The 57,671-nt window shown below is 61.0% G+C and carries 35 protein-coding genes (2 of these 35 cut by a window edge); 13 read left to right on the top strand and 22 right to left on the bottom strand.

Annotated features, from left to right (window positions below; translation table 11 throughout):
• The 5 genes in view from CSQ93_RS19195 to CSQ93_RS19175 are tightly spaced (at most 28 nt apart) and all read right to left on the bottom strand, a layout consistent with a single transcriptional unit that may run on beyond the window.
• Positions 1-199: the 5' end (the start) of a VTT domain-containing protein gene (locus CSQ93_RS19195; protein WP_035825185.1), read on the bottom strand. The gene continues 764 nt to the left of window position 1, outside the view; 199 of the gene's 963 nt are visible here — the first part of the coding sequence; the start codon lies at positions 197-199; the stop codon falls past the left edge of the window.
• Positions 200-226: 27 nt separating this feature from the next.
• Complete coding sequence (locus CSQ93_RS19190; RefSeq protein WP_099379400.1) at positions 227-1,918, bottom strand: ABC transporter ATP-binding protein; 1,692 nt, start codon at positions 1,916-1,918, stop codon at positions 227-229.
• 9 nt (positions 1,919-1,927) lie between these two features.
• Positions 1,928-3,037 carry an ABC transporter permease gene (locus CSQ93_RS19185; protein WP_035825181.1) on the bottom strand — a complete coding sequence of 370 codons (1,110 nt, stop codon included), beginning with the start codon at positions 3,035-3,037 and terminating at the stop codon, positions 1,928-1,930.
• A gap of 9 nt (positions 3,038-3,046) precedes the next feature.
• Positions 3,047-3,985, bottom strand: coding sequence for an ABC transporter permease (locus CSQ93_RS19180; RefSeq protein WP_034782513.1), 939 nt, complete (start codon positions 3,983-3,985; stop codon positions 3,047-3,049).
• A 28-nt stretch (positions 3,986-4,013) separates the two neighbouring features.
• The gene (locus tag CSQ93_RS19175; protein ID WP_233516258.1) at positions 4,014-5,852 is read right to left on the bottom strand and encodes an ABC transporter substrate-binding protein; all 1,839 of its coding nucleotides are present in this window, start codon (positions 5,850-5,852) and stop codon (positions 4,014-4,016) included.
• A gap of 620 nt (positions 5,853-6,472) precedes the next feature.
• On the opposite strand from CSQ93_RS19175, the gene CSQ93_RS19170 reads away from it, so the two are divergent.
• The 3 genes from CSQ93_RS19170 to CSQ93_RS19160 all read left to right on the top strand — a co-directional run bounded on the left by CSQ93_RS19170 (position 6,473) and on the right by CSQ93_RS19160 (position 15,312).
• A complete protein-coding gene (locus tag CSQ93_RS19170) occupies positions 6,473-9,253 on the top strand; it encodes a TonB-dependent receptor (RefSeq protein WP_099379398.1) in 2,781 nt (926 codons plus the stop codon).
• Between the two features lie 179 nt (positions 9,254-9,432).
• Positions 9,433-12,108, top strand: coding sequence for a TonB-dependent receptor (locus CSQ93_RS19165; RefSeq protein WP_233516257.1), 2,676 nt, complete (start codon positions 9,433-9,435; stop codon positions 12,106-12,108).
• A gap of 357 nt (positions 12,109-12,465) precedes the next feature.
• Positions 12,466-15,312, top strand: a complete 2,847-nt coding sequence (locus CSQ93_RS19160) for a TonB-dependent receptor (RefSeq protein WP_099379397.1) — start codon at positions 12,466-12,468, stop codon at positions 15,310-15,312.
• 74 nt (positions 15,313-15,386) lie between these two features.
• Here the strand turns inward: CSQ93_RS19160 and aroG are convergent, their stop codons facing one another.
• Complete coding sequence (gene aroG / locus CSQ93_RS19155) at positions 15,387-16,451, bottom strand: 3-deoxy-7-phosphoheptulonate synthase AroG (protein WP_086146852.1); 1,065 nt, start codon at positions 16,449-16,451, stop codon at positions 15,387-15,389.
• Between the two features lie 506 nt (positions 16,452-16,957).
• On the opposite strand from aroG, the gene CSQ93_RS19150 reads away from it, so the two are divergent.
• On the top strand, positions 16,958-19,804 hold the full coding sequence (locus CSQ93_RS19150) for a TonB-dependent receptor (protein ID WP_099379396.1): 2,847 nt from the start codon (positions 16,958-16,960) through the stop codon (positions 19,802-19,804).
• 70 nt (positions 19,805-19,874) lie between these two features.
• On the opposite strand, the gene tldD is transcribed toward CSQ93_RS19150, so the two are convergent.
• Genes tldD through CSQ93_RS19135 form a run of 3 tightly spaced genes read right to left on the bottom strand, consistent with a single transcriptional unit; the run spans position 19,875 to position 26,348 of the window.
• Entirely contained in the window at positions 19,875-21,335 is a 1,461-nt protein-coding gene (gene tldD, locus CSQ93_RS19145) for a metalloprotease TldD (protein ID WP_099379395.1), read from the bottom strand.
• A 21-nt stretch (positions 21,336-21,356) separates the two neighbouring features.
• Entirely contained in the window at positions 21,357-22,157 is an 801-nt protein-coding gene (locus CSQ93_RS19140; protein WP_099379394.1) for a carbon-nitrogen hydrolase family protein, read from the bottom strand.
• 30 nt (positions 22,158-22,187) lie between these two features.
• Positions 22,188-26,348 (bottom strand): YhdP family protein, encoded by a 4,161-nt coding sequence (locus tag CSQ93_RS19135; protein ID WP_324847130.1) that lies wholly within the window; start codon positions 26,346-26,348, stop codon positions 22,188-22,190.
• 259 nt (positions 26,349-26,607) lie between these two features.
• Here CSQ93_RS19135 and glnE point away from each other — a divergent pair, with 259 nt between their 5' ends.
• The 3 genes from glnE (at position 26,608) to CSQ93_RS19120 (ending at position 30,483) form a co-directional block, all read left to right on the top strand.
• Entirely contained in the window at positions 26,608-29,361 is a 2,754-nt protein-coding gene (gene glnE, locus CSQ93_RS19130; RefSeq protein WP_233516255.1) for a bifunctional [glutamate--ammonia ligase]-adenylyl-L-tyrosine phosphorylase/[glutamate--ammonia-ligase] adenylyltransferase, read from the top strand.
• A 13-nt stretch (positions 29,362-29,374) separates the two neighbouring features.
• On the top strand, positions 29,375-30,151 hold the full coding sequence (locus CSQ93_RS19125) for a YoaK family protein (RefSeq protein WP_099379392.1): 777 nt from the start codon (positions 29,375-29,377) through the stop codon (positions 30,149-30,151).
• Between the two features lie 137 nt (positions 30,152-30,288).
• Positions 30,289-30,483, top strand: coding sequence for a hypothetical protein (locus CSQ93_RS19120; RefSeq protein ID WP_099379391.1), 195 nt, complete (start codon positions 30,289-30,291; stop codon positions 30,481-30,483).
• Between the two features lie 66 nt (positions 30,484-30,549).
• Here the strand turns inward: CSQ93_RS19120 and gap are convergent, their stop codons facing one another.
• Together gap and tkt are read right to left on the bottom strand one after the other, a co-directional pair.
• The gene (gene gap, locus CSQ93_RS19115) at positions 30,550-31,560 is read right to left on the bottom strand and encodes a type I glyceraldehyde-3-phosphate dehydrogenase (protein ID WP_010395244.1); all 1,011 of its coding nucleotides are present in this window, start codon (positions 31,558-31,560) and stop codon (positions 30,550-30,552) included.
• Between the two features lie 78 nt (positions 31,561-31,638).
• A complete protein-coding gene (gene tkt / locus CSQ93_RS19110) occupies positions 31,639-33,636 on the bottom strand; it encodes a transketolase (RefSeq protein WP_099379390.1) in 1,998 nt (665 codons plus the stop codon).
• 196 nt (positions 33,637-33,832) lie between these two features.
• Between tkt and CSQ93_RS19105 the strand changes: the two genes are divergently transcribed.
• Positions 33,833-34,558, top strand: coding sequence for a 16S rRNA (uracil(1498)-N(3))-methyltransferase (locus CSQ93_RS19105; RefSeq protein WP_099379389.1), 726 nt, complete (start codon positions 33,833-33,835; stop codon positions 34,556-34,558).
• A 157-nt stretch (positions 34,559-34,715) separates the two neighbouring features.
• Here the strand turns inward: CSQ93_RS19105 and CSQ93_RS19100 are convergent, their stop codons facing one another.
• Positions 34,716-37,778: a TonB-dependent receptor gene (locus CSQ93_RS19100; RefSeq protein ID WP_099379388.1), complete on the bottom strand. Its 3,063-nt coding sequence runs from the start codon at positions 37,776-37,778 to the stop codon at positions 34,716-34,718.
• A gap of 1,485 nt (positions 37,779-39,263) precedes the next feature.
• On the opposite strand from CSQ93_RS19100, the gene CSQ93_RS19095 reads away from it, so the two are divergent.
• Positions 39,264-40,895, top strand: a complete 1,632-nt coding sequence (locus tag CSQ93_RS19095) for an NAD(P)/FAD-dependent oxidoreductase (protein ID WP_099379387.1) — start codon at positions 39,264-39,266, stop codon at positions 40,893-40,895.
• 114 nt (positions 40,896-41,009) lie between these two features.
• On the opposite strand, the gene CSQ93_RS19090 is transcribed toward CSQ93_RS19095, so the two are convergent.
• From CSQ93_RS19090 to glnA, 7 genes are all read right to left on the bottom strand, one after another.
• Positions 41,010-43,862 (bottom strand): TonB-dependent receptor, encoded by a 2,853-nt coding sequence (locus CSQ93_RS19090; RefSeq protein ID WP_099379386.1) that lies wholly within the window; start codon positions 43,860-43,862, stop codon positions 41,010-41,012.
• 375 nt (positions 43,863-44,237) lie between these two features.
• The gene (locus CSQ93_RS19085; protein ID WP_099379385.1) at positions 44,238-45,611 is read right to left on the bottom strand and encodes a GAF domain-containing sensor histidine kinase; all 1,374 of its coding nucleotides are present in this window, start codon (positions 45,609-45,611) and stop codon (positions 44,238-44,240) included.
• Between the two features lie 134 nt (positions 45,612-45,745).
• Positions 45,746-46,711 (bottom strand): magnesium/cobalt transporter CorA, encoded by a 966-nt coding sequence (corA, locus tag CSQ93_RS19080; protein WP_034760218.1) that lies wholly within the window; start codon positions 46,709-46,711, stop codon positions 45,746-45,748.
• 142 nt (positions 46,712-46,853) lie between these two features.
• On the bottom strand, positions 46,854-48,344 hold the full coding sequence (ntrC, locus tag CSQ93_RS19075) for a nitrogen regulation protein NR(I) (RefSeq protein WP_099379384.1): 1,491 nt from the start codon (positions 48,342-48,344) through the stop codon (positions 46,854-46,856).
• 48 nt (positions 48,345-48,392) lie between these two features.
• Entirely contained in the window at positions 48,393-49,481 is a 1,089-nt protein-coding gene (gene glnL, locus CSQ93_RS19070; protein ID WP_035825143.1) for a nitrogen regulation protein NR(II), read from the bottom strand.
• Positions 49,482-49,486: 5 nt separating this feature from the next.
• Entirely contained in the window at positions 49,487-49,969 is a 483-nt protein-coding gene (locus tag CSQ93_RS19065) for a DUF4124 domain-containing protein (RefSeq protein ID WP_099379421.1), read from the bottom strand.
• Between the two features lie 183 nt (positions 49,970-50,152).
• Entirely contained in the window at positions 50,153-51,568 is a 1,416-nt protein-coding gene (gene glnA / locus CSQ93_RS19060; protein WP_099379383.1) for a type I glutamate--ammonia ligase, read from the bottom strand.
• A 385-nt stretch (positions 51,569-51,953) separates the two neighbouring features.
• Here glnA and CSQ93_RS19055 point away from each other — a divergent pair, with 385 nt between their 5' ends.
• From CSQ93_RS19055 to CSQ93_RS19045, 3 genes are all read left to right on the top strand, one after another.
• On the top strand, positions 51,954-52,415 hold the full coding sequence (locus CSQ93_RS19055) for a rhodanese-like domain-containing protein (protein ID WP_099379382.1): 462 nt from the start codon (positions 51,954-51,956) through the stop codon (positions 52,413-52,415).
• Between the two features lie 157 nt (positions 52,416-52,572).
• Positions 52,573-52,923, top strand: coding sequence for a type II toxin-antitoxin system RelE/ParE family toxin (locus tag CSQ93_RS19050; protein ID WP_099379381.1), 351 nt, complete (start codon positions 52,573-52,575; stop codon positions 52,921-52,923).
• A complete protein-coding gene (locus CSQ93_RS19045; protein WP_099379380.1) occupies positions 52,920-53,204 on the top strand; it encodes an XRE family transcriptional regulator in 285 nt (94 codons plus the stop codon). The genes CSQ93_RS19050 and CSQ93_RS19045 overlap by 4 nt, the downstream gene beginning before the upstream one ends.
• Positions 53,205-53,208: 4 nt before the next feature.
• On the opposite strand, the gene CSQ93_RS19040 is transcribed toward CSQ93_RS19045, so the two are convergent.
• Positions 53,209-54,561: a TAXI family TRAP transporter solute-binding subunit gene (locus CSQ93_RS19040; protein ID WP_099379420.1), complete on the bottom strand. Its 1,353-nt coding sequence runs from the start codon at positions 54,559-54,561 to the stop codon at positions 53,209-53,211.
• A 131-nt stretch (positions 54,562-54,692) separates the two neighbouring features.
• On the opposite strand from CSQ93_RS19040, the gene CSQ93_RS19035 reads away from it, so the two are divergent.
• Entirely contained in the window at positions 54,693-55,298 is a 606-nt protein-coding gene (locus tag CSQ93_RS19035) for a glutathione S-transferase family protein (protein WP_099379379.1), read from the top strand.
• Here the strand turns inward: CSQ93_RS19035 and CSQ93_RS19030 are convergent.
• Both CSQ93_RS19030 and CSQ93_RS19025 read right to left on the bottom strand, forming a co-directional pair.
• The gene (locus CSQ93_RS19030; RefSeq protein ID WP_099379378.1) at positions 55,295-55,675 is read right to left on the bottom strand and encodes a hypothetical protein; all 381 of its coding nucleotides are present in this window, start codon (positions 55,673-55,675) and stop codon (positions 55,295-55,297) included. The two genes, CSQ93_RS19035 and CSQ93_RS19030, sit on opposite strands and share 4 nt — an antisense overlap.
• A 65-nt stretch (positions 55,676-55,740) precedes the next feature.
• On the bottom strand, positions 55,741-57,671 hold the 3' portion of the coding sequence (locus CSQ93_RS19025; RefSeq protein ID WP_099379377.1) for a transglycosylase domain-containing protein. Its footprint extends 1,186 nt past the window's final position; only the last 1,931 of its 3,117 coding nucleotides appear in the window; its start codon lies beyond the right edge, outside the window; it ends in the stop codon at positions 55,741-55,743.

Genomic DNA, 57,671 nt, shown 5'->3' with positions numbered 1-57,671 from the left:
ACGTGAAGTCGCTGATCAGGCAGGCGCTTAGCGCGGCAGCCAGCACCAGTCCCCCATTCATGTCGCCATCGACGGCCAGCGCCCCCGCCACCACGAGGATGGGAAAGGCGGGAATCGGCAGGCCAAGCTGCTCCACCAGCACGATGCCAAAGACAATCAGGACACCGTAATGTTCGAGCAGATAAATGAGGTTGGGCATGGCCGCTATCTTACCGTAAAAGCGTATTTATATTTGCACGCCCTTGGGTATGGCGCTTAACAGCGTGCGCGTGTACGGATGCACGGGATTGCGGTACAGCTCGTCCGAATCGGCCAGCTCCACCACTTGCCCCTTGTGCATCACCATCACCTGGTCGGCGATGTATTTGACGACGGACAAATCGTGCGAGATGAAGATGTACGACAATCCAAATTCATCCTGCAAATCCTGCAACAGGTTAAGCACCTGCGCCTGCACCGACACGTCGAGCGCCGACACGGATTCGTCGCAGACTAAAATTTCCGGCTGCATGGTCAGGCAGCGGGCAATCGCGATGCGCTGGCGTTGTCCACCGGAAAACTCGTGCGGATAGCGGTGGAAAGCCTGTTCCGGCAAGCCGACTTTGTCGAGCAGCCAGTAGGCCTTGGCGATGCGTTCCTGGTCGGTCGCGCCGATCTTGTGGATGCGCATCGGTTCCAGCAAAATCTGCCCCACCGTGAAGCGGGGGTTCAGCGATGCGTATGGATTCTGGAAGATGATCTGGATGCGGCGTTTATACGGCAAATACTCCCTGTTCGGCATGGCAATCAAATCCTTGCCGTGGAACATGGCCGTGCCACTAGTTGCCTGGTGCAGGCGCAGCAAGGTCAAGCCCACCGTCGTCTTGCCGGAACCGGACTCGCCCACCACGCCCAGCGTTTTTCCGCGTGGCAAGGTGAACGACACATCCTTGACGGCCTGGAATTCGCGCTTGCCGAACAAGCCTACACGCGTATAAAAACTTTTGCTCAAGTTATTCACCACCAGCACCGGCTCGTCGCCCGGCGTATAGCCGCGCGTGCGCTGTTTGACTTCCACGCCGGGGCCGGCCTTGCCCTCCATATAGTCGGCAATCACTGGCAGGCGCCACGGGCGCTCGTCCAGCGAAGGGCGGCAATGCAGCAGGGCCTTGGTATAACTGTCTTGCGGCGCTTCAAATACCTGGCGCACCTCGCCCGTCTCGCGCACTTCGCCGTGGCGCATGACGATCACCTGGTCGGCGATTTCCCCCACCAGACCCAGGTCGTGGGTAATGAAGAGCACGGACATCTGGTGCTTCTTTTGCAGCGCCGCGATCAAGTCCATGATCTGCTTCTGGATCGTCACGTCCAGCGCCGTCGTCGGCTCGTCCGCGATCAGCAGTTTCGGTTCGCAGGCGATCGCCATGGCGATCATCACGCGCTGCTGCTGGCCGCCCGACATCTGGCTCGGGTAGGCGTCAATCTTGGTGGCCGGATCGGGGATGCCCACTTCCTCCAGCAACTCCAAGGTGCGCACCCGCGCCTGCTTGCGGTTCATGCCCATGTGCTGGCGCAACACTTCGGCGATCTGGAATCCGACTGTAAACACGGGGTTCAGCGACGACATCGGCTCCTGGAAGATCATCGAAATATCCTTGCCGCACATGGTGCGCCGCTCGGCGATCGACAATTTGAGCAGGTCGCGCCCGCCAAAGTGGATGCTCGACGCGGGAGCTATGATGGTGTTATCTGGCGGCAACAAGCCCATCACGGCCAGCGAACTGACGGACTTGCCGCTGCCCGATTCGCCCACCAGCGCGACGGTGCTGTTGCGCGGCACGTTGAACGAGATGCCCTTGACGGCTTCGAACGTGGTCTTCTTGTCCAGGCGGAAGGTGACGCGCAGGTCGCGCACTTCCAACAGGTTATTCTGGTCCATGAGCAACTCCTATTTCACTTTGGGGTCGAGCGCATCGCGCAAGGCATCGGTAAACAGCGAGAACGCCGTCACCAGCACGGCCATCGCCGTGGCGGCGGCGGTCAGCTGCCACCATTTGCCCAGGATCAGTTCATTTTGTGCCTCGTTGAGCATGCTGCCCCACGAGACGGTACCCACCGGCACTCCAAAGCCTAGGAAGCTCAGGATCACTTCCGCCTTGATGAAGCCCACCACCAGAATCGACATTTGCACCAAGGCAACGTGACTGACGTTCGGGAAGATGTGGGAAAACATCTTGCGCCAGTGCGAGGCGCCGATGGCGTCGGCCGCCATCACGTATTCGCGCGCCTTGTGCTTGATGTATTCGGCGCGGATCAAACGGTACGGCCCTGTCCAGCCCGTCAAGCCCAGAATCAGCACGATGGTCAGCACGCCCTTTTGCTGCAGCACCGCCGCCACCGTCAAGATCATCAGGATCGACGGGATCGAGGTAAAAATGCTGTAGAACCAATTGAAAAAGTCATCGACGACGCCGCCGAAGTAGCCGGACACGGCGCCAAAAATCGTGCCCAGCACCACGGCCAGCAAGGCTGCCACCAGGCCCACGACGATCGACGTTTCGCCGCCCTTGATGGTTTTCTGCAGGATGTCGTGGCCCCACTTGTCGGCGCCGAACGGCAGGGTTGCCGCCTTGTGCGTGACGAGTTTCTTGGCCTTGCCCATGCCGGCGCGCAGGGCCGTCAAGTCGTCGGCCAGCGGGTCGGTGACGCCGTACATTTCCACGCCAGCCGATGGATTGCTGCCCATCTGGGCGCGCAGTTCGGCGATGTCGTCGGCGAGCGGATCGAGCACGTTGACGGGTGTCGGCGCGCTGCGCTCATCCGTCACGGGCATCGCGCCATCGGCGGCGACGTCCTTGTCGGCGCCAACGAAGGTCGGCGGCGCGTAGCTGACGGCCACTTCGTCTTCCCAGTTCGAGGCCACCAGGCCGCTGGCGGACGCCAGCACCAGCAGGAAAAAGGCGCCGACCACGGCCAGCGATACCATTGCAATCTTGTCGCCGCGCAAACGGCGCCACGCCAGGGCCCACAGGCCGGGCGATGTATGAGGTTTCGACATCGTCTCTTTCTACTTCAGTTGTACGCGAGGATCGACCGCCTGGTACAGCAGGTCGGTGAGCAGGTTGAAGAGCATGGTGGCGGCGGCAACGTACACGGTGATCGCCTTGATCACCGGAAAGTCGCTGCGCTCGACAGCCAGAATCACTTCACGCCCGATGCCGGGGATGCCGAAAAAGCGCTCGAGCAGGAATGCGCCGATCAGCAGGGCCGGCAAGTTCGACATCACATAGGTAATGATGGGAATGCCGGCATTGCGCAGCACATGCACCCACATGATGCGGCCTTCCTTGAGGCCCTTGGCGCGCGCCGTGCGCACGTAATCCTGGTTCGCCTCGTCCAGCACGAAGGTGCGGAACAGGCGCAGGGTCGGTGCGATGGAGACGGCCAGGCCGATCAGGATCGGCAAGGTGGAATAGCGCAGCAGGTTTTCCCAGAAGCTGTCGCCCCAGCCCTGCACGGGGAACAGGCCCAGTTTATAGGCGAAGCCGTACTGGAAGACGATGATGTAGACGAGGATGGAAATCGACATGCCCACCGTACAGGCGATCATGACGGCGCGGTCCGTCAGCGAGCCGCGCACGAAGGCGATGGCCAGCGCCAGCGCCACGCCAAAAAACGTTTCCAGCACGGTCAGCGGGATCAAGACCATCATCGACGGCCCCAGGCGCGACGTGATGATGTGCGACACGGATTCCCCCGTGGCCCAGCTCTGGCCGAAGTCGAACGTGACGATCTGCTTGATGAAGATCCACAGCTGCACATAATACGGCTGGTCGACACCAAGCTGGCGGCGGATGTTGGCGATGCTTTCCGCACTAGACATCTTGCCGGCCAGGATGTAAGCAGGGTCGCCGCCCACCCAGTTAAACAGGATAAACACCAGCAGGACCACGCCCAGCATGGTGGGCAGCATCTGCCACAGGCGGCGCAGGATATAAGCAAACATAATGATTCCTTGTCGTTATAAGCTGCGCTTATTTAGCAGCAGGGGCCGGAGTAGCTACCGGCGCACCCGTGCTGTCGATATCCATGTACGCCCATTCCTGGAACAGGATCGGGTGCTTCTTGTAGCCCTGCACCGACTTTTGCGCCAGCATGTTGCGGTAGCGTGCATAGCCGATCAGGGCGCCCGCATTGACTTCCAGGCGGCGCGCCATCTTGTGGAACAGCTCGTCGCGCTCGGGGCTGGCCGGCATGGCCTGGCTGGCCGCGTACCATTTATCGTACTCGGGATCCTGGTAGCAGCCATTGTTGTTCTGGTGCGTGTTCGGGCCGTAGAACAGCTGCATGAAGTTGTCGCCGTCCGGATAGTCGGCCAGCCAGGGCGCCGTGCGCGTCTGCATCTTGCACTGCTTTTCCGTTTTTAAGATGTCGGAAAAGATCATGCGGTCGTTTTCCATGCGGATGCCCAGCGAGTTATACGTCTTGCGCCACATTTCCGCCTGCAGCACGCCATTGGCTTCGTTGCGCGAAGCGTAGCGGATCAGCAGCGGCTTGCCGTCCGGCAAGGTACGCCAGCCATCGGCACCCTTCTTGTAGCCGAATTTATCCAGCAATTTGTTCGCCAGCACGGGATCGTATTGCAGCAGGGATTTGTAGTGGGGATCGTAGCCGACGACGCCGGGCGGTATCGGATAGTCGAGGCGCTTGGCCTGGCCATTCCAGATGATGCGGATTTCCTCGTCGATATTGTGCGCCATCGCGATGGCGCGGCGCAGGGCAATCTTTTCCTTGCTGAAGCCACCGAGGGTCGGGTCTTCCATATTCCAGTAGTAATAACTAATCTCGGGATCAAGCAGGCGCGACAGTTGCACGCCCTTCTCCGCCAGCTCGGGACGCAGCTTGCCGTTCAGCAATGCTTTCGGCGCCAGCGGGCCATCGAGCCAGAACACGTCCGTGCCGCCGCTCTGGAAGGACAGCCAGCGCGACTGGTCTTCGATCATCACGGAAATTTCGATGCGGTCGATGGCAGGAATGCGTTTACCCTGCATCTGGCGCACGATGCGCTGGTCGTCCGGGTCGTCGCCGGCCATGAAATTCCACGTTTCCGGCAAGTGTTGCGGATTGCGGTTCAGGACGATGCGGTTGCCGCGCGTCCACTCACCGAGGGTGTAGTAGCCTGTGCCGACGGGATTCGAGCCTACCTCGCCCTTCACGTCGCCGTACTTGTCCACCACTTCGCGCGCCACGGCGGCCGTCGGCACATAGGCGAGGATCATAGGAAAATTGAAATCGGTCTTGGTCAGCGTGATGCGCAAGGTGTACGGGTCGAGGATTTCCAGGCCGGCCACCTTCTTGTTGAAATCGAGCTTGTTCGACTTGGCCGCTTCCTTGGCCAGATCATCGAGCCCCACTACCTTGCCTTCGAACAGCCAGCTGTGCGGCGAAGCCAGGCGCGGGTCGAACAGCCGCTTCCACGAATACACGTAATCGGCCATCGTCAGTTCGCGGCGCTTGCCGCCAAACGCGGCGTCGGGCGTGAACAGGATGCCTTTTTTCAGGCGGATGGTGTAGGTCTTGCCGTCGGCGGACACTTCCGGCATGGCGGCGGCCGCGCCGGGCACCACCTTCACGGGGCGCGCCAGGTAATCATAGGTGTACAGGGTGTCGAAGACGGCCTGCGTGATGTGGTTCGAATACAGGTCGCGCGCGGTGGCCGGATCGAAGCCCGTCTCGGCGGCCGGCAGGATATAGCGCAAGGTTTTGACCGGCGCGGCCGCGGCAGCAGGGGCGGCATCGGCGGCAACGGCCGCCAGCGGCAGGGTGGCCAGGCAGGCGAGCAGCGCCACGCGCCGCATCCATGGTGACTTCATGTAATACCCTTCATCTCGATTATCTGTCGCACCGCATTGGTGCGCTTGTACTGGCTTCCCCCTGGGATACAGGATTCCACCGCCAAAACCAGTCCATCCACGCAAGATCTATGCCTTGTTCGCAGCCAGCCGCGTCGGTGGGTTGACGAGCTGGAAAACGCGTAACGATAACGCATATTTTGCATGCCAGGCAAAAAGCTGCGGTACTTCTGGCGTGCATGGCAACAACCACCCGCGCCACCGGGGAAATCTTCCGCACCGCAACATTCCCTGGATGATGCCGCGCAAAAGCGCATTGGTAGAAACCCTTACGTCCGTGAATGAGCGCACTTTCTATCGGGGGGCGGAATACGCATAGCGCAGCGCAACATTAAGATAATTGCCAATACTGAAACATTCAAACATTATAAAAAACACTGTTGTTTCCATCCCGAAATGTCACATTTGCGCGTTGACAAGGATTCTCGGCAAGTGGTCTTATCAAGCACGGCAACGCACAGTATGCCGTTCATCCCACAGCGATTGCCGACGCAGCAATCTTTTTTAGACTAGCGACGTTGTGCCTAAAAACAGCCAACCTAGCTTTTTTCGGAGTTTCGAGAATGATGATGGAAACAGTTATGTCCCGCTCCGTACGCCTGATTTTTTCGGGTAGCGTAGCAGCGATCAGCCTTGGCATGATGGCTGCGCCGGCAATGGCGCAAGACGCCAATGTCCAACGTGTGGAAATTACCGGCTCGAGCATCAAACGAGCCACAGCCGAGACCGCGTCACCGGTACAGGTCATCACCCGCGACGACTTGATGAAATCGGGCAAGGCCACCGTCGCCGAATACCTGCAAACCCTGACCGCCGATGGCGCCGGCTCCCTGCCGACGGGCTTCGGCAACGGCTTTGCCGCCGGTTCCACGGCCATCTCGCTGCGCGGCCTGGGCGCCACCTCGACCCTGGTCTTGCTCAATGGCCGCCGCATGGCGCCATTCGCGCGGGCCGATGACGGCCAGAAAAGCTTCACCGACCTGTCCACCGTGCCGATGCAGATCGTCGAGCGCATCGAAATCCTCAAGGATGGCGCCTCTTCCACGTATGGCGCGGACGCCATCGCCGGCGTCGTCAACATCATCCTGCGCAAGGACTTCGAAGGCCTGACCCTGAAGGGCGACACGGGCATCTCCGGCGACAGCGACGCCAAACAGCACCGCGCCTCGCTGACCTTCGGCAAGGGCAACCTCGACACGGATAAATTCAACTTCGTCGTCAACGCCGAATACACCAAATCGGACATGCTGATGAACAACGAGCGGGCCGGGCGAAAATGGATAGGCAAAGCCGACCTGCGTCCGTATGGCTATGCGATCAACACCCAGTTCGCCGGCGGTTACATTAATGGCAACAACGATGCGAATGCCTCGCCAGCGGGCCTGATCCGCGACCCCGTCACCAACAACTATGTTTCGCTGCCCGGTTGCTCCACCTTGTCCGTATCTTCGCCGCAAGATCCGAAGGGTGGCTGCCTGTGGCATCACGACCAGTTCCGTTCGATGCAGCCGAAGATCGAATCGATCAACCTGTACACGCGCGGTACATGGCAGGTCAATGCCGACACCCAGGTGTATGCGGAAGCGGGCTATTCGAAGCGCGACACGGCCTTTACCCTGATACCACCGTCGATCACGCCCACCATCGCCTTCCCGCCGAACGCCGGCAGCCCGACTGGCGTCATCAACTACGGCTCCGGCGCCGGCACCACCATCGTGCTGGCCGCGAATCACCCGCAAAATCCGTACGGCGTGCCGGTGCGCGTGCGCTACCAGGCTTTCGACGTGGGCGCCAGCACGCGCCAGGCCAACAATGAGTTCAACCGCATCGTGCTCGGCGTCAAGGGCAATGCCATGGGCTGGGACTACGATGCCGGCTATACACATTCGGAATCGAAGCTGCACCTCGATTACAGCAACATGCTGAACATGGCCGTCGTCAAGGACGCCCTGGGCAACCCGAACAGCAAATATTTCCCGTACTATATCGGCGCGCAGGCAAGCAAGAATCCCGCCTCGCTGTACGCGGCCATGGTGACCAACGCTACCTCCGACTCCACGACCAAGCTCGACATCATCGACTTCAAGGCATCGCGCGAGCTGATGCAGCTGCCCGGTGGCGCCATGGGCCTGGCCGTCGGTGCGGAACACCGCCGCGACAAGCTCGACAATCCATCGTTGTCGGGCACGGAAAACGGCTCCATCAACTCCAGCTATGTTGCCGCCAAGGGCGACAGCAAGGTCTCGGCCGTATTCCTGGAAGTGCTGGCACCCGTCTTCAAGACGGTGGAACTGTCGGGCGCCTTGCGCTACGACAAATACGACCGTTTCTCGTCGACCACGCCGAAACTGGGCGCCAAGTGGACGCCGCTGAAAACCTTCGCCGTGCGCGGCACGTATTCGGAAGGCTTCCGCGCTCCGGGCCCGGCCGAAAGCAATGCCGATTCGCAATCGACCGGCACTTCGACCGTGAGCGATCCCGTGCGCTGCCCGGGCGGCACCCGCTTGCCGGGCGCCAATGCCAGCGATTGTGAACTGCAAGTGGCGGCCGTCAAGATTGGCGACCCTAGCCTGAAGCCGGAAAAATCCAAGGGCTACACCCTGGGCTTGGTATGGGATCCGTTCAACGATACCAGCCTGTCGCTGGACGGCTGGAAGATCAAGCGTGAAAACGAGATCAATCCGCTGCCGTACAACGAAGCGGCCGCCCTGCCGACCGCCATCCGCGCCGACAACAACCTGACCATCAACGGCGTTGTCACGCCGAATACGGGCACCTTGCTGATCACCAAGGCACCGTACCGCAACTCCAGCTTTACGGAGATCAAGGGTATCGACCTGGACATCAAGCAGCGCGTGCGTCTGGGCGACTATGGCCGCGCCACGTTTGGCCTGACCTGGACCCACATCGCCTCGTGGGTACGCGCCGAGTCATCCACCGTGCGCTACCAGTTCGCTGGCACGCATGGCAATTGCGATACCTCCAACTGCGCTGGCACGCCGAAGGACAAGATCAATCTCACCGGCTCGTGGGACCTGGGCAACTGGAACGTCAGCGGCGTGCTGAACTACCGTTCGGACATGAAGAACATCCTGTTTGAAGGCAAGCCTTGCGCCTCCAAACTGGCCGATGGCACGTCCGCGCCAAACGGTTGCAAGATCGCCTCGTTCACCACGCTCGACCTGTCAAGCCGTTGGAATGTCAACAAACAGCTGCAACTGTTTGCCTCGATCAACAACGTGACCGACAAGATCGCGCCGCTCGACCCGCTGACCTACGGCGGCATGAGCTACAACCCGATGGATGCCAGCGGCGCCATCGGCCGCTACTTCAAACTGGGTGCCAGCTACAAGTTTTTCTAAGCTGACACACGTATCCTGACGCAAGGCGGTGAGTAATCACCGCCTTTTTTTTCGTCTGCGACTGTGGCGCCAGTTCCCTCATCCACATGCCTATTGCGCCAGCGCAAACCTTACCTCCTGCGCGCCTGTAAAACTCCCTTGCAGGCCACTTGGCCAAACCCACGCCACAGGAGTGTCAGATGATGCCAACCCGCAGTCCCTCCCCTACCTTGCGCCTGCTGTGCGCAGCCTTGCTCGGCGCGTATGGCCATGCGGCCATGGCGCAGGACACCGACACAGCCGGCACGCCCGCCATGCAGCGCGTCGAAGTCACCGGCTCCTCCATCAAGCGCCTCGTCGCGGAAACGGCGACGCCCTTGTCCATCTTCAAGGCCGAGGATTTCGCCAGACAGGGCTTGACGACAGCCCAGGAAGTGCTCAGTAAAATTCCCTCGAACGCGTCGAGCATGGGCAGCGGCAATGCCGTCGGCGGCAATACCAGCGGCTTGCCCACGGGCGGCCAGGCCAGCGCCGACCTGCGCGGTCTGGGCGGCGACAAGACATTGGTGCTGCTCAATGGCCGGCGCATCGCCAACCATCCGTATGACGGCGCCAGCGTCGACCTGAACATCATACCCATCGCCGCCCTGGAAAGAGTCGAAGTGCTGCGCGACGGCGCCTCGGCCATCTACGGCACGGACGCCATCGGCGGCGTCATCAACTTCATCACGAAGCGCTCCGTCAACGTCACGAACATCACCGCCGAAATCATCGCCCCACAGCACAAGGGCGGCGACGAGCGCCGCCTCAACCTGTCGACGGGCTTTGGCGAGCTCGACACGGATGGCTACAATATTTTTGGCGTGCTCGACTATCACAGGCAAAAAGTGCTGACCTCGCAAGACCGCGCCTTCTCGGCCACCGGCATCGTCCCCTCGCGCGGCCTGTCCATTACCAGCGGCACGACCTTTCCCGGCAATTACTTTGATGCGGCAGCCAATGGCGGCGACGGGCTGGCCGGCAATCCCTACGCGGCCAGCGGCTGCTTGCCGCCGCTGTCGGTGCCGGCCGTGCCGGCGAACGGCACTTGCCGCCAGGATTACACGCGCCAGATCGACGATCTGCCCGCGCAGGAGCAAGTGGCCTTCTTCGGCAAGGGCGCCTTCAAGCTCGGTGGCGGCCACCTGGCCACGGTGGAATACCTGCATTCGCAAAACAAGGTGAAGGCGCGCACGGCGCCGCCGCCGCAAATAGGCCTGATCTTGCCCATTAGCAGCAAATATTATCCGGGCAATGCGGGTGGCGTGCCGGCCCAGCCCGGCTTGTCGGGCCAGCCGCTGAGCGTCAACTGGCGGCCCGTCGAGGCAGGCCAGCGGCAGATCGATTCCACCGGCAAGGCCGACCGCCTGGTGCTGGCGCTGGAAGGGGAACTGGCGGGCTGGGATTACAAGACGGGGCTGAGCCATGCGATCAGCAAGTCGTCGGAGAAATTCACGAACGGCTATGTGCAGGACGCGAGCTTTGCTGCCGGCGTGCTGAATGGCATCCTGAACCCGTTTGGCGTGCAGGATGCGGCCGGCAAGGCTTACCTCGACAGCACGGCCCTGCGCGGCGAAGTGCAGAATGCCAGGGTCACCACCACGGGCTTCGACCTCAAGGGCAGCCGCGACCTGATGCAGCTGGCCGGCGGCCCATTGGCCATCGCTTTGGGCGGCGAAGTGCGGCGCGAAAAGGCCAACTTCAACGTCAACCGCGACATCGCCGGCCAGGCCGCCAGCTCCGGCTTGTCGGGCTCGCTGTCCAAACGGGGCGCGCGCACCATCCAGGCCGTCTTCGGCGAAATCAACTTGCCGCTGATCAAGGACCTGGAAGTGCAGCTGGCTGCCCGTTTCGACCATTACAGCGACGTGGGCAGCACCACCAATCCCAAGCTGGCCCTGCGCTACCAGGCCAGCAGCGCGCTGGTGCTGCGCGGCTCGGCCAGCACGGGTTTCCGCGCCCCCACCCTGTTTGAAAAGAATGCGCCGCCGTCGAAGAACGATACCAACGATAGCTATGACGACCCGATTCTGTGCCCCGGCGGCGTGCCGCAACCGGGCGCCAACCCCTTGCGCGATTGCGACTTGCAGCAGTTCAAGCTGCAAGGCGGCAATGCAAACCTGAAACCGGAAAAATCCACCACCTTCGCCTTCGGCCTGGTGCTCGAACCGGTGAAGGAAGTGACCGTCGCCATCGATTACTGGAACATCCATTTGAAAGACAAGATTGCCTCCTTGCCCGAGCAATCGATCTTCGGCAACTACGAGAAATACAAGGCCTTGTTCCTGCGCAATCCCGACGGTTCACCGTACGCCATCCTCGACCTGAACGACAACCTTGGTGAAGTGAAGACTGACGGCGTCGACGTCAGCCTGAATGCGCGCCTGGGACGCGGCGCGTATGGCGATGTCAGCGTCTCGGTCGATGGCACGTGGATCCGCAAGTACGACTACCAGAACGAACGCAACGGCGCCTTCATCGCCAACGTGGGCCGCTATGCGGACAACAATCCCGTATTTCGCTGGAAGCATACGGCCGCGCTGAACTGGCGCAAGGGCAACTGGGGCGCCACCCTGTCGCAATCGTTCAAGTCCCGCTACACGGACCAGAACAATGTTGCCGACCAATACAAACACGATGTGCCGTCGTACAGCCTGCTGGGACTGTCGGGCAGTTATGCGTGGAAGGGCTTGCTCCTGACGGCCGGCGTGAAGAACCTGCTGGACAGGGAGCCACCGTTCTCGAACCAGGGCACCCTGTTCCAGAAAGGCTATGACCCGCGCTACACGGATCCGATCGGGCGCGCGTATTACCTGCGCGGCAGCTATACGTTTTAAGGGGAAAAGTTCAGGTCGACAGATAAAACAGGCAGCGCTGGCAACAGCGTGCCAGCGACAGAAAAGCGGCGCCATCAGCGATGATGTGCGCCGTTTTATTTTACGCATCTGAGCAAGTCTGACAAGGGTTCACGATACTTTATTGCTGAAGGATTATAAAAAAAACAGGAAAATGTTGCATTTCATCCAAAAAGTCCGCGCGAAATTGACAATCTGAATGGTGAATGTTTTGATGAGGGCCTTGAAAATTTACAGAATTTTCATTGGTGGATTTGTAAAAAGGCAAATAAATTGTTGGTGAGCAACAAGTTATTTCAAAATAATTGCCGCCTTTATCACAATAACAAGGAATTTCAGATGATGATAGAAAATGTAATATCGCGGTCGCTGCGCCTGATGTTTGCAGGCGGCATGGCCCTGAGCATGCACACCGCGTATGCGCAAGAAACAACAGATGGCACCATGCAACGCGTGGAAGTCACGGGTTCGAGCATCAAGCGCATCGCTTCCGAAGCGTCGCTGCCGGTGCAGTCGTTCAACCAGAAAGACATCAAGAAAACCGGCGTCACCACGGTGACCGATTTCATTCAGCAAATTCCTGCGATGCAGGGCTTCTCCGTGGCCGCCGATTCGGTGGGCGGCGGCGGCGGCGGCGTCACCACGGCCTCGATCCACGATATCGGCGCAGCCTACACGCTGGTGCTGCTGAACGGCCGCCGCTTGGCGCCATCCAATTCCGGCACCACCATCGACCTGAACTCGATCCCCCTGTCGGCCATCGAGCGCGTGGAAGTGCTGACGGACGGCGCCTCGGCCCTGTATGGCGCCGACGCCATCGCCGGCGTGGTCAACTTCATCCTGAAAAAAGGCGCTTCGCCGCTGGAAATCAATGCCAAGTACTCGCGCCCTGAAGAAAAAGGCGGCGCCAGTAATTCGATTTCGATCAGCAAGGGCTTCGGCGATATCGACGACGACGGCTACAGCATCTTCGTGTCGGCCAGCCATGACGAACAAAAATCGCTGAAAGCATCGCAGCGCAGCTTCGCAAAAAGCGGCATCATCAATTTCAACGATCCGAAGACCGGCAAGGCGCTGCAATTCATCAACGGTTCCTCGCGTTCGGCCCCTGGCAACGCTACTGTCGATTACAACCGCACCGATCCGCTGACTGGCGCCGTGGTCATCAATCCGAAGACCGGCACGCCCTTCGTCGATAGCGTCAACCTGAACCCGTACGCATTGGCCCATGGCGGCAAATGCGCCGCCAGCAACATGGATTTCTATGGCGACGGCAACTGCTATTTCGATTCGCCATCGACCATCGAAATCAATCCTGAATCGAAGCGCGACGCCATCTTCAGCTCGGGTACCGTCAAACTGGGCAAAACCGGCTTCCAGGGTTTCTATGACCTCGCTTACACCGAAGCGCGCGTCATCGCCAGCATTGCGCCGTACCCGGCCGATTTCTCCGTCGACGTCGGCTCGCCGCTGTTCAACAAATACCTGGCACCAAACCTGACGCCAGCGCAATTGGCCAACGCCACGGGCGCCGTCGCCAAATATCGCCTGTCGGAAATGGGCAACCGCGTCTACAACTACGGCACCAAAGCCACCCATATCGTTGCCGGCGTCGATGGCAATGCATTCGGCTGGGACATCAATTCCGCCGTGACCTACTCGAAAAACAAGCAGACGCAACAATACGTCAGCGGTTTCCCCCTGTCGGACAAATTCGATGCGCAATTGGCTGATGGCAACATCGACCCGTTCGCCTATCCTGTAGGCTCCATGCCGGACGCCATGCGCCAGGCACTGATGGGCACGGGCTTCAGCGGTACCTACAACACGCAAACCGTGGAAATGAAGGGCATCGATGGCCGCGCTTCGCGTCCTGTGTTCTCACTGCCAGGCGGCACGGCCATGCTGGGCGTGGGCGCCGACTACCGCAACACCTCGTACAAGGTGCAACAGGCGGACGTGGCCAAGCAGGCGCAGATCCTGTTTGACAATGCGCAAGTCGACAGCGAATACGCTCGCGACAATGCGGGCGCCTATGCTGAACTGATGCTGCCGATTTCGAAGAAACTGGAAATGACCGGCTCGCTGCGTTATGACCAGATCGGCGCCATCGACAACAAACTGACGGGCAAGACGGTAGGCAAGAAGGAAAACGCCACCACCTGGAAAATCAGCGGCAAGTATTCCGCGACCAAGAGCCTGATGTTCCGCGCCGCTGCCGGTACCGGCTTCCGCGCCGCCAGCATGCAGGAAATCGCCGGTCCGCTGGAAGACTGGGGTGTAACCGGTGGTAACTATCAATGCCCGCTGACCGCAGCGAACGGCATGGGCGGTCACCCGCTGGCCAACTATTGCGAAGGCGTGGTACGCCAACAGTTCGAAGCCTTCCAGGGCGGCAATCCGGAATTGAAACCGGAAACGTCGAAGCAGTGGAGCATCGGTACCGTGTTCGAGCCGATCGACAGCCTGTCGATGTCGTTCGACCTGTGGAACGTGCAGATCAACGATCAGGTGACCTCGGTCTCCGAAGGCTTGATCTTCAACAATCCAGCCAAGTACGCCGACCTGTTCACCGTCAAGCACATCACCTCGACGGGCAAGGACGTGCTGGCCGTCAAGCTGCTGCCAATCAACATTGGTAAAGTAGAAAACCGCGGTATCGACTACGACTTCACCCACAAGATGAAGCTGCTGGACGGCCGCCTGACGAGCCGCCTGATGGGTACCTACCTGCTGCGCTCGCGCTACACGACGCCAGGCACGAATGATCAATGGGAAACCAGCCTGAATCGTTACGGTTCGAACGACAAGGTCAGCTTCCGCAACATCATCCGCGCCACCACCACGTTTGAGACGGCCAAGTTCACGCATACGCTGAGCGCCAGCTATCGCAATGGCTACACCGACAAGGAACAGACTGAAAAAGGCTGCGCCGTGATCGTCGCCGGCAGCCCAGGCGAATGCTATGGCATCCAGCTGGAAGTGCCGAGCTACACCACCTTCGACTTCCAGACGGCTTACCGTCCGCTGAAGAACGTGGAAGTCACGGCTGGCATCCTGAACCTGTTCGACCGCGATCCGCCGTTCACCCTGCGTAACACGGGTTCGCATCAAGTGGGCTACAACCCATCGTACTCGAGCGCCCTGGGCCGCCAGTTCTACCTGAGCGGTTCCTACAAGTTCTAAGCTCACCTTGAGCTGAAAACTGAAAAGCCCGGAAAGCTAAGCTTTCCGGGCTTTTTTTCATGCTGCGCGGCACTTTATTCCGCGTCGCCCTGCAAGCGGCGCTGCTTGACGGCCGCCGCCAGGTTTTCCAGCACGGCCACGCTGGCGCTCCAGTCGATGCAGCCGTCCGTGACGGACTGGCCATAGATCAATTCCTTGCCTGGAATTAAATCCTGGCGGCCTGCCACCAGGTGCGATTCCACCATCACGCCGACGATGCGGCCATCGCCGCCGGCCACCTGGCTGGCGATGTCGGCGCACACGGGAATCTGGTTTTCCGGTTTTTTCGAGCTGTTCGCATGCGAGGCGTCGATCATCAGGCGCGCCGCCAGGCCTTGCGCGGCGATAGCCTTGCACGCCTCGTCCACGCTGGCCGCGTCATAGTTCGGGGTTTTTCCGCCGCGCAAGATGATGTGGCAATCCTCGTTGCCATTGGTCGAGACGATGGCCGAGTGGCCGCCCTTCGTGACGGAGAGAAAATGGTGCGGCTGCGAGGCGGCCTTGATGGCTTCCACGGCGATTTTCACATTGCCGTCCGTGCCATTCTTGAAGCCGACGGGACAGGACAATCCCGACGCCAGCTCGCGGTGCACCTGCGACTCCGTCGTGCGCGCGCCGATGGCGCCCCAGCTGATCAGGTCGGCGATGTATTGCGGGCTGATGACGTCGAGGAACTCGGTGCCGGCCGGCAAGCCCAGCTCATTGATATCGCGCAATAGTTCGCGCGCCATGCGCAAGCCGTCGTTGATGCGGAAGCTGTTGTCCATGTACGGGTCGTTGATCAGGCCCTTCCAGCCCACCGTGGTGCGCGGCTTCTCGAAGTAGACGCGCATGACGATTTCCAGTTCACCCGCGAAACGCGCGCGCTCCTTGACCAGCAGGCGCGCATATTCCATCGCCGCCTTGGTGTCGTGGATGGAGCAAGGGCCGATCACCACCATCAGGCGGTCGTCCTGGCCATGCAGGATACGGTGCAGGGCAATGCGGGCGCTGGCGGCGGTCTGTTCGGCTTGCTCCGAGCAGGCGAATTCGCGGATCAGGTGGGACGGCGGGGTCAGTTCCTTCATTTCGCGAATACGCAAATCATCGGTGCGGGGCATCATTTTCTCCAAAATTTAAGGAAGGGTAAAACATCTGGGTAAAAAAAAACCGCCATCAGTGGCGGTTTTTTAGAATTTGCTGGGATCTCGTTTTGCTGCTACGTGAACCGACCGCTACTCCACCGCCTTTGGGTTGGAATTGCTAAAGTAAAAATAAGCGGTAAAAAAGTGGCGAGCGAACATGCGAGTCATCCGTAAGTGATGAACGACTATAAACCTAAATTGCAAGGGTTGGCAAGCATATTTGTCGGCAAAGCCGCATACCGCCGCCGTTTTACACTGCATAAGCCGCAAAAAAGCATAAAAAGTTGCGCGCCGTGAATCTCGCTGTGACGCTGTACCGGGCGCCACCGCAGTGCTCGTCGTGGCAACCACGCCACGCCAGCCATTCTATCGACGACAAGCAGGACACTCCTTGATCTAGATCTACTCCCGGCATCGCCGCACGGACAAAACTCAAGGACGTATCGACGACCTTTGACTGCCTGACCTTTCCGGAGAACCGCATGATCCCTACACCATCCTTGCAATCCGCCGCCTTTTCACCACCCGGACTGGGCCTGGCGCTGGCCAGTGCACTGCTGAGCTTACCCGTCCTGGCGCAGGATGCCGCGCCCATTGCCCGCGTGGAAATCACCGGCTCGAACATCCGCCGCGCTCAGGCGGAAACGGCGTCGGCCGTGCAAACCCTGAGCGCGGCCGACATTGAAAAATCGGGCAAGTCCAGCGTGGCCGAACTGCTGCAGACCCTGGCTGTCGACAACCAGGGCTCCGTGCCCACCACCTTCGGCAACGGCTTTGCCGCCGGCGCCTCCGGCGTGTCGCTGCGGGGCCTAGGCACGGCCTCGACCCTGGTGCTGCTGAATGGCCGCCGCGTCGCGCCGTATGGCCTGGCCGATGATGGCCAGAAAGTGTTTGCCGACCTGAACATCATTCCACTGGAAGCGGTGGAACGGGTGGAAATCCTCAAGGACGGCGCCTCGGCCATCTACGGTTCGGACGCCATCGCCGGCGTCGTCAACGTGATCCTGCGGCGCGACTACCAGGGCACGGCCATCAAGGGCAATTACGGCAAGACGAAGGAGTGGGACGGGCGCGATGCGCGCGCCGCCATCACGCACGGCTTCGGCGACATCGACAGCGACCGCTACAACGTGCTGCTGAACCTCGAATACAGCGAAAAGGCCGCCATCTGGAACCGCGACCGGGCCGGCCGGGGCGCCGTCGGCCGCAGCGACTTGCGCGACCTGGGCTTCAGCGCGCAGGAGTCGCTCAGCGGCGCGGGCGCCATCACCACCAACAATGCGGCCGGCAGCGCCGTCAACGGCAATGTGCGCAATCCCGACACGCTCGACTACTACAACCGCGGCAACCTCGCCGGCGCGGGCTTTACGCGCACCTTCCCCGGCGCCGCCTGCGGCAACTTCACCACGCATCCGCAGGGCGATCCGGGCGGCGGCTGCCTCACCGATGCTGCCCAGCAATACGGCCAGATCCAGCCAAAGCAGAAGAACATCAATTTCTTCGGCCGCGCCGCCTGGCAACTGACGCCGGCCCTGCAAACGTATGCCGAACTGAACGTGTATCACAGCGAGTCACACTCGGCCACCACGCCCTCGACGGTCAGCGGCTCGGTCGGCTACCCGGGCGGCCCCGTCAGCAATGCAGGCGTATCGCTGGGCGCCGCCCACCCCGACAATCCGTATTTCGGCACGGCGGCACGGCTGCGCTACCTGGCGGCCGATGTGGGGCCGCGCCTGTCGGAAGTGACCTCCACCTTCACGCGCTTTGTCGCCGGCATCAAGGGCACGCTGGCGGGCTGGGATATCGACAGCGCCTTGCTGTACTCGCAAAACAAGGTGTCGAACGACCTGGACGGCTACCTGCAGCGCGACGTCGCCTTCGCCTTGCTCAATCCCACTGCCGGCAATGTGGCGGCGGCCAGCCTGAACCCCGCGTATGCGGCCCTGCCGGCCGGCAGCCTGTGGCGCATCGCCGAAAACGCGGGTCTCAATTCCGCCGAACTGTACGCGGCCCTGTCGCCGCGCATCTCGAACGATGCCAAGACGCATATCGCGCAAATCGACTTCAAGGCCAGCCGCGAAGTGGCCAAGCTCGACGGCGGCGGCCTGGGCGTGGCCGTGGGCGCGGAATTCCGCCACGAATCGACGGAACTCAAGCCCACCACGGGCACGGAACGGGGCAATATCATTGGCCTCGGCTATTCCGCCTACAAGGGCAGCCGCAATGCCTCGGCCATCTATGCCGAGGTGCTGGCGCCCGTGCTGAAGACCGTGGAACTGTCGGGCGCCCTGCGCGCCGACCATTTCACCGACGTGGGCAATTCCTATACGCCGAAAGTGGGCGTGAAATGGACGCCCGTGCGCGAACTGGCCCTGCGCGGCACCTTCGCCAAGGGTTTCCGCGCACCCAGCGCGGCAGAAAACGGCGTCGGCGGCCTGGCCGCGTTCTCCACCGCCAGCGACCCGCTGCGCTGCGCGCTGGGCGTGGAAGCCGCTTGCGATCCGGCCTCCATCGCCGTCATCACCTCGCCCAATCCGAATCTGTCGCCCGAGCGTTCGCGCAGCTATTCCGTGGGCGCCGTGTGGGATCCACTACCGCGCACCAGCATCTCAGTCGACCTGTGGCAAATCCGCCGCAAGAATGAAATCAACCAGGAGCAAACGGACACGGCCATCGCCGAAGGCCATGTGGCGCGCGACCCGTCGACGGCTACCGGCATCGCCGGCGATCCGGGCGCCATCACGGCCGTGCTGGCCAATTATGTGAATTCGGCGCAAACAACGGTGCGCGGCATCGATATCGACGCGCGCCAGCGCTTCAGCCTGGGCAGCGACTATGGCAGCCTGGTGTTCGACCTGAAATGGACGCACTTGTACAAATGGCTGCGCACGGAACAGGATGGCACGCAGCGCGATTTTGCGGGCACGCACGGCAATTGCGACGTGTCCAACTGCATGGGCACGCCGGACGACCGCATCAACCTGGGCGCCACCTGGGAACGCCAGAACTGGCGCGTCACGGCCAACGTCAACTACCGCGCGCCGCTCGATAACGTGCTGTTCAAGAATGACCCGGACGGCTGCGCCACACATTTCGCCGATGGCACGGACGCGCCGCGCGGTTGCCGCATCGCCTCGTTCACCACGGTGGACCTGACGGCCCGCTGGCTGGCCACGCCCAAGCTGGAAGTGTTTGCGACGGTGCAAAACCTGTTCGACAAGATCGCCCCGCTCGACCCGCTGACCTATGGCGCCACGGGCTACAACCCGCTCGACTACGCGGGCGCGGCCGGACGGTATATCAGTGCGGGGGTGAAATACAAGTTCTGATATGCGTCAAACTACCGGACGTGCCGGGCATTTCAGGAACTGCAGGCTCCTGAAATGCCTGCTTCAGCACTTACGCCGTACCGCCGACGGTAATACCGTCCAGGCGCAGGGTCGGCTGCCCCACGCCCACGGGCACGCTTTGCCCTTCCTTGCCGCACACGCCGACGCCCGAGTCCAGGCGCATGTCGTTGCCGATCATGGAAACGCGGTTGAGCACGTCAGGGCCGTTGCCGATCAGGGTGGCGCCCTTCACAGGGTAGCTGAGCTTGCCGTTTTCAATCATGTACGCTTCGCTGGCCGAAAAGACGAACTTGCCATTCGTGATGTCGACCTGGCCGCCGCCGAAGTTGACGGCATACAAGCCGTTCTTGACGGATGCGAGGATCTCGCCCGGATCCTTGTCGCCGCCCAGCATGTACGTGTTCGTCATGCGCGGCATGGGCAGGTGGGCGAACGATTCGCGGCGCGCATTGCCCGTCACGGGCATCTTCATCAGGCGCGCATTCATGGTGTCCTGGATGTACCCCTTCAGGATGCCATCCTCGATCAGGGTCGTGCACTGCGTGGGGTTGCCCTCATCATCGATATTCAGGGAACCGCGCCGGCCAGCCAGCGTGCCGTCGTCGACCACGGTGACGCCCTTGGCGGCCACGCGCTCGCCGATGCACCCGGAAAATGCGGACGAACCCTTGCGATTGAAATCGCCTTCCAGGCCATGGCCGATCGCTTCGTGCAGCAGGATGCCGGGCCAGCCTGGGCCCAGCACGATTGTCATGGGGCCGGCGGGCGCCGGGCGCGCTTCCAGGTTCACCAGCGCCGAATTGACGGCGTCCGTCGCGTATTGTTCCAGCACGGCATCGCTGAAATAGTCATAGCTGAAACGCCCGCCGCCACCGGCCGAGCCCGTTTCGCGGCGGCCATTCTGTTCCGCGATCACGGTCAGCGAGACGCGCACCAGCGGACGGATGTCGGCCGCCAGCACGCCGTCGCTGCGCAGCACCAGCACTACATCATATTCACCGGCCAGGCCCGCCATCACTTGCACCACCCGGGGATCTTTCGCCCGCGCCATCTTTTCCACGCGTTCAAGCAATTGCACCTTGGCCGTGGCGTCCAGCGAGGCGAGCGGATCGTTGGGCAGGTACAAGGAACGTCCACCCTGCGGCTGCATCTGGCCCGCAATCTTGATTTTGCCGGCGCCGGCGCGCGCAATCGTGCGCGTGGCCGCCGCCGCTTCCAGCAGGGCCCGCTCGGAAATGTCGTCGGAGTACGCAAACGCCGTCTTGTCGCCAGACACGGCGCGCACGCCCACGCCCTGGTCGATGGAAAAACTGCCCGTCTTGACGATGCCCTCTTCCAGGCTCCAGCCTTCGCTCCTGGTCGACTGGAAGTACAGGTCGGCATAGTCGACCTTGTGCGTAAACATCGTACCCAGGGCTTTCAACAGCTTGTCTTCGTCCAGGCCAAAAGGCGTGAGCAGGATATCGCGCGCCACGGCCAGGCTCGACAGATTGGGTTCAAATGGGATCATGGCTCTTTCTCACAATTCAATTCACATCGTCCGATGCGCCAGAGCCGGCAGCGACTCGCGCACGCCGGCCAAAAACAGCAGGTCGATCTCGCCGCTGACCACGCCCTCGCCTTCGGGCAACACGGCTTTCACTTCGCCCCACGGGTCGATCAGCATACTGTGGCCCCAGGTGCGGCGGCCGTTCGGATGCAGCCCGCCCTGCGCCGAGGCCAGCACATAGCACTGGTTTTCGATGGCGCGCGCACGCAGCAGCACTTCCCAGTGGGCGCTGCCCGTCGTGTGGGTAAACGCGGCCGGCACGACGATCAGTGCGCAATCGCCCATGGCGCGGTACAGCTCGGGAAAGCGCAGGTCATAGCAGATGGACAGGCCGACCCGGCCGAACGGCGTCTCGATCGAGCGCACCTGCGCGCCCGGCACGATGGTGCGCGATTCATTGTACGACTCGGCGCCGCGCGTAAAACCGAACAAATGGATCTTGTCGTAGCGGCCCGCCGGTTCGCCTTGCGGGTCGTACACCAGCGTGGTATTGAGGACCTTGCCCTCTTCGCCGGAAATCAGGGGCAAGGTGCCGCCGATCAGCCAGATGCCGTGCTGGCGCGCCATCTGCGCCATGCCATCCTGGATGGGGCCGCTGCCGGGCTGTTCCGCATGGGCCAGCTTGTCCGTTTCCTGCTTGCCCATGATGGCCCAGTATTCGGGCAGCACCACCAGTTGCGCGCCAGCGGCGGCGGCCTGCGCCACCAGGCGCCGCGCCGTGGCCAGGTTGTCTTCCACGGAAGGCGAGGAAATCATTTGTACTGCTGCGACTGTATGCATCATTGCCACCTTTTCTCCATTCGAACGCCTCGCCTATTTCGCCACGGCCTCCACCGCTGCGGCGGCAGGCACGGCGACAGGGTCCAATTTACCACCATCGAGCTTGGTCACGACGGGCGCTTTCCACGGGCCGGCGATCTGCATGTGATAGGTGAGCGCCTTCATCACGGGGGCGCGCAGGAACAATTGCGCCAGGAAACTTCCCAGGCCGATGACGGGGTTGACGGCCAGCGCGTAGACGAGCGGCCCCGTGCCCAGGTTAAATTCGGGGATCACCACCACGTGCAGATTCGTCGTTTCGTTGGCGATATCGGCCGTGCCATCCATCAGCACGGTGGCCGCCACGCCGTGCATCTTGAGGTTATCGGTGGTCACCACGCCGCGCTTGATGCTGGCGTTGGCCGTGATGCCGTCGAAGGCCAGGCCTTCGGAAAATACGTCGTGGAAATCGAGTTTCAGCAAGCGGGGCAAGGCTTGCAGGCTGAGCACGCCCAACAGCTTGGCCGCGCCCGGATCCTGCTTGAGGAACTGGCCCGATTCCACGTTCATCTCGATCTGCCCCGACAGGGTGGGAATGTCGAGCGAGTACGGCAAGCCGTTCCAGGCGATGTCGCCGCTCAGGCGGCCCTTGCCGCGGCGCACCGTGTCGGCAAAGCCGAAACGGTCGAGCAGCTTGCCCGCATCGACGATATCGAGGCCGAAACGCAGGCTGGTCGTGCTTTGCCCATCCTTGATGACCCATTTGCCATTGCCGCTCAGGGCGCCATCGGGATTCGACAGTTGCAGCTTGCCCACGCGCCACTCGCGCCCGCCCGCCGCCATGGTGTTATATGCTTGCAACTCCAAGCGGCCAATCTTCTTGTTGAACAGCTCGAATTGCTCGGCAACGATATCGAGCGAGGGGATCGACTGGGCGCCGCTCTTTCCCTCCAGTAAATTTTTCACGTCGTTGGCAGCCGACTCCGGAATGATCAAGGACGACAGGCGCGCCGTCATCTTGCCCAGGCCGGACGGCGTTTCCAGCCACGTCACATAGCCGGACACTTGTTTCGCATCAATATTGGCTTGCCACACATCCTTCTGGTGCGTGGCGCCCACGACCACGTTTTCCAGCTTGCGCTCGCCCAGCATCAGTTCGCTGGCGCGGGCCGCCATCATGTCCGGCACCACGTATTGGGCAATATCGGGCGCATCGTCGGCGGCGCCGCTGTCGGCAGGGGCCGCGCCGCTGCCGGCGATCTCGCTGCCGGCGGCAATCCAGCTGTCCACGTCCAGGGTTTTCATGTTGACGTTGAACATCATGCCGCTGTCCGGTTCCGGAGCCGGCACGTTCACGCCGATGCCGCCGCGCACCAGTCGCCAGGCATCCTTGCCCTGCTTCTGGCGCTGGTAGCGCGCAGCGATGCCGGAGCCCAGCGCGATGCGGATATCGTCCGTGCGCAAGCCCGCGCCGTTGGCCGCATTGCCCGTCAAGGTGAATTTCACGGGCAGGCTGTCGCCGGCCGGCTTTTTCAGGGGGGCGGGGAAATCCAGGCCCAGGCCCGTCAGCGGCGACTCGACATTGACCACCACCTGGTGGTCGCGCGCCGTGATCAGGCCGCTATAGCGCGCACCGCCATTCAAATGTTTCGCCAGGCGCTGCAGCACGGGCGCCGGATACGTCTTGCGCAAGCCGTCGATGGTCATGTTGCCTGCAATCTTGACCTGGATGGAATTGTCCGCCTGCGTACCGCCCGAGATGGCCAGAGGACCGCCCAGCAGGCTGCCGCTCAAGCCATTCAGGTTGACGCCCTTTTCATTGAATTCGATCTTGCCCTGCGTGCCCAGCACGGGTGGCATGTCGTGGAACAGCACCACGTCGTTGCCCGCCAGCTGCAAGCTGCCCTGCACGGTCGACTCAAGCATGCGTTCTATTGGCAAGTGCAACTTGAGGGCCAGTTTGGCGTTGCCCGTCGCCGTCGTTTCATCCGTGAAATGCTCGATCCAGCCCAGTACGGGGCTGGCCGTTACGTACTTGAGGAATTCCTGCATCGGGCCGGCCGCGTTGCCTTCAATGTCGAGCAGGGTGTCGAACACGGTCAAATCCGGGATCACGGCTTTGACATTCGTCAAGGCCACGCCGCCCGTGGTGGCCGTGTCGCCGCGGATTTCCATGCGCGCCCGTTCGAACACGAAACTGCCCTTGATCTTGTCCGCCTGCGGCCACAGGGGCGCCTTGCCGGCCAGCGGGCCGCTTTCCGCGAATTCGCCGGGCGCGTAGTTCAGGGTCCCATTCTCGAGCTTGCCGGCCACGCGGAAGTCGCCGCGATTGCGCTGGGCGGGGGTGTCGGCCTTGAAGGGGAAATGCTCGAGTTCGCCGCGCAGGCGCAGGCTGACATCGCGCGCCACGCCGCCTTCCAGCGCCCCCGTCAACCAGTGGCGCAGATGCTCGGGCGTTTGCAGCGGCAGGTAGCGGCCGATGGTGTTGATCTGGAAATTGTCGATCGTGCCCGTGAGGTCGACCTGGCCCAGGTTCTTGCCGTCGAGCGGCAGGCGGTGCGTGCCTTGCAAGGCAACGCGCAAGCCTTGCTGGTTGAAATCGAGCTTGTCCAGCTCGACTTGCAGCATATTGGCCGCTTCAAACGTCCAGCGCGCCTGCATGGCGAACTGTTCGAACGGCATGGCCGGCTCGCTCAGGTACGATGGAAACTGCAGCACCAGGTCTTGCGCATCGATATTGATGCTACCGCCCTTGTCGTTGGCGTCGATGCTGCCACTGAGTTTATCGAAGCCGGGAATGGCCGGTGCGGCCGCCTGCGCGGGACTGCCCGCCGTCTTCGCCACGGCCAGGCGCGCCGGCTGGGCATTGAGGCCCAGGTCGATGAGCTTGCCGCGCAATCGGTAGCTGGCCGGTGTCGCCATCTCGCCTTCCCACTGCGCCGAAAAATCCTGCAAGCGCCCACGCGGCGCCAGGGCGTCGAGGCGCTGGCGCTGCTGCTCGCCCAGCGGCAGCTTGTCGGCCAGCGCGGCCAGGGTTTGCAAATCAAGTGACTTGGCCGTGATTTCCGTGCGCGCCGGCTTGCGCTTCGTGGCGGCAATGAAACGCTCGGACAAGGTCGTCGGCGGCAGGCTGAGGCCATCGCGTGTTTCCACCGCGAAATTCGTCAGCTCGACCTGGTGCCCATTCGCGCCAAACGTCGGCTTGCCGTCCGGCACCTGCGCCGACAGCTCTTCTTTGGCCGAAATGCGCCCGCTGACCGACAGCAGATCGAGCGGCGCGATATGCTCGCCCAGCTGCGCCTGCACATCCGTCAAGCCCACGTCGGCCGTGAAGCCGGCCAGGCGCGCGTGATCCAGGCTCAACCAGGCGCGCAGGGCGCCCTTGCCCTGGCTCAGCTCGAACGGATAGTCGAGGTAGCGACGCCAGGCGGCCAAGTCGGCGTTTTTCAGGTCGGCATACAGCTCGCCTTTCCACATCGACACATCCGAGATGCGCGTGCTGAAAGGCGGATGCATGAAGTGGGCGCGCACATCGATGGGCGCGGCCAGGCTGGCGGGCGGCATGGCTTGCAAGCCCAGCCGGTGGCTGCGCCAGCGGTTGCGCAGCAGCAAGTTGACCTGGGTTAAAGCCAGCTCGGGCGTGCCGCGCGCTTCGTCCGTCCAGCGCACCTTGCCGTCGCGAATGATGATGTCATGCTGCGACAGCAGCCAGTCGGCGCCCTTGCCATCGCTGCCTTGCGTGCTGTCGATCAACACGCCGGCCACATACAGCTTGCCATCCATGCTGCGCCGCACGTCCAGATCGGGCCGCGTAATTTCCAGGGTAGTAAAACGCACGGAACCGAGCACGCTCCACCACGACACGGTGGCCGAAATGCTCGGCAGGCTCAACGCCTGGCGCCCCGCCTGGTCGCGCAGGGTCACGTCGCCGAGGAAGAGATTCGGCCGCACGCCATGCCAGGAAGCATAAATGCGCGCGATACTGACAGGATTGCCCAGCGCGCGGCTGGCCGCCCGCTCGATATCGCCTTTGTAATAATCGATATTCGGCAAGATGGCGTAGCGCAGGAATAAAAACAGCACGGCGAAGGCAAAATACGCCAGCAGCACCAGTTTGATGGTAAAACCCAATACATGGTGGGTGGCCAGGTTGGCCATGCGATAGGCGGCACGCAGCCGCTGCCAGCGCAGGGCCAATGGCACATGTTCTGTCACGCTTGCTTCTGGCGGTTTTTGCATCAATAAGCTAATAAACTGGCCCGGCGTCAAATAATGCCAAAAATCGTCTGCATTCGTGGTGCGCGCCTGCATCCTCGCGCTTGCGTCTGAGCAAAGCCTCCCTTACCATCGTCCGGAAGAGCACGTACTGCCGGCGGCATTCGGCCAGCGGCACAATTTTACCGCATCCCCCGCCATTCGCAGCCAAGTTAAACAAGAACATGCACGCAGCATCCACGAGACAGTTACCGATACCATGAGTACACAGCCTTTGATCTCCGCCTCCCGTTTCTACCAGCGCTGGCTGGACGCCGCCCCCGGGCGCGCCGCGCAGGTAGCGCAACTGGTGCGCGCGCCGCTGGACAAGCTCGACTTTGCCGCCGAGTTGGCCGCCCAGGCGAACGCCGCCACGCCGCCGCTGCCGCCCGAGAGGGCCATGCGCCGCCTGCGCAACCTGCTCGTCTGCGGCCTGATCGCGCGCGATCTTGACGGCCAGGCCGACTTGAACGAAGTCGTCACGGCCATGACGGACTTTGCCGATTTCGCCATCCGCACGCATGTGGACGCCATCATGGCCGAGATGGTGGCCCTGCACGGCATGCCGGTCGGCGAGGAATCGGGCGAGGAACAGGCCTTGATGGTGTTGGCGATGGGCAAGCAGGGCGGCGGCGAGCTCAACGTTTCGTCGGATATCGACCTGATCTTTGTGTATCCGGAAGATGGCGACACGCACGTCACCGTGCCGGGCCAGCGCAGCCTGTCCAACCACGAGTTTTTCATTCGCATGGGCAAGAAACTGATCGCCGCCCTGGCCGAGATCACGCAAGACGGTTTTACTTTCCGCGTGGACATGGCCTTGCGTCCGAACGGCAACTCGGGTCCGCTGGCCGCCAGCCTCAGCATGGTGGAGCAATACCTGATCGTGCAGGGCCGCGAATGGGAGCGCTATGCCTGGGTCAAGGCGCGCGCCGTGACGGGGAAGGCCGAGGACATCGCTTCGCTCGACGCCATCGTGCGCCCGTTCGTCTTCCGCCGCTACCTCGATTTCGGCGTCATCGACGCCATCCGCACCATGCATGGCCAGATCCGCGCCGAGGTCAACCGTCAGGAGCGCTTGCACCCGGACCGCAGCAACAACGTCAAGCTGGGCCGCGGCGGCATCCGCGAAATCGAATTCCTCGCGCAAGTGTTTCAGTTGATACGGGGCGGGCGCGACGCCGAACTGCGCGAACGTTCCACGCGCGCCACCCTGCGCACGGTGGCAGACAAGGGTTTGCTGGAACCGGCCATCGTGGAACAACTGCTCGGCTCCTACACTTTCCTGCGCAACCTCGAACATCGGCTGCAGTATCTTGACGATGCGCAAACCCACACCCTGCCCGCGAATGACGCCGACCGCCTCACTGTGGCGCAGATGATGGGCTTGCCCGACACGCCCACCTTGCTGGCCCAGCTGGAAGCGCACCGCGTGTTTGTCGCCGGCCAGTTTGACGAAATGTTCAGCGACAAGAGCAGCAGCACGCCGCCGGCCGACACGGGCATCGACCCGCAGACGTCGAACGACTGCGCCGCCTCGGACCAGCAGGAAGCCATCGAGGCGCGCTTTGCCGCCCTGGGTTTCCATGAACCGGCCGCCTGCGCGCGCCGCCTGCTGGCCACGTGGCAGGCGCCCCGTTTGCAATCGTTGCCCGAGGCGAGCCGCACGCGCCTCGTCGCCCTCGTCAATTCCGCCCTGCCCCTGATCACCGATTGCTCCGTGTCCAATGGTAATGCCAGCCAGCTGGCCACCCTGGGCCGGCTGCTCGATTTCCTGGAAGCGATTGCGCGCCGCTCGGCCTATCTGTCATTGTTGACAGAGTATCCGCATACGCTCGAGCGCGTCGTGCGCATGGTGTGCGCCAGCGGCTGGGCCGCCACCTTCCTCACGCAACATCCGATTTTGCTCGATGAACTGCTGGACGAACGCATCCGCAACTCGGTGCCGGACCCGGCCGCGCTGGCGCTCGACCTGCAGCGCCAGCTCGACGACGCGCCCGGCGACACGGAGCGGCAGATGGATATCCTGCGCGAAACACACCATGCGCAGCTGTTCCAGTGCCTGGCGCAAGACCTGGCGGGTGACCTGAGCGTGGAAAAGCTGGCCGACTACCTGTCGCAGCTGGCCGACATCATCGTCGCCGCCACCGTGCAAGCCGTCTGGCAAACGTTACCGACGCGCCACCGCGAGGTGCCGAAATTCGCCGTCATCGCGTATGGCAAGCTGGGCGGCAAGGAACTGGGTTATGTCTCGGACCTCGACGTCATCTTTCTCTTCGACGACGACGACCAGGAAGCGCCCGGCCTGTACGCCAAGCTGGCGCAGCGCTTCATTACCTGGATGACTTCGCACACCTCGGCCGGCATCCTGTTCGACATCGACATCGCCCTGCGCCCCGACGGCGCCTCGGGCATGCTGGTTTCCAGCGTGCAGGCCTTCGAGCGCTACCAGGGCAGCGCGGCCTGGGTGTGGGAACACCAGGCGCTCACGCGCGCGCGCTTCTGCGCCGGCGACGTCGGCATCGGCAAGCATTTCGAGCGCATCCGCGACACGATCCTGCGCAAGGAACGGCCGGAAAACGGTCCGCTCCAGGGCGAAGTGGTGGCCATGCGCAAGAAAATGCTGGACGCCCACCCGCCCCGCCCCGGCAGCTTTGATCTGAAACAGGATCCAGGCGGCATGATCGACATCGAGTTCATGGTGCAATATCTGGTGCTGCAGCATGCGGCGCAGTATCCGCAGCTGACGGCCAACTCGGGCAATATCGCCCTGCTGCGCCTGTGCGGCGAGCTGGGGTTGATCGATGCCCAGCTCGCCGCCCTGGTCGCCGACGCCTACCGCGCGCTGCGCAAACTGCAGCACCAGCTGCGCCTGCAGGGGCAAGACCTGGCGCGCGTGGAACCGGAGCGCGTGCGCGCGCATGCGGACAACGTCATGCGCCTGTGGCAAGCCATCTTCGGCGCCACCGCCTGAGGCCGGCCCGAAGATGCCGCTCCATTACCTGTCGCGCCTGAGCGGATCGGCACGCGATACGCAAGCCAATCTGCAGCTGGGCTGCGTACTGGCGCTGGTGGCCGGCGCCGTGAATGCGGGCGGCTTTCTCGCCATCGGCGGCTATACCTCGCACATGACGGGCATCGTCTCGGGCATGGCGGACGACCTGGCACTGGGCAATATCACGCTGGCCCTGGCCGCGCTGGGAGCATGGCTGGCCTTTGTCAGCGGCGCGGCCGTGACGGCCATCATGGTGAACTGGGGCAAGCGGCGCCGGCTGCACAGCCAGTTTGCCGCCAGCCTGCTGCTGGAAGCGGCCTTGTTACTGCTGTTCGGCCTGACGGGCAATTACCTGGCCACCATGCCCGACGTGCTGGGTCCCGTCACCATCTTGCTGCTGTGCTTTGTCATGGGTTTGCAAAACGCCATCATCACCAAGATTTCAGGCGCCGTCATCCGCACCACCCACGTAACGGGCCTGTCGACCGACATCGGCATCGAGCTGGGCAAGATGGCGTATTACAACCGGCGCCACCTGCCGGACCGCATGGTGAAGGTCAACCGCGGCAAGCTGAGAACGCACAGCCTGCTGATCGCCTGCTTCTTCATCGGCGGCGTCAGCGGCGCCCTGGCCTTCAAGCACATCGGCTTTCCCGCCGCCACCATCCTGCTTGCCGGCGTACTGACCCTGCTGTCGGGCGTGCCCGTGCTGCGCGACTTGCGCCTGCTGTGGCGCTTCTACCGGCGCCGCCTGTACAGGCAGCGTTAATAAAAATATTTTTCTTAAAAGCAATATAAATCTGGCTTTAATGCTAATATTTTCTTGCGCTTGGTTGACACATACTGCCTGCCGTGCGGCCTTTTGATTTGACACCCTACCGTTGTCCAATTGTGAAAGCGAGAAAAATGATTTCCATCAAAAAAGCTCTATTTGTCTTTGCCGCTGCCGTCGGCATCGCCGCCTCGTTTGCCAGTAACGCGACCGAACATGCACGCAGACCGCCGGATACGTGCAACTATCTCTTGAACAGCTGCTATCAGGGCAATAACAATGACTGCGAACTCTGGTACGCACAGTGCGCCAACGTCGATCCTGAGTAAGCGGACGAAAGCAACAGACGAAAAAAAAACGCCCCGAAGGGCGTTTTTTCTTATGTGGTCAAAAAATTACTTGGCCGACATCAGTGCAACGGTAGTGTCAAGCATGCGGTTCGAGAAACCCCACTCGTTGTCGTACCACGACGATACTTTCACCAGGCGGCCCGACACTTTGGTCAGGGTCGAATCGAAGTTCGACGAAGCCGGGTTGTGGTTGAAGTCGATCGAGACCAGCGGTTCGGTCTGGTACGTCAGGATGCCTTCCAGGGCACCTTCCGAAGCGGCCTTCATCAGGGCGTTGACTTCTTCCACGGTGGTGTCGCGCTTGGCGATGAAGGACAGGTCGACCAGCGACACGTTGATGGTCGGTACGCGGATGGCGAAACCGTCCAGCTTGCCATTCAGCTCAGGCAGGACCAGGCCCACGGCGGCAGCGGCGCCCGTCTTGGTCGGGATCATGCTCATGGTGGCCGAACGGGCGCGACGCAGGTCTTCATGCATCACGTCGGACAGCACCTGGTCGTTGGTGTAGGCGTGCACGGTGGTCATCAGGCCCGTTTCGATGCCGATGGCGTCGTTGAGTGGCTTGACCAGCGGTGCCAGGCAGTTGGTGGTGCACGAAGCGTTCGAAATGACGGTATCGGTCGATTTCAGCACGGAGTGGTTCACGCCGAACACGACGGTCGCGTCGACGTCCTTGCCGCCTGGTGCCGAAATGATGACTTTTTTCGCGCCGCCCTTCAAGTGAGCCGAAGCTTTCTCTTTGGTGGTGAAGAAACCCGTGCACTCCAGCACGACGTCCACGCCCAGCTCGCCCCATGGAATTTCAGCAGGATTGCGCTGTGCGAATACGCGGATCGGATCGCCATTGACGATCATGTTGTCGCCTTCGACGGTGACCGTGCCCGGGAACTTGCCGTGCGCGGTGTCGTAGCGGGTCAGGTGGGCGTTCGATTTGGCATCGCCCAGGTCGTTGATGGCAACGATCTGGATATCCTGTTTCTTGCCGCCTTCGTAGAAAGCGCGCAATACATTACGGCCGATGCGGCCGTAGCCATTGATTGCAACTTTGATCGTCATACTCTGCTCCTGATTAAAAAAAAGGTATCAGCACAGCCCCCCGGCCAGCACATGGCCAGGGTCTGCTCAAAATCAATATTAGCCAGCGATAACGGCTTTCACCTTGGCTACGACGTTCTCGACCGTGAAGCCGAAGTGCTTGAACAGCACGCCGGCAGGCGCCGATTCGCCAAACGTGTCGATACCGACCACGGCGCCTTCCAGGCCCACGTATTTGTACCAGAAGCTGGTCACGCCCGCTTCGATGGCCACGCGCGGCACGCCGCGGGTCAGCACGCTGGCCTTGTAGGCGGCGTCCTGGCGGTCATACACGTCGGTCGACGGCATCGACACCACGCGCACGTTGATGCCTTCGGCCGCCAGCGCGCTGGCGGCGGCGACGGCCAGTTCCACTTCGGAACCGGTGGCGATCAGGATCGCCTTGGCGTCCGCCACGTCGTTCAGCACATAGCCGCCGCGGTAGATGTTCTCGATCTGTTCGGCGCTACGCTCCTGGTAAGGCAGGTTCTGGCGCGAGAAGATCAGGGTCGACGGGCCATCCTTGCGGCGCACGGCGGCGCCCCAGGCAGCAGCCGACTCGACGGTGTCGCATGGACGCCAGTTGTCCAGGTTCGGGATCAAACGCATCGACGAGACATGCTCGACCGATTGGTGCGTCGGGCCGTCTTCGCCCAGGCCGATCGAGTCGTGGGTAAACACGAAGATCGAACGCAGTTTCATCAAGGCGGCCATGCGCAGGGCATTGCGGCTGTAGTCGGAGAACGTCAGGAACGTGGCGCCGAACGGGATGTAGCCGCCGTGCAGGGTGATACCGTTCATGATGGCGCTCATGCCGAATTCACGCACGCCGTAGTTGATGTGGTTGCCAGGCTGGCCCGAACGCACAGCCACGCATTCTTTCCAGTTGGTCAGGTTCGAACCGGTCAGGTCGGCCGAGCCGCCGAGGAATTCCGGCAGGGACGAAGCCAGCGCCTGGATGGCGTTCTGGCTGGCCTTGCGGGTGGCGATGTTTTCTTTCTTCTCGACGCAGGAAGCGATCGCGGCCGACAGCGCCGTTTCAAATGCAGCAGGCAGCTCGCCCTGCATGCGGCGGCTCAGTTCCGCAGCTTGCTGCGGGAATTCACGGCCGTAGGCGGCAAAGCGCTCGTTCCAGTCCGCTTCCAGCAGGGCGCCTTGCTTCTTGGCATCCCAGGCAGCGTACACGTCGGCCGGCATCTCGAACGGTGCGGCATCCCAGCCGATGTATTCGCGCACGGCAGCGATTTCCTTGTCGCCCAGCGCGGCGCCGTGGACCTTGTCGCCGCCTTGCAGGTTCGGCGAACCCTTGCCGATGATGGTCTTGCAGCAGATCAGAGTTGGCTTCGATGCGGTCTTGGCGGCGGCGATGGCGGCAGCCACGGCGGCAACGTCATGACCGTCGACGGCGCGGATGACGTTCCAGCCGTACGCTTCGAAGCGCGCCGGGGTGTCGTCCGTGAACCAGCCTTCGACTTTGCCGTCGATGGAAATGCCATTGTCATCGTACAGGGCGATCAGTTTGTTCAAGCCCAGGGTGCCGGCCAGCGCGCACACTTCGTGCGAAATACCTTCCATCAGGCAACCATCGCCGACGAAGGCGTAGGTGTAGTGGTTGACGATGTCGTAGCCAGGTTTGTTGAATTCAGCAGCCAGCAATTGCTCCGACAGGGCCATGCCGACGGCGTTGGCGATGCCCTGGCCCAGCGGGCCGGTGGTCGTCTCAATGCCCGGCGTGATATCGACTTCCGGGTGGCCCGGGGTTTTCGAATGCATCTGGCGGAACGCCTTGATGTCATCCATCGACAGCTCGTAGCCGGTCAGGTGCAGCAGCGCGTAGTGCAGCATCGAGCCGTGGCCGTTCGACAACAGGAAACGGTCGCGGTTCTGCCATTTAGGATTGGCGGGATTGTGGCGATAGTGACCGCTCCACAGAGCAACTGCGATCTCGGCCATGCCCATCGGCATGCCTGGATGGCCGGAGTTGGCCTTTTGTACAGCGTCCATTGCCAGTGCGCGGATCGCATTGGCCATTTTGGTAGTCGGGAGCGTAGTTGTCATGGTGGTGTGGGTCAGTCGCGAGTTTGGGATTCGTTTGCAACAGCACGGACAAGAAAGAACCCAGGCCGGCTGCTTTATGTAGTCAACTATTTTACCAGACTAGGGGGCTGCAAATTAGAATTGCGGCGTACTGGCCCGCCAAATGGCTATACTTTGACGTCTTTCCACCCCACTTATACTCCCGTTGAGGATTTGCATGCCGCGTTTTTTCTGCCCCCAGCCGCTCGTTGCCGGCACCACCATCGCCCTGCCGGAGGCTGTCGCCCACCATATCCAGGTCGTGCGCCTGGCGCCGGGCGACCTCATCACCCTGTTCAATGGCGAAGGGGGCGAAGTGCAGGCGAGCCTGGTGACGGTTGCCAAGCGCAGCGTGACAGCGGAAATCCAGACGCACGTGGCGCGCGAAGCGGAGCTGCCCTACGCCGTGACCCTGGCGCAGGCCTTGCCGGAAGCGTCCAAAATGGACTGGATCATCGAAAAAGCCATCGAACTGGGCGCGGCGGGCATCGTGCCGCTGTCGGCACAGCGCTGCGTCGTGCGCCTGTCCGCCGAACGGGCCGAGAAAAAACTCGCGCATTGGCAAGGCATTATCGTTTCCGCGTCGGAACAAAGCGGGCGCAACCGCCTGGCGCAGTTGGCGCCATTGCAAGATTTTAATAACTGGAGCCGCCAGCAAGACTTACACAAACGCATCATCCTGACGCCGCGCGCAGAGCAGTCGCTGGCCGACTGGGCCCGCCACCAGCCGCCGCAGGCCATCACCGTGATGGTGGGACCGGAAGGCGGATTTTCGGAAGCGGAAGAAAAGGCGGCCCTGGCCGCCGGTGCCATCGGCCTGGCTATGGGCCCGCGCATCCTGCGCACGGAAACGGCGGGTCTGACGGCGCTGGCCACCTTGGCGGCATTGTGGGGCGGGATGTAAGAGGCGAGAAACCATATTGAAGGCAACGCCGGGGGCGCTCCCACGCCTGCCGTGGACATAGCCAAAAAAAATGCCGCGCCCTGTTTGACAGGGCGCGGCATTTTTACTGAAATCGTGTCTTTTGCAAGCCGCCGGCAAACCGGCGGCCATCACACAATTAGAACTTCTTGTTGAACTCAGCGGTGAACTTCATCGAACGAGGTGCGGTGTAGCTCAGTACCGATTCATACAGAGCATAGCGTGCCTGGTTGGTGTTGTAACGCTCGACCACTTTTTGCGTGGTTTGCGTGTCGAACACATTGAAGATGTCCAGTTTAACTGCCAGGCCTGGCACAAAAGCTGGTTTATACGACACGTTCAAGTCCAGGTTTTTGTCCCATGGCAGATTGCCCACGGCACCACGCGGCGAAGGAACGTTCTGATTGCCAGTTGCACCGAAGCAGTAGTGCGAAGCGGACTGATAGTTGAAGCCGATATCGTCTGCCGATTGCGTGTTCGGATTGGTACCGACGCACGAACGTGGGCGGCCCGAAGCGAGCAATGCGGCGGCGCCCACGGTCCACTCTGGGGTCAGGTCGTAGAAGCCGTAAGCCTTGATCTGATGCTTACGATCATTTGGCAGGCGGCCATCCGCATAGCGCATCAGTGCTGCGTAATCCCAGGTCTGGGTAGCTGCAACGTCAGCCTGGCCAGTCGTGGTATCGGACAGCGTCTGACCTTCAGTATTGCCGCTGCTGCGCGACAGCGTGTAGTTGATCTTACCATACCAGCCGTTACGGTATGGATGCTCAGCAAACACATCAAGTGCAGCGTAAGTACGCTTGGCCTTGTCGAAGCCCAGGTCTTCCTTCGTCAGGTGGACGCGGGTGTAGTTGGACTGCGTACCAGCAAAGTCAACCAGGAAATCATTTGCTTCGCCTGGGTTGAACGATGCGCAGTTAAAACCGCCGTAGTTCGAAGTATCGATACCATTGCGCTTGGCGTATTTTGCGAACACGCGACCATCGCAGAAGTCATCGATCGTCGATTTCAGGGTACGGTAAGTAACCTTGGCACCGAAATTCAGGCTAGGGTTGTAGGCCTTTTCAAAGCCCAGGGTCAACTCATCCTGATACGATGGCTTCATGTCCAGTGCAGCAACGGTTTTCGGATCTTTTGCTTGACCGAATTCATTGTTTGCAGACAAGACATCCGTCAACTGGGTCAAGCCCGTTGGCGCACCATGTGCATCCGTACCCGTGTAAGCGTAATACTGGTTGGTGTTCAGCGAACCGTTTGCACCGCGCAAAGCGATCACGGTTGGCATTTGCAGGGTGTAACGGCCTGCGCTACCAAATACTTTAAACGATGCATCGCCATTCACATCCCACACTGCTGCTACGCGTGGAGCGTATTGGTTCTTCATCTCAATATATTTGGTGCCGTCCTGGTTGGCATTGTAGAAGCCCTCACGACGCAGACCTGCGGTCAACAACACGTCCTTCGTCACTTGCCAGCGATCTTCAATGTACTGAGCATCCTGACCAGCGAAAGCATTCGATACGGTCGAGGACAGGACACGCGACACATAGAAACCTTGCGATGCGAGCGGGCCCTTGCCTGCCAGCGCGCCAACTTGGCCGCCAGGAACGTCAAATGGCTTGGTAGCATCTGGGGTCTTGCCGTACAACCACAGTGCGCCGCCAGCCAATGCGTCGCCAGCGTCTGCCGAGGACATCTTGTTATTGTCCAGACCAGCACGCAGGGTGTGGTTGCCAATCTTGTATTCCAAATCCAGACGCTTGGACGTTACGCGGTCGGTGGAACCATTGACTGGTTGATTGGTCGAGAACGGCTGACCACCCGAGTAGTTCAAGCCTGGCGCCTGATCCGCCTTTGCCGCACTCACTTGTGCCAGCGTTGGATCGTAGCCTGTAGGCTCATAGATATGCTTGGCACGCGATTTGCCATACAGGGCAGTGACGGTCAGGTTATCGGAAATGTTACCAACGTAGCGCAGGATATTTGCTTCGCCGCCGTTCGGGTTGAATGGGCCGTATTCTTCGTGGGTTGACGAGTTGACCTTGCTGCCGACGGCGCGGGTCGCGTAATCATACGAACGGAATTGCGTGTTGGTCTCCGGCAGGTCACCGATCGTCGTGAATTCGATACGATGATTATCGGAAATATTCCAGTCCAGCTTACCGTAGTAGCGCTCGGTGGTGGTCTTGTAATCGCGCCAGCCGTTATCACCGTTAGTCAGCGCGGTACGGCCGCCAAAGACGCCATTGCTTTCGGCACGCGTTTGCTCCAGTGCAACGAAACCGAACAAGGTATCCTTGATCAGCGGACCACCGACATAGGCGGAGTACTGTTTTTGCTCGAATTCATTGTCTTCGCGGCGAATACGCAGGGTCCCGTCTGTTTGCGGGAAAACACCGGTATTGGCGTAGTACATGTCACGGGACTTGGCGCGCAACGACTTCGGTGCGATCGATACCAGGGCACCGGCTTCCCAGGTGTTGGTACCGGATTTGGTCGTGACGTTGACCACGCCGCCAACCGACCGGCCGAACTCAACGCCATAACCGCCCGTCAAAACTTGAGCTTGAGCGATCGCGCCAAACGGGAGTTCCATTGCGCCCAATTGCGACAACGGGTTGGTTACCGGGAAACCGTTGATATAGTAGGCATTTTCCGAAGCGCCGCCACCGCCGAAGCTGGCTCCGGCAGGATAGGTCGGGTCGCCACGGGTGGTGTTCGGGGAGAGTTGCACGATTGCGTCGACGTTACGTGCGATCGGCAACTTGTCCAGCTCGCGTGCGGTAAAGGTCGCGCCATTGGTCGAGCTCGAGATATCGATGCGGTTGCGACGGCCCGTCACTTGCACGGCCTGAACGCCGCCAGCAACAGGGAAAATCGCCTCGACGCCTTGACCAGCCAGCACTTCCAGCGACGTAGTACCAACAACCGATTCGCCCTTCTTCAGCGTCACGGTATAGGTACCAATAGGCAGACTCGTGACACGGAATGAGCCGTTTGCATCAACTGCCGTGGAACGCGTCTGGTTGGTACCAGTGTTTTGCAATACGACGGTATCGCCACTGCCGCTGCCGACCTTACCGAAAATACTACCTGCTGCGTTCGACTGCGCCATGACGGGCGCAACGACCATGGCGGACATGGCGCCGGCGCTGAAGGCCAGCGCCAGCGCGCGAACTAAAACTGTTTTTCTCAACATGTGGTTTCCTAATTATTAGATTAAGCGTCTCTGGTAGAGTTGCTTGGTAAATTTTAAGCACTAAATCATGTTTAATACGTTTTTATTTCCGGTTTTAGTTTTTGATGATTTGACACTCTCCCACCACTGATATGGCAGGCTTCAGACAAAACAGGAAAAACCTACTTGCCTAAGCGATACATAAAACCATATGCGATTGTTCACTGTCAACATAGTAGAAAAATATGATGCAAAGATACAACAAAATGAATAGAGCCGGAAAATGGCAAAGGCGTCCAAGATTGTGCGGCAATGCACCAATTTGATGCACTGCAAAAAAAACGCATATTAATATGCGAAAAAATATTGTTTAAAAACACAAGCTGTTGTGTGTCCCTCGCGCGCATGCCCAGCACCTGAAATGCCTGCAATGGCGCCGCTGCAGCCCTTGAAATGGCCTGTTTCGAACATGCGGGATGGCCGCAGGCCTGTTGCTAATTGACAACACCACATGGAATTGAACTATTCAAATTTGAAGTTTTCAATTACATTGTATGAACACCCTTCAAGAGTATCTTCACGTTTGAATATAAGTTATTACATATATTAATTACCATCAAACTCTTGAAGAAAAGTTTTTATAGTCATTGTCAAAATAAAGAATAAATAGAAACACTGTCCGCATTCAATTTCCGCGAAATAAAAAAGTCAGCACCATCAAAAAAACCATATCTGAACAATCAAAAAAAATAACTCAAAAATGCAATGACCTCATCAATCGATGAGAATCGCATCAAATAACTTCTACAGTTATTACACGCAATAATTTGAAATAAAAATCAGGCTTTGATGAAGGCTGCCAGTTCGCAGGCTCCTGCCCGTGCGCCAAGGTAAAATGTGGCAGTGCCGGCAACACGTTGCCCCGCCACGCCACGATGGCATCCCTCCCGAAGCTGCGGAAAATCCCCCCTCCCCGCATGGCTGCAGCGCTCCTTGTCCATTCAACTTGGCAAGAAAAATCAGAATTTGCCTATACATTTATATTCAATTTCTTCTGGCTGCTTCAACAATCTTCCGATCAGCTAGAGCACGGACGTATGTAACTTGATCTTTCAAAAATCATCCCATGCGCAAAATGAGTAATATTTAAAAACAGACAAGAAACCCGGCCATCAATCGTTCAGACAGAGTCAGCCTATCGCATTGCAAATGCCAGCCATGGCGACGAAACGACAGGCTGACGCACCCAAATGGTGCACTGCGGAAGCTCACCGTCATGCCGTGCCAGCAAGTCATGTAGCGGTGCTAACGGGGCGTCAGGGGAGGCGCCACTTCGTGCGCCGAATCCGGCCGCCGACAACATCCAGGGAACAGAAAAATGGCCCGACATCCGCCCAGGCCGCGATGCAATGCGTGCAAGAAGGAGTAAAATGCCGCCTTGCGCCGCGCCACGCGGCTGCCCACTCTCCGCTAGATACGGAGCCCTGCACTTTTCGGATAGACACCATGTTGCGACTCAACGAAGTAAAACTCCCCCTCGAACACGACGAAGCGGCCCTGCCCGCCGCCATCCTGGCGCGCCTGGGCATAGCCGCCGCCGATTTGCTCGGCTTTACCGTCTTCAAACGCAGCTATGACGCGCGCAAGCGCAGCGCCGTGGTGTTGATTTACTCGCTGCATGTGGACGTCAGGAATGAAGCGGCCGTGCTGGCGCGCCTGCAGCACGATGTGCACCTGATGCCCGCGCCCGACACCGACTATAAATTCGTCGCTGGCGGCGAACAGCTGGCCGGCCACAGCACTGAACCGCGTCCCATCGTCATCGGCACGGGCCCCTGCGGCCTGTTCGTGGCGCTGATCCTGGCGCAGATGGGCTTGCGCCCCCTCATCCTGGAACGGGGCAAGCAAGTGCGCGAACGCACGGTCGACACCTTCGGCTTCTGGCGCAAGCGCGAGCTCAATCCCGAATCTAACGTGCAGTTCGGCGAAGGCGGTGCCGGCACCTTCTCGGACGGCAAGCTGTACAGCCAGATCAAGGATCCCAAGCATTACGGCCGCAAGGTGCTGACGGAATTCGTCAAGGCCGGCGCGCCCGAGGAAATCATGTATGTGAGCAAGCCGCACATCGGCACCTTCCGCCTGGTCAAGATGGTGGAAGAAATGCGCGCGAACATCGAGCAGCTGGGCGGCGAATACCGTTTCAGCAGCAAGGTGGTCGACCTCGACATCGTCCCCGGTGCCGACGGTGGCCAGGTGCGCGGCGTGGTGCTGGACAATGGCGAAACCATCGCCAGCAACCACGTCGTGCTGGCCATCGGCCACAGCGCGCGTGACACCTTCGAGATGCTGCACAAGCGCGGCGTGTACATCGAAGCGAAACCGTTCTCGATCGGATTCCGCGTGGAACACCCGCAATCGCTGATCGACAGCTGCCGCTTCGGCCCCAGCGCCGGCCACCCGATCCTGGGCGCAGCCGACTACAAGCTGGTGCACCACGCCAGCAATGGCCGTTCCGTCTACAGCTTCTGCATGTGCCCGGGCGGCACCGTGGTGGCGGCCGCCTCGGAACCGGGCCGCCTCGTGACGAACGGCATGAGCCAGTATTCGCGCAACGAGCGCAACGCCAACAGCGCCATCGTCGTCGGCATCACGCCAGCCGACTATCCGGGCGACCCGCTGGCCGGCATCGCCTTGCAGCGCGAACTGGAAGAGCGCGCGTTTGCCTTGGGCGGCGGCAACTACGATGCCCCAGGGCAATTGGTCGGCGACTTCGTCGCTGGCCGCGCCTCGACGGAATTTGGCAGCGTGGTACCGTCCTACAAGCCGGCCGTGCACTTGACGGACCTGGCCCCGTCCTTGCCCGAATACGCGATCACGGCCCTGCGTGAAGCGTTTCCGGCGTTCAACAAGCAGATCAAGGGCTACTACAAGGCCGACGCCGTGCTGACGGGCGTGGAAACACGCACGTCCTCGCCGATCCGCATCAAGCGCCGCGACGACGACCTGCAAAGCCTGAATACGCGGGGACTGTTCCCCGCCGGCGAAGGCGCCGGCTATGCGGGCGGCATCCTGTCGGCAGCCGTCGACGGCATCAAGGTGGCCGAAGCGGTGGCGCTGTCGATGGCGGCGCGCGGCTAGGTAGTCGCGCCCATGCGCACGCGGGGCAAGCCCTAAAAAAATGCCGGGCCCCGTGACGGGCCCGGCCGGTTTTCCAGCGTAGTCGATGGCGCCCCAAGGGGCGCCATCGTGCGCTTAGAAGGTGTATTTCAAGCCTCCCGAGAAGTAACGACCCACGGCGCCAGCAAAGTCCAGCGGATTGTAGGAAACCGCACCATAGGTCAGCGGATCGAGCGGAGCACGTTTGTCGAACAAGTTCTGCACCGTGCCGAACAGCTCCAACTTCTCGTTGATCTTGTAGCGGGCATTCAGGTCGACGCTGGTGAACGAAGCGAGCTCGCAACCTGCCGGCGCATCGTCGCCATTGGCGTAATGGAAAGCGCAACCATCGGGATCGTTCTTGAAGTTAGTGTTTTTCAAGGCGCCGCGGTAGTTGGCCGTGGCCGAGACGCGCAGCTTGCTGAGCTCCCAGGTCAAGCCCAGGTTGACGCGGTTGTCCGGCGTTCCCATGCAGTTGCTCACATCGCAATTGCCGTGGGTACCAGCAAAGTCACGCGAGCTGCCGTCCTTTTCCGTGCGCGTGAAAGTGAACAGGTGCGTCCACTTTGCATCGAAAGTCAGCTTGCCATAACCTGCGCCCAGGTCGAAGCCTTGACGGAAGTCCAGGTCGACGCCCCGTACCTTGGTCTGGGCCGAGTTCACGTAGTTCGCCAGCACTGCTGTGATGGCGCCCGGGTCGCCAGCAATACCTGCCTGCGCGGTCGAGGGATCGCGCGCCACATGGCCGGCGGCAATCGCCGCGTCCGTCTGTTCTTGGTTGATCTCGTTGGTACGCTTGATCTGCCAGAAGTCCACCGTCAGATTTGTCTTAGGCAATGGATCCCACACGAAGCCGATATTCGAGCTTTTCGATTTTTCCGGCGACAAAGCGGGGTTCGGCGAGGTAATGATGGCAATGGAAGCGGCCGAGCAAGCGGTGGTGACGCCGAGGGCGCAACGCAACGGATCGCTGGCCGACGAAAATGCCGCCAGGCCACCCTTGCCGTTTTCCGCCGCGCTCGGTGCACGGAAGCCCTTGGCGAACGAACCGCGCACGGCGAATTCCTTGACCGGATTCCATTTCAACCCTACCTTCGGCGTATAGGCATTGCCGACATCGGAAAAATGGTCGGCGCGAATGGCGCCCGACAGCTCGACGCCCTTCCATACCGGCGCCACCAGCTCCGTGTAGGCGGCCGTCACACTGCGGCTGCCTTCGTAAGCCGAATACCCCAGGCCGACAATATTGCCCTTGTCGGTGCCCGCTGTTGGCGCCAGTTCTGTCGATTCGTGACGATACTCCGCACCGACGGCGATACCGAGAGCGCCGCCTGGCAGCGCCATCAGCTCGCGCGATGCCTTGAAGTCGATCTGCGACATTTTGGTCGTCGCATCGTTGGAGATCGTCGGTGCCAGCGCAGCGTACAAGGCAGCCGAATTCAAACCCGCATTTTCGCCGATGCGCCAGTAGCTGCCTGCTGGCAAAGCTGCGTAGGCCGGGTTGCTCCCCGCGGCAGCCACATTCGCGGCCGTCGGGTTCAGCAGCGCAAACATCACGTCACGCTGCAGATAGCCGGAACGGTCATTGGACACCTTGTTTTGCGAGTACAGCAAGGCCGTATCGAAATCCCATCCGGCGACGCTGCCTTTCAGGCCCGTGACAAAGCGGGTGAACGTCGAATCGATATTGCTGACGCGAGGACCGACATCGGCCGCCAGGTAGCGAAAGCGCGCGGCTGTCCCAAAATACGGATTGTCAGGATGGCTGGCGCCTAAGGCCACGGCCGCATTGCTGACCGGACCGCCCGGGTAGCCGACGCTGCCGCTGATACCGGACGGCGTCGTGGACGAAGACGATTTGCTGGTGAAATAGTTCGCTTCGGCATACGCCTGCACGCCCTGATTGAGCTGGAAGGTCCCGCGCAAGAAGACATTGCCAGTTTCCTGGCTCGGCTGCATCTGGCTGTACAGTTGCGCCGCATCGATCAGGCAACCGCCACCTGGATCGCCTTGTGGATGGTTGGTGAAGGTGGAGCACGCAGCACCGGGAAAGGTCCGCGTAAAGCCGACGCCATTCAAGGCACCGCGGTTGTAGTAATCAAGCGTTGTCGGATTGCGCACGTTGCCGTTGATGGCACTGCCCGCAGCATTGTTGCCCGTAATGGCTCCCGTACCGCCGAGCGCCTGTTGCGCATCAAATCCGTAATTGCGTAAATCCGAAGCGCCAATATAGCCACGGCCGGAGCGGTCACGGTTCCAGACGGCATTTTTCTTGCCATACTCAGCACTCATGACCACGTTGTACCTGTCAGTGACGATATCACCAAAGCCATGCGTCACGGCCAGGCGCACATCGGCACCATCGCTATAACCAGTCTGTCCATAGCTGGCTTTCAGGGTCGTTCCCTGAAAATCACTGCGCAGAATGATATTCACCACGCCAGCGATGGCATCGGAACCGTAAATAGCCGAAGCCCCGTCCTTCAGAATCTCGACGCGTTCGACAGCATCGGCGGGAATGATATTCAGATCAGAAAAGACCTTTTGGCCATCGTCGGCTAGCCCGTATGGCGCGATACGGCGACCATTGAGCAAAACCAGCGTGGAAGCGGTGCCCAGGCCGCGCAGGGAAATACCCGATGCGCCGGCAGCAAAGCCATTGCCGAAGCTGGTAGGAACCGACCCTTGGTTATCGACTGCCAGCGTCTGGAGCAATTCCGCTACTGTCGATTTGCCCGATTTTTCGATATCTGCCCGGCTCAGGGTTTGAACAGGAGAGACACCTTCCGCCTGCGCACGACGAATATTCGACCCGGTGATCTCCACCCGTTGTACGGTAGGAGAGGCAGGTGCGGTCTCTTGTGCAAGTGCTGGCTGAGCCAGCACGCCAATGGCAATCCCTGAAAACATCAGGCGCACAGAGCGAGATAATACGGTTTCGTTAAGCATTGTTGTATCCTTGAATAAAGCAAATTTAAGAAAACCGTCATCGTTTGGATGAGGTTAATACATTGCAAATCCAACTATCCGTCTAGCTCAGCCTTCAAAACTGCATACCCGGCGACAGGCACCAAAACAGCTCGGGCGTGGCCTGCGACATCCTGCCAACCCCGCTACAAATTTACTAATACTTTGTTACAAGCTGAGAAATTTCATCAAAACATGACGTAAATTCAGTGTCAATATTTGAATTTCCAATTCATACATAGAAACAACACTCGCGACCGTTTTCACAAACATGCCTGCGCATCTTTGACGAACAATGCCTTTTGATAATAAATTTAAGAGAGGGGAAGGATGGCGGACCTGACGACGCAGGCGCGGTCAGCTGGCCAGCGGCAGCCTGATCTGTATATGACAGCCGGGCGTGCTGTCGATGGCACACACCTGGCCGCCCAGCTGCTGCACGATGGTGTAGACGATGTGCATGCCCAGGCCGGAGCCGCCCTGGCCACGCTTGGTGGTGAAAAACGGTTCAAACATGTGTTCGCGCACGGCCGGCGCCAAGCCGATGCCGTCGTCGGAAAATTCCAGCAGCAGCCAGCGCAAGGCCGCGTCATCGCCGTCCGCCTCGATGCGCGCGCGTATCGTGATGCGCCCTGGCCCGCCCTGCGGATAGCCATGGCGGGCGCTGTTCATCAGCAGGTTCGACAGGATTTGCGACAGCTTGCCGGCCGCCAGGCGCACCTGGCAATCGGGCGCAATATCGAGTTCCACACCCAGCGCCGCCTTGCGCAGTTCCGGGCTGTGCGCCGACACCAGGCCGTGCACATAGTCGTGCAGGGCCAGGTCGGCCACGTATTCGCTGACCTGATCCACGGCCAGCTGCTTGAAATTGCCGATCAGGTCGGCAGCGCGCGCCAGGTTGCGCTCGATCAAGGCGGCCGCACCTTTCAAGGATTCGGCAATGTCGATCAGTTCGGCGCGGCTGACCTTGGCACCGCCCAGCAGCTGCACCAGCTGGTCGGCATAGCTGCCCATGCTCGACGCCGCCGTCAGCGCCACGCCGATGGGCGTGTTGACCTCATGCGAGACCCCGGCCACCAGCGAACCGAGGGCCGCCATCTGCTCCTGCTCGATCAGGTTGGCTTGCGCCGCCAGCAGCGATTCGGTGCGCACGCGCACGATTTCTTCCAGCTGCTGGGTGCGTTCCTGATGCTGCAGCTCGGCCGCGCCGCGCGCCGAAAAGATCGACAGCAGCAACAGCGCCAGCAAGCGCTTGTTTTCATCGATGGGACGCGTGTCGATGGCCGACAGGATGCCCAGGGTCTTGCCGTCGGTATCGATCAGCGGCATGCCGACATAGCTTTCCGCCCGCATGTCGACGAGGAGGGTATCGAATGGAAAGCGACGCTGGATGTCGCTGCCATGAAAACACATGCTCTGGCAGGTCACGTCCTGGCAAGGCGTGTGCTGCAGGCTGTATTCGATATTCGGCTGGTAGCCGTCGCCGCCCCACAGGGCCAGGGTGCGGATGCCTTCGCTGCCATCTTCCAGGCGCACCAGGCGCCCGGCGATCACATAGTGCACGTCGAGCGCTTCGGCCAGGTCCTTGACGAGGATGCGCAGGAAGTCGTCGCCCCGGGCGTGCGCCGTCGAGGCGGTAATCGAGCGCAGGGCCGCTTCCGCCAGGGTGCGCCGCTGCTCGGCATCGAACAGGGGTTCTTGCGAATTCACATCAAACAACGGAATACTCATGAATGCTCCTGCACGGCACCGGAAGCGCAGGCACACCTGCCGGCGCGGCGACTCTCAGCCATGGCCCGCCCCAGCGGACCTGCCGCGATTGTACCCCTGGCTATTGCTTAATAATACAGATACACAGGAATTTTTTACAGCCAGCCGGAACGCTTGAACAAGTAATACATATAACCGCAGACACAGCTCATCACTGCCACGGCGGCCGGATAACCGTAATGCCAGTCCAGCTCCGGCATGAACTTGAAATTCATGCCCCAGATGCCCGCAAACGCCGTAAATACGGCGAAAATAGCGGCCCAGGCCGCCAACTGCTTGTTCACTTCGCTCTCGTCGATGGCCACCATCGACAGATTCACCTGGATGGCCGTGCTGATCGTGTCGCGGATGGTGTCGAGCGTGCCGTTGATGCGCGCCAGATGGTCGTGCACGTCGCGGAAATACTCCTGGGTATCGTGGCACAGCGGCGGCACCCTCCCGCCGTGCAGCTTGCCCACTGCTTCCATCAGGGGCGCCACCACGTGGCGCAAGACCATGACCTTGCGTTTCAACTGGTACAGCCGTTCGATATTGTCGCGCTCGGTGCCACGGTCGAAGATGCGGTCCTCGATCAGTTCCAGCTCCGATTCCAGCGCGTCGAGGACAGGAAAATAACGGTCGACGACGGCGTCCATCAGCGCGTACAGCACGAAGGCCGAGCCCTGGCGCAGCAAGTGCGGTTCGCGCTCGGCACGCGCGCGGACACCGAGGAAACCTTGCGAGCTGTTGCTGCGCGATGAGAGCACGTAATTGGCGCCGACAAAAATGTCGACTTCGCCCAGCACCAGTTCGTTCTCGACCATTTCCACGGTTTTCACGACGGCAAACAGGGAATCGCCATATTCCTCGATCTTCGGCCGCTGGTGGCCCCGCTGCGCGTCTTCCACCGCCAGTTCGTGCAGGCAAAACTCGTGCTGCATCTGTTTCAGTTCGTCCGGCGTGGCGTCGAGCAGGGCGACCCAGACGAAACAATCGGGGCGCTCGACGTAATCGCTGATGTCGTCGATCGGCAAGTCGGCCAGTTTTTTGCCATCCTGGTAGGCCACGCAGTTAATCAGCATACAGTTCCACAATGAAAGTTAAGACCGGACGAAACAGTCCGGCAGGCGCCAGCTTACCTTATCGCCTGCAGTGCGTGTTGTGGCGTGCAAGGGACGCCGTGCGGAAAAGCGGACGGAGCGGACGCTCCGTCCGGAAGACAGATCAATCGTCCTTGGCGCCGTCGATGCCCAGTTCGGAGATCTTGCGGGTGATGGTGTTGCGGCCGATACCCAGACGCACGGCGGCGTCGTTCTTGCGTCCGTGCGTATGCTTGAGCGCCGTCTTGATCAGGGCTGACTCGAATTGCCGCCCCAGCACGGCCATGACTTCCTGCTGCCCCGCGCCCAGCATGCCCGCCGCCTGCAATTCCAGCAAGCCGATCCAGCCCGGCGGCGCGCCGTTGGCAGGCGCGGCCGCTTCGAAGACCTGGCCGCCATGCGCATGAGCAACATTTGCTGGCGCCACGTCAGCGGATGCCACCGTGGCAGCGCCATCGCCCTGCCCCTGCGTCAATTCCAGCGGCAAGTCCTTGATTTCCACCGTCTGGCCCGGCGCCATGACGGTGATCCAGTTACACAAGTTTTCCAGCTGGCGCACATTGCCGGGCAAATCGAGGCTGCTGAGGAACTGCATCGTCGGCTCGCTCATGCGTTTGGCTTCCACGCCCAGCTGACGCGCGCTTTGCACCAGGAAGTGGCGCACCAGGATGGGGATATCCTCGCGCCGCTCCCTCAAACTGGGCAAACGCAGCCGGATCACGTTCAGGCGGTGATACAAGTCTTCGCGGAACAGGCCGTCGCGCACGCGTTGCTCGAGGTTCTGGTGCGTGGCCGTAATGACGCGCACGTTCGCCTTCATGGGCTGATGGCCGCCGACACGATAGAAATGGCCGTCGGACAATACGCGCAGCAAGCGCGTCTGCAGGTCGAACGGCATGTCGCCGATTTCATCGAGGAACAAGGTGCCGTTCTCGGCTTGCTCGAAGCGGCCGCGGCGCGTCGTCTGCGCGCCCGTAAACGCCCCGCGCTCGTGACCAAACAGTTCGGACTCGAGCAAATCCTTCGGGATCGCCGCCGTATTGAGGGCAATGAAAGGCTGCGCCGCGCGCGGGCTGTGCTTGTGCAGCGCGCGCGCCACGAGTTCCTTGCCGGATCCGGATTCACCCGTGATCAGCACGGTGACATTCGATTGCGACAGCCGGCCGATGGCGCGGAAGACTTCCTGCATGGCCGGCGCCTGGCCGAGGATTTCCGGCGTTTCCGACGGGCCCGACTCGACGCTCGTCTCGCGCAGGCTTTCTTCCAGCGCGCGGCGGATCAGCTCGACAGCCTTGTCGATATCGAACGGTTTGGCCAGGTACTCGAAGGCGCCGCCCTGGAAGGCTGCGACGGCCGAATCGAGGTCGGAAAAGGCCGTGATGATGATGACCGGCAAGCCGGGAAAGCGCGACTTGACCGTCTGCAGCAATTCCAGGCCGGACGCGCCCGGCATGCGGATATCGGACACGAGCACTTGCGGCGTGTCAAATTCCAGTGCGGCGATGGCGTCGCGCGCATTGGCAAAACTCTTGGTGGCGAGATTTTCCCGCGCCAGGGCTTTTTCCAGCACCCAGCGGATTGATTCGTCGTCGTCAACTATCCAGATTGGCTTCATTAGTGTGTGCGTCCCGCAATGGATTTCATGGGTGGGATACCGCCTCGCTTATGGCAAGGGTAGAACGATCCTGAAATCGGTGTATCCAGGCCGGCTTTCGCACTCGATCACGCCCAGGTGCTGCTGCACGAAGGTTTGCGCCAAGGTCAGTCCCAGTCCGCTGCCGCCTTCCCTGCCCGACACCAGCGGGTAGAAAATCCGGTCGCGGATCTGGGGTGCGATGCCCGGTCCATTGTCAATGATATGCAAGTCTAATGCCAGGCCGTAACGGACCTTGGCCAGGGTTACCTGGCGCGCCACGCGCGTCTTGAAAATCAGCTCCGCGTCGCCCGCCTCGATGCGCTCGGCCAGGGCTTGCGCCGCGTTGTGCGCGATATTGAGCACGGTTTGTATCAATTGCTCCTTGTCGCCGCGAAACTCGGGAATCGACGCGTCGTAATCGCGCGAAATGGTCAGGCCGCTGGGGAATTCGGCCAGGATCAGGCTGCGGACCCGTTCGCACACTTCGTGGATATTCACGTCGCCCACGATATGCGGGCGGCGGTGCGGCGCCAGCAGGCGGTCGACCAGGGTTTGCAGACGGTCCGCTTCCTTGATGATGACTTGCGTGTATTCGCGCAGCTCGCTCAAGTGCAGGGCCGGCAATTCCAGCTCCAGCAGCTGGGCCGCGCCGCGGATGCCGCCCAGCGGGTTCTTGATTTCATGCGCCAGATTGCGGATCAGCTCCTTGTTGACCTGGCTCTGGTCGAGGATGCGCTCCTCGCGGTCGAGTTTTAATTGCTGCACGTTTTCGCGCAGTTCGATCAACACGCCGTCGCGCGGCGCGTCGAGCGCGCTGACGATGCTGTGCACGCGCAGCGGCTCGCGTCCCAGGCGCTCCAGGCTCAGGTCCTGGCGCAGGTCGGAAAACTTGTGTTCGAGCGCCTGCGCGCAAATGCCGGCCAGCTCCTCGGGATTGAGGAACAGCGCCGTCAGCTTTTGCCGCGACAAGGCCTTCAATGAGCTTTCCAGCAAGTTTTCCGCCGCCGCGTTGGCATAGCTGATGCGGCCGTCGCCATCGAGCAGGATCACGGCCGAGGCCAGCAAATCAAGGCCGGCCAGGTGGGCGGGACGGCTGGAATGGTTGTCTAGTGTCATATGCTTTACCGAATATTCGCGATCTCGCGTTTCAGGGCCTCGACGTTCTGCTGTGTCCGGCCAATGTTGTCCTTCAACTGCGCCACCCGTTCTTGGTATTTCGCATAGTTACGCTCATTGCCCTGGCGTTCGGGCTGGCCACCGTTGAATTCCAGGCGCTGCGCCGCCAGTTTCTGCTCTTCGCTACGCAATTCGTCCTGCAGGATCTGGCGCCGGTCCAGGTCGCGCGCGCGCTGCTCGGCGCCATCGACCTTGGGAAACGCGCCAGCGGCAGGCGCCGCCGTGGCCACCGCCTGTGTGGCGGGCCGGGCCGGCGCGCCGGCCAGCGGCGCCGTCTTGCGTGGCGGCTCCGTCATGGCGCCCGGCAAATCGAGCAACTGGCAATGTGCGCCAGCCCGCTTGTCCGTGTACGTCTTGTGTCCTTGCGCATCGGCGCACACATACAACTGCCCGTGCGCCTGTGCCGCCGCGCCCAGCAATCCTGCCATCAGCGCCATTCTGTAATGCTTGGTCAATCTTCACTCCTGTCAGCACATGCCGTATCAATCCTTGGCCGACTATACAACACCGTACTGTCACCGCCTTGGCGTACAGCATAAAAAAACGCGGGCAAGACCATCGCCTCACCCGCGTTTTTTATTCACTACCGGCACATTGCCGGCGTGGCGCCATTACAGCGAGTAGTACATGTCGAACTCGGCAGGATGCGTGGTCATGCGCATGCGCTGTACGTCCTGCATTTTCAGTTCCAGGTAAGCGTCGATCATCGAATCGCTGAACACGCCGCCACGGGTCAGGAACTCGCGGTCCTTGTCCAGTGCGTCCAGAGCTTCTTCCAGCGAAGCGCACACGGTCGGGATCAGTGCGTCTTCTTCCGGCGGCAGATGGTACAGATCTTTCGAGGCGGCTTCGCCCGGATGTATCTTGTTGGCAACGCCATCCAGGCCAGCCATCAGCAGTGCGGCGAAGCACAGGTACGGGTTCGCCAGTGGATCCGGGAAGCGCGCTTCGACGCGGCGGCCTTTTGGATTGGCCACGTGCGGGATACGGATCGAGGCGGAACGGTTTTTCGCCGAGTACGCCAGTTTCACTGGGGCTTCGTAGCCTGGTACCAGACGCTTGTACGAGTTGGTGCCCGGGTTGGTGATCGCGTTCAGTGCCTTGGCGTGCTTGATGATGCCGCCGATGTAGTACAGGGCGAAATCGGACAGGCCGGCATAGCCGTCGCCAGCGAACAGGTTTTTGCCATCTTTCCATACGGATTGATGCACGTGCATGCCCGAACCGTTGTCGCCAACGATAGGTTTCGGCATGAAGGTAGCGGTCTTGCCGTAGCTGTGCGCCACGTTCCACACCACATATTTCAGGTTTTGCGTCCAGTCGGCGCGCTCGACCAGGGTCGAGAACTTGGTGCCGATTTCATTCTGGCCGGCGCCGGCGACTTCGTGATGATGTACCTCAACCGGGATGCCCAGCGATTCCAGAATCAGGCACATTTCCGAACGCATGTCCTGGAAGCTGTCCACTGGTGGCACGGGGAAGTAGCCGCCCTTGACGGTAGGACGGTGGCCGGTGTTGCCGCCTTCGATATCCTTGCCGGTCGACCACGAACCTTCGTCCGAACCGATCTTGACGAAGCAGCCCGACATGTCGATCTTCCAGCGCACGCTGTCGAAGATGAAGAATTCTGGCTCAGGGCCGAAGTAGGCGGTGTCGCCCATGCCCGACGACTTCAGGTAGGCTTCGGCGCGTTTCGCGATCGAGCGCGGGTCGCGGTCGTAGCCCTTGCCGTCCGACGGTTCGATCACGTCGCACTGCATGAACAAGGTCGTTTCTTCCATGAACGGGTCGATATTGGCCGTGTTTGGATCCGGCAGCAAGATCATGTCGGACGCTTCAATGCCTTTCCAGCCAGCGATCGAAGAACCGTCAAAGGCGTGGCCCGACTCGAATTTGTCCATGTCGAAGTGCGACACGGGAACCGTCACGTGCTGCTCTTTACCACGGGTATCAGCAAAGCGGAAATCAACGAATTTGACTTCGTTTTCTTCTACCATCTTCAAGACTTCTGCGGCTGTCATTGCCATGCGTATCTCCTAAATGAATGTGGGGTGAGCCGACCTTAGTGCGTCTGGGCTGATGAAGCGAAGCAAACATTGCGTGCCACCAAAACTCATAGGGATCATAGCAGATTCCATGCCAGCTTCAGGAGCCCCCAGGTGCCAGCAATAAAATTACTGCCATCCCAGTGAAAGTTTTCATGCCCGCGATTTTCCTGCTGCGTTTGCGTCAAATCAAGAATGCACTAAGCAAGTGCAAAAAACGAATAACGCACCATTATCGTGCATTTTGTGCGAATTCCTGAAAAATGCCTCGTTGTGGTGCGTCGACTGTGCACCATCGTTTCCCGTTTGCGGGGCGCGAACGGCGCACTATAATCGACCATACCTGCCCACTTTCATCGAGGACGCCATGACCACCGCCGCCGACATCCTGACCACCGCCCGCAGCCGGGCCAACGAAGGTACGCCGTATGCCGGCGCCGTCACGCCGCAGGAAGCGTACGACCTGCTGCAGGGCGATGCCGCCGCCAAGCTCATCGACGTGCGCACGAATGCCGAGCGCGACTGGGTGGGCCGGGTCGACATCGCCGATACCCAGCATGGTGCGGTGCAGTGGGCCATCTACCCCGGTGGCGTGCCGAATCCCGACTTTCTCGCCCAGCTGGCCGCCCAGGCCGGCAAGGACGAGGTACTGCTGTTCCTGTGCCGCTCCGGCGTGCGTTCGCGCCACGCCGCCAAGCTGGCGACAGAGCACGGCTATATCAACTGCTTCGACATCCTCGAAGGCTTCGAGGGCGACAAGGATGCCGATGGCCATCGCAAGCAGATCGGCGGCTGGTGCAAGGCCGGACTGCCGTGGTTGGGCGCCTGACGCTGGCCGCATGACTATCTGAACAGTGTTTGATCTGGCGGGTCACCTTGCGGCCCGCCATCGGCTACAACCATCCATGCGCGCCCGATTTTTTCAAGAGCGGCGCAAATTCTCCTTGCGAACATGTACCTTATATAGTACAACGTAGAGGTGCGTCATGGATGCTTCCGGCTTGCGGCAAATTACCCTGCTGTTCTATGCGAACGGCAATGGCGGCGAACCCGTGCGCGACTGGCTCAAGTCCTTGCCAGTTGAAGAGCGCCATATGATCGGGCAGGACTTGATGCATGCGCAATGGCGCTGGCCCGTCGGCATGCCCTTGTGCCGCCACCTGGGACACGGCTTGTCGGAGGTACGCAGCAGCCTGCCCGGCAACCGCATCGCACGTGTGCTGATCTGCCACCACGGCGATTGTCTGGTGGCGCTGCACGGCTTTATCAAGAAAACCCGCGCCACGCCCGACGACGACCTGGCGCTGGCAAGGAAACGCTACAAGGAACTGACATGAACGCCACCGCACCGCACCTCGGCAGCAGTCTCGAAGACTTCCTCAAGGAAGAAGGTATCTTCGAGCAAACGCAAAACCGCGCCATCAAGGAAGTGATCGCCTGGCAACTGACGCAGGCGATGCAGGAACAAGCGATGTCGAAGACGCGCATGGCGGCCCTGCTGCAGACGAGCCGCTCGCAGCTCGACCGCCTGCTCGACCCCAGCAGCGATGTGACGCTCTCGACCCTGGAACGGGCCGCCGCGCTGGTCGGGCGCAAGCTGTCGATCACCCTCGTTTAAGTCCTCAGGCCGGCTCGCCCACCTCGGCGGCAGGATGCTCGCCCATCAAGGTCAGGATGCGCTTGCGCACGAAATTGATGTGGCTGCGCAAGCCATACAAACCATCGGCAAACGACAGGGGAATCGAGATCTGGTTGACCATCTCCTCGATCTGGTCCAGCCGTTTCAATTGCGCCGCATACACATGCGCACGCTGCTCTGGCGGCACGTCTTCCAGCGCCTGCTCCACCGTGCGCAGCTGGCCATACCAGCGGTACACCCGCGAACGGATGCGCCACACGTACAAGGGCGGCACCACGCGCGACAGCGGTAAAATCAGCGCGCCCAAGGCCACCACCAGCACCCACATGCGGTCAAAGAAATTGGCCAGCCAGAAACTCATGTAGCGCTGCAGCACGGGCGCGCCATCCTTGTAGAATTTCAGCGCTTCGGGCGCCACGGGAATTTCCGTGTAGCGCGCGGACGGGAACTGCCCCTGCTGCTGGAACCAGCCCGTGCCGCCATGGATGCCGGCCGCCGCCTGCACGAACAGGTCGATCAGGGCCGGATGCAAGTCTTCGCGCGCCACCAGGGTAGCGGTCGGTGCGATCAAATGATAATCCTGCGCGGGAATGTTCTGCCCCAGGTCGACGATGCCACGTGGCAAGACAACATGCGTGAGGAAAGGCAAGCGCCGCGTGTAGGCTTCCGCTTGCGAAAAATCAAACAGCTTGATGCCCGGCGTTTGCAGCAGCATCTGGATCAACGGCGCTTCCGGCGCCGAGCTGAACACGAGTCCGTCGATGCGCCCTTCCAGCAACTCCACCGTGGCGGGCGTGTTCTGCAAGTCGCTCACCGTCAATTCCTTCGCTTCGACGCCATTCACAGACAGCAACTGCCGGAACAGACCGGGCACGCCCGTGCCTTCCGGTCCCAGGTTGATCTTCAGGCCCTTCAATTGCGTCAGCTCCGTCACGGCCTTGTCTTCGCGCATGAAGAGCCAGACGGGTTCCGTAAACAGGCTGCCCAAGGAAATCAAGCCGTGGCGCTCGGCATCGTCGTGTTCCGTCGAGCCGCTTTGCACGAAAGCAATATCGGTCTTGCCCGTGTTCAGGCGCTGCAGGTTTTCCTGCGAGCCCAGCGACGGCTGCAAGGTCACCTTGATGCCGTGTTTGGCCAGGGTGGCCGCATATTTCTTTCCGAACTCTTCATAGGCGCTATTGTCCTGCCCCGTCGACAGGCTCACCTGGCGTGGCGGCGCCGGGTCGACCAGCCAGTAAGCGAGCGCGCAAAATGCGCCGACCAGCAGCAAGGTGGGACCGGCGGTGGCGAGGAAATCGCGCACGGAAAAGCGGCTGAACGCGAGGATTTTGGACATGTGGTGGCGCATAGGTTTCATGGGTGGCTACGATGCCAAGAAAACCTCAACTATGCAAGGCACTTTCGCAGGCGCGGCGTGGCCAAATCCGCTACAGTGGCAGATCAACCACCTGCCTTCTGGAGCCCCGTATGCTGAAAATTCTTGGAAAAGCCGCCTCGATCAATGTCCGCAAAGTCCTGTGGACGTGCGAGGAACTCGACCTGCCCTACGAACGCGAAGACTGGGGCAGCGGCTTTCGCGCCACGGACGACCCGGCCTTCCTGGCCCTGAACCCGAACGCCATGGTGCCCGTGCTGCTCGATGGCGACCTGGTGCTGTGGGAGTCGAACACGATATGCCGCTACCTGTGCGCCCAGGCGGGCCGCGACGACTTGCTGCCAAGCACGCCCCGCGCCCGCGCGGAAGTGGAAAAATGGATGGATTGGCAAATGGGTGACCTCAACAACAGTTGGCGCTACGCCTTCATGTCGCTGGTGCGCCACAGCCCGGCGCACCAGGATGCGGCCCAGTTGGTGGCCGGTATTGCCGGATGGAACAAGATGATGGGCGTGCTGGAACAGCAGCTGCAGCGCACGGGCGCCTTCGTCTGCGGCGAAACGTTCACCCTGGCCGATATCGTGCTGGGCCTGTCCATCAAGCGCTGGCTGATGGCGCCGATGCAGCGCCCCGACTATCCGGCCATCGCCGCCTACCACGCGCGCCTGGAAGATAAAACGGCCGTGTTTGCCGGTTAGTCCAGTTCGATTGCCTCGACCGTGCCGCCGATGACATAGCAATCGCCATCGCGGCGCACCTCATCCAGGGTCGCCGGGTCATCGTGCGTGTAGGTGCCGTCGATATCCACGCACCACACATCGCCGAAACGCAGCAGCTTCACGCCGCAGCAGATACGGTTGATGAAGTTGCCCGGCGTCCTGACCAGCACTTCGCGCACCGCGCCCACCGTGATGGCGACTTTGCGCCAGACATTGCCTTCCAGCCCATGATTTCTTGCGTACAAGACGATGCGTACGGCCTGCACGCCCCGTGGCTGGTACAGTTGCTCGATGGAAACAAGCTCGCCATCGTCGAAACGGTGGTATTGCGCAAAGATTTGCTGCGTTTGTTCCATAGGTGCTTTCTCCTCAGCAAAAAAAAACCGGCCCGCGAAGGCCGGCTTTTAGTTGCAGCAACGATTTAATTCGTACATTGCTTCGCCACGCCTTCGGCCGGCGCGGGCGGCTCGATCAGCGGCATCAGGCTCGGCGCCAGCGACACCAGCAGTTGCACGGGCAAGGCGCTGGTGAAATCGTAGTTTTTCGATTCCGGCCCGCGCACATACGCCGTCATGCTGCCATAGAAGCGCTCGCCGATATTGAAGACGAACGTGGCCGAACGGTTCACATAGCGCGACTCGATCAGGCGGCCACCGGCGCCATACACGTCGAAACGCTGGTCGCCCGTACCCGTCTTGCCGCCCATGGGGATCGGCACGCCGTCGGCGCCGACAAATGCCGTCTTCGCCCGTTTCGCCGTACCGTCCGACACCACTTCGCGGATGGCCTTGGCGACGGCGCGTGCCACGTCCGGCGACAGCACCTGCTCCGCTTCCACCTTCGTGCCCCGCTTGACCATGGTGTCATACGGCGTGTTGGCGGCAAAATGCATGGAATCGATGCGCACGCTCGGTTTGCGCACGCCATCGTTGATGATGATGCCCATCAACTCGGCCAGCGCGGCAGGGCGGTCAGCCGAGGCGCCCAAGGTCGTCGCGTAAGACGGCACGAGCGAGTCGAACGGATAGCCCATCTTCTTCCACTGGCGGTGGATTTCCAGGAAACCTTCCACTTCCAGCAAGTTGGCGATGCGGCGGTCCTGCGCATGCTTGCGGTGCGTATTGAACAGCCATTTATAGACTTCCTGGCGTTCCTTCTCGCTGGCCGCCACCATCTGCGACAGGGTGGAGCCTTCATGCTGGCGCAGGTACGCCACCATCCACAGTTCCAGCGGATGCACGTTGGCCAGATAGCCGCGGTCGGCCAAGGACCAGTTTTCCATCGCGTACTGCTGGTACATCTTGGCGACGCGCTCGGGCGGTACTTCGTTTTGCGACGTCAAGTTGGCATTGAGGAAATCGCCGAATTCCGCGACGGTTCCCTTCGGATTGACGGTGCGGAAGATATTTGCCAGGCGCACGGGCGTCGGGCGGATGCTGGCCAACAGGATTTTTTCCTGCTCGTCGACGCTCTTGCCGCGGTACTTCTGATAGAAGCGGTGCAGGAATTCGCGCCCTTCCTTGTCGGCAAAACGGCTCAGGTACTGGGCGCGGCGCGGATCGTCCGCGTCCGCCAGCAGCGAGGCCGAGGAATCGGGACGCGAGAACATGTAGTAGCGGGCCACGTCGCGCATCAGGCGCACGAACACCAGGTTGGTCGACTGGCGCAGCGCCTGCTGCACCGTCATGATGCGGCTGTCGTCGAGCTTGGAGAAGTTGCCGAAATGATGCAAGCCGCCACCCGTGAAGAAGCCTTCGCCCGGGTTGCCCGAATATTTGCGTTCCATGGCGGCCGCCAGCATGGAGGGCAGGTTGCGCGCCTCGCCGAGTGCCAACGGTTTCAGGTAGGCAATCGCCCACTGCGACAGCAGATCCTTCGGATCGACGGCAATCTTGCCCAGCTCGGCAGCGCCCATGCCGCTGTAACGCTGGTGCAGCTGGTCGATGATGTCCATGTACGTCACCAGGGTGCGCAGCTTGGCCGTGGAACCGAGGTCCAGCTTGGCGCCTTCGTTGATGTCGAGCGGCTGGTCGTAGTTATCGGTCTGCACGCGCAGCAAGTTGGCCTGGTCGCCCTTTTGCAGCAAGGTAAAGCTGTAGACCACGTTGGCCGGGTCGCCATTGCCCAGCATACCCTTGCCCGTCAGGCCGGCCGCTTTCGCCACTTCCGGGTCGCGCAGCTCGCGCAAGACCTTGGTGACGGCGTTTTGCGCCTGCGCGTCGAGCGTGCTGACCACTTTCAGGTCCAGGCGGTCGAGGTTGTACAAGCGCGGATCACCGAGCATGCTGGCCAGATGGTTGCGCACGGCATTCGAGGCCTTGCGCGTGACGAACGAGGTCGATGCCTCCGATT

It is taken from the genome of Janthinobacterium sp. BJB426 (assembly GCF_002735705.1).
In the GTDB taxonomy this organism is placed as follows: domain Bacteria; phylum Pseudomonadota; class Gammaproteobacteria; order Burkholderiales; family Burkholderiaceae_D; genus Janthinobacterium.
This window is presented reverse-complemented; position numbering and strand designations above follow the sequence as displayed.

Coding starts and splice junctions, on each gene's coding strand:
- CSQ93_RS19065 (WP_099379421.1), bottom strand. CDS start 49,969: ATGGCAGGATTGCTGGGCGCGGCGGCACAGGCGCACGGGCAGTTGTAT.
- CSQ93_RS19170 (WP_099379398.1), top strand. CDS start 6,473: ATGTCCCGCTCCGTACGCCTGATTTTTTCGGGTAGCGTAGCAGCGATC.
- tkt (WP_099379390.1), bottom strand. CDS start 33,636: ATGACAACTACGCTCCCGACTACCAAAATGGCCAATGCGATCCGCGCA.
- CSQ93_RS19055 (WP_099379382.1), top strand. CDS start 51,954: ATGACCACCGCCGCCGACATCCTGACCACCGCCCGCAGCCGGGCCAAC.
- CSQ93_RS19150 (WP_099379396.1), top strand. CDS start 16,958: ATGATCCCTACACCATCCTTGCAATCCGCCGCCTTTTCACCACCCGGA.
- ntrC (WP_099379384.1), bottom strand. CDS start 48,344: ATGAAGCCAATCTGGATAGTTGACGACGACGAATCAATCCGCTGGGTG.
- gap (WP_010395244.1), bottom strand. CDS start 31,560: ATGACGATCAAAGTTGCAATCAATGGCTACGGCCGCATCGGCCGTAAT.
- CSQ93_RS19175 (WP_233516258.1), bottom strand. CDS start 5,852: ATGAAGTCACCATGGATGCGGCGCGTGGCGCTGCTCGCCTGCCTGGCC.
- glnA (WP_099379383.1), bottom strand. CDS start 51,568: ATGGCAATGACAGCCGCAGAAGTCTTGAAGATGGTAGAAGAAAACGAA.
- CSQ93_RS19185 (WP_035825181.1), bottom strand. CDS start 3,037: ATGTCGAAACCTCATACATCGCCCGGCCTGTGGGCCCTGGCGTGGCGC.
- CSQ93_RS19045 (WP_099379380.1), top strand. CDS start 52,920: ATGAACGCCACCGCACCGCACCTCGGCAGCAGTCTCGAAGACTTCCTC.
- tldD (WP_099379395.1), bottom strand. CDS start 21,335: ATGATCCCATTTGAACCCAATCTGTCGAGCCTGGCCGTGGCGCGCGAT.
- CSQ93_RS19030 (WP_099379378.1), bottom strand. CDS start 55,675: ATGGAACAAACGCAGCAAATCTTTGCGCAATACCACCGTTTCGACGAT.
- CSQ93_RS19100 (WP_099379388.1), bottom strand. CDS start 37,778: ATGTTGAGAAAAACAGTTTTAGTTCGCGCGCTGGCGCTGGCCTTCAGC.
- CSQ93_RS19035 (WP_099379379.1), top strand. CDS start 54,693: ATGCTGAAAATTCTTGGAAAAGCCGCCTCGATCAATGTCCGCAAAGTC.
- CSQ93_RS19095 (WP_099379387.1), top strand. CDS start 39,264: ATGTTGCGACTCAACGAAGTAAAACTCCCCCTCGAACACGACGAAGCG.
- CSQ93_RS19180 (WP_034782513.1), bottom strand. CDS start 3,985: ATGTTTGCTTATATCCTGCGCCGCCTGTGGCAGATGCTGCCCACCATG.
- CSQ93_RS19140 (WP_099379394.1), bottom strand. CDS start 22,157: ATGATGCATACAGTCGCAGCAGTACAAATGATTTCCTCGCCTTCCGTG.
- CSQ93_RS19190 (WP_099379400.1), bottom strand. CDS start 1,918: ATGGACCAGAATAACCTGTTGGAAGTGCGCGACCTGCGCGTCACCTTC.
- corA (WP_034760218.1), bottom strand. CDS start 46,711: ATGCTGATTAACTGCGTGGCCTACCAGGATGGCAAAAAACTGGCCGAC.
- CSQ93_RS19090 (WP_099379386.1), bottom strand. CDS start 43,862: ATGCTTAACGAAACCGTATTATCTCGCTCTGTGCGCCTGATGTTTTCA.
- CSQ93_RS19160 (WP_099379397.1), top strand. CDS start 12,466: ATGATGATAGAAAATGTAATATCGCGGTCGCTGCGCCTGATGTTTGCA.
- CSQ93_RS19105 (WP_099379389.1), top strand. CDS start 33,833: ATGCCGCGTTTTTTCTGCCCCCAGCCGCTCGTTGCCGGCACCACCATC.
- CSQ93_RS19050 (WP_099379381.1), top strand. CDS start 52,573: ATGGATGCTTCCGGCTTGCGGCAAATTACCCTGCTGTTCTATGCGAAC.
- glnE (WP_233516255.1), top strand. CDS start 26,608: ATGAGTACACAGCCTTTGATCTCCGCCTCCCGTTTCTACCAGCGCTGG.
- CSQ93_RS19040 (WP_099379420.1), bottom strand. CDS start 54,561: ATGTCCAAAATCCTCGCGTTCAGCCGCTTTTCCGTGCGCGATTTCCTC.
- CSQ93_RS19125 (WP_099379392.1), top strand. CDS start 29,375: ATGCCGCTCCATTACCTGTCGCGCCTGAGCGGATCGGCACGCGATACG.
- CSQ93_RS19165 (WP_233516257.1), top strand. CDS start 9,433: ATGATGCCAACCCGCAGTCCCTCCCCTACCTTGCGCCTGCTGTGCGCA.
- aroG (WP_086146852.1), bottom strand. CDS start 16,451: ATGCCCCGCACCGATGATTTGCGTATTCGCGAAATGAAGGAACTGACC.
- CSQ93_RS19085 (WP_099379385.1), bottom strand. CDS start 45,611: ATGAGTATTCCGTTGTTTGATGTGAATTCGCAAGAACCCCTGTTCGAT.
- glnL (WP_035825143.1), bottom strand. CDS start 49,481: ATGACACTAGACAACCATTCCAGCCGTCCCGCCCACCTGGCCGGCCTT.
- CSQ93_RS19120 (WP_099379391.1), top strand. CDS start 30,289: ATGATTTCCATCAAAAAAGCTCTATTTGTCTTTGCCGCTGCCGTCGGC.